Raw genomic sequence first — 56,596 nt, 5'->3', positions numbered from 1 at the left:
TCGGGGTGACAGGATTTGAACCTGCGGCCCCCTGCTCCCAAAGCAGGTGCGCTACCAAGCTGCGCCACACCCCGTGGCGAGGCCCGAGTCTAGGCCGCAGGCCAACCGCTACCCTGGTCGGGCACTGCCTCGCGGGTGTAGCTCAATGGTAGAGCCCCAGCCTTCCAAGCTGGCCATGCCGGTTCGATCCCGGTCACCCGCTCTCAGCGGCCGTACCTCAGCTGCGCGGCAGCGCCTCCGCGGGGGGCGTCGCCGGCAGGCCGAACAGCTCGAAGAGCCGGGTGTCCAGGAACGACGTGATCCGGCTGATCCGGCCGTCGTGGACCTCGAGCGCCTGGAACGCGAACGGCACCCAGCCGCCGGCGCCGTCGGGCTTCCACTGCGCGAACGCCGTCGACCCGTTGAGGTCCACCGGCAGCAGCGCCGACCCCCGGCACCCCGAGCCGGGGCCCTGCATCCAGGCCACGACGTCGCGGGCCGAGCGGAGCCACATGGCGAAGGGCGGCATGTCCTGCACGGCGTCGTCGTGCAGCAGCTTGACGAAGGCGTCCATGTCGTAGCGCTGGAAGGCGTCGACGTAGGCGGCCAGCAGCGCGGCCTGGTCGGCGTCCACCTCGCCCGGCCGGGCCTTGGAGTCCTGGCCGGCGAGCGTGGCCCGGGCGCGCTGCAGCGCGCTGTTGACCGCGGGGACGGTCGTGTCCAGCAGCCCGGCGACCTCCTCGGCCCGCCAGCGCAGCACCTCGCGCAGCACCAGGACCGCCCGCTGCCGGGGCGGCAGCACCTGCAGCGCGGCGACGAAGGCCAGCCGCACCGAGTCCCGCAGCACCGCGGCGTCGGCGGGGTCGCCACCGAGCACCGACCCGGTCAGCGCCGGCTCCACCCACGCGCCCTCGGGCAGGGTCTCCGCCAGCGACGCCTCGACCGGGGCGTAGGGCTCGTCGGAGAGGTCCACCGGCAGCGCCCGCCGCTTGCGCCCGTCGAGGGTGTCCAGGCAGACGTTGGTGGCGATCCGGTACAGCCAGGACCGCAGCGCGCCGGAGCCCTGCAACTTGTCCAGCGACCGCCAGGCCCGGACCATCGTCTCCTGGACGGCGTCCTCCGCGTCGAAGGACGAGCCCAGCATCCGGTAGCAGTACCCGGTCAGCTCCCGCCGGTGCGTGGCGATCCGGGCCTCGAGCTCGGGGCGGTCGACGACCTCGGTGCCGGCGTCGAGCAGCTCGGTCATGGGGTCCTCACTGGTAGGTGACGAGCTCCGGCAGGGGCTGGGCCTGCTGCACCGTCTGCTCCGGGGTGAGCATCGGCGAGTCCTCGTCGATGAAGTTCTTCCACCCCCAGTAGACCGGAGAAGGGGCCCCTTGGTGAAGGGCGTCCCAGGTGCCTTGTTTGTCGGGCTGGCTGCCCTGGCCGTCGACGTGGACCAGCAGCGCCAGCTCGTCGCGACTGGTGTCCAGCCGTCCGCGGTCGGTGATCATGCTGAGCCGGAACTGGTGCAGCACGAGCAGCTTCTGCGGCAGGGCGCCGGCCCGGGTCAGGTCGGCCAGCCAGGTGACCACCGCGTTGACCTCGTCGATGCCGACCGACCCGATCTGGCGCAGGTGCACCTGGTCGGGGCCCAGCCGCCACTCGGGGTCCAGCGCCAGCCCGACGTAGGGCAGCTCCAGCAGCGACTGGTAGAGCTTCGCCTGGGTGAGGAAGTCGGTGCGCCCGGGCTGCAGGTCCAGGATCACGTAGAGCCCGGCGGCGCCCGCCGCCTCGACGTAGGGCCGCAGCGCCTCGGGGTCGAGCTCGGTGGAGTAGTTGCCGTCCGGCCCGGCCGAACCGGAGGCCACGGTCACGATGATCTCGAATGTGGGGACGACGGTCCGGTCGGGCAGCAGCCCGGCGTAGGGCGCCGCGAACTGCTGGGCGCGCGCGATCGAGGCGTCCAGGCCCTGCTCCCCCAGCACGCCGAGCGCCGGCCCCTCGGTGGACCCGTACATGGCGACCAGGAAGTGCTCGGGGAACAGCAGCTGGCCACCGCCGGGCAGCTGCTCGCCCGTGGCCGCCGTGGCGGTCTTCCAGTCCAGCCCGGCCGCGCCGGTGAACGCGGCGCCCAGGGCCAGCACGGTGGAGGGGCGGGTGCCCGCCAGGGCGTCGACGGCGGCGGCCGAGGCCCGGGGGTCGGTCTGCCCGGCGGTGTCGGCGACCGCCGCACCGGCCGCGCGGGCGGTCACCGCGGCGGCCGCGGTCTCCGGCCCACCGCTGGACAGCGCGACGACGCCCTCCAGCGGCTCGGGGGCGGTCACCCCGGGCAGCTCGTCGGTCAGGGGGACGGCGTCCCGGTCACCCAGCCCGGTGTCCGGGGCACCGTCGGCCAGCACGACCTGCTGCGCGCCCAGCCGGTCCAGCTCCGCGGTCAGCGCACCCGCGTCCCCGCCGGCCAGCAGCAGCGGCACGTGCAGCTGCTCGGCGGCGTCGACGGCGTCCTCCGGGAGCGGGTCGGCGGCGGGTGCGACGACGACGACCGGGGAGGAGGTGAACAGCGCGCGGCTGGCCGACACCGCCGCGGCGGCCGGGTCGGCGTCGGCCACCAGCACCACCCCGGCCTGCGGGGCGGCGAGCACCGGCTGCTGCGGCCCCGCCGACGCCGACGTGGGCTCGGCGTCCCCGCCGTCGGCCCCCGACGAGCAGGAGGCGACCAGGACCAGGCCGGCCAGGGCGGCGACGGCGCCACGGACGGGGACACGGCGGGAACGCATGGACCTCCACTCGACACGGCCCCGGAGCGGGCCGTTGCCGACCCTAACGGCTCCCCGGCGGTCCGATCGCGCGTCGCCGTCACGGTCCCCCGCGACGGCCGGCACCGCGCAAACCGGTCGCCGTGGCGGCCCCCGACCGGTAGGCAGGTCCGGTGACCGACGTCCCGCCCCCCGCCGTGCCCGCCGCCGACCCCGCCCTCGTGGCCGCCCTCCGCCCGACCACCACCGAGGAGTGGCCGGCGTTCGGCGCGGCGATGAGCCGGGTCTTCGGCGAGGACCCGCGCGGCCCCTACGTGGACGTGCCCAGCCCGACCGCCGAGCTCGACCGCTCCCTCGCCCTGGTCGAGGACGGCTTCGTCGCGGCCACCGCCGGCGTGTACAGCCTCGAGCTCACCGTCCCGGGCGGCGTCGTGCCCACCGCGGGCATCACCTGGATCACCGTCTCCCCCACCCACCGGCGCCGCGGCGTGCTCACCGCGGTCATGCGGCGCCAGCTGGACGAGGTGCAGGCCGCCGGCACCGAGCCGCTGGCCGCGCTGTGGGCCGCCGAGGGCAGCATCTACGGCCGGTTCGGCTACGCGCCCGCGGTCTGGCGCGGCGGCATCTCGCTGGACCCCGGCCGGGTGCGGCTGCGATCGGACCTGCCCGGGTCCGCTGGGCGCACGACGCTGGTGGACGTCGAGGACTACCGCGCCGCCGCCGTCCCGCTGTACGAGCGGCTGCGCCGCGAGGTGCCGGGCAACCTCGCGCGCGACACCCGCTGGTGGGACCGCAAGCTGCGCGACGACAAGGAGGACCGGGACGGGTTCACCGAGCGTCGGTACGCGCTGCACACCGCCCCCGACGGGACGGTGACCGGGTACGCCAGCTACCGGCAGAAGGAGGGCTGGTCCCCCCGCGACGAGCCCGAGGGCAAGCTGCTGGTGGCCGACCTGGTCGCCGCCGACGCGGCCACCCGCACGGCGCTGTGGCGCTTCCTGCTCGGCCACGACCTGGTCCGGGAGCTGTCGTCCTGGGCACTGGGCAGCGAGGACCCGCTGCGGTCGATGGTCGCCGACCCGCGCTCGGTGACCACCGCGCCCTCGGACGCGCTGTGGCTGCGGCTGGTGGACGTCGGCCGGGCCCTCGCCGCCCGCCGCTACCCCGCGCCGATCGACCTGGTGCTCGAGGTGCGCGACCCGTTCTGCCCCTGGAACGACGGGCGCTGGCGGCTGACCGGGCACCCGGCCGGTGGGTACTGCAGCCGCACCGACCGCGACCCGGACCTGCTCCTGGGCGTGGAGGACCTCGCCGCCGTCTACCTGGGCGGGGTCTCGCTGGGCACGCTGCACCGGGCCGGCCGGGTCACCGAGGTCAGCCCCGGTGCGGTGGCGCTGGCGTCGACGTCGTTCTCCTGGCCGGTCGCCCCGCAGAGCCCGGACGCGTTCTGACCTAGCCGGCCGCCGCGGCGTACGACCACGACGACGGGCGCGGCCGGCCGGGCAGGTCGGCCCGCCCGGTCGCCCAGCGCAGCGTGGTCGCCGGGTCCTGCCCGGTCGGGGCGCCGGGGAACAGCCGGGCCAGGACGGCGGAGACCAGGTCGGACGGCGGCGCCCACGGCAGCTCCAGGGCCTCGGCGACGTCCCCGGTGTGCACCAGCACCTCGGCGCAGGCCATCGCGGCGAAGCCGGCCGGGTCGGGCGCGCCCCAGGGGTGGAAGCCGCGCTCGCCCGGGTCGGCGGCGTCGAGCACGCGGGCCAGCACCTCGCCCCAGCTGGCCAGGCCGGTGACCAGCCGGCCGTACCCGGCGTCGGGGTCGGGCTCCCAGCGGCCGGCGGTCAGGTCGACGCGACCCATGACCAGGTCGTGGCCGTACCAGTGCAGGCAGGTGCCGATGTGCCAGACCACGCCGGCGACGTCGGTGTCCAGCACCGGGGCGGCCGGGTCGGGGACGCGCACCAGGAAGCCGACGGCCTCCTCGACCGCGGTCCGGACGTCGTCCCCGTCCATCCCGGTCATGCGCTGCTCAGCCCCCCGCGGGGTGGTGGCGCTCCTGCTCGTACTCGGCCACCAGGCCGATCCGGCGGACGTGCCGCTCGTCGCCGGAGAACGGGGTGCGCAGGAAGGTCAGCACCAGCTCGGTGGCCTCCTCGACGCTGTGCTGGCGGCCACCCACCGCGACGACGTTGGCGTCGTTGTGCTGGCGGGCGAGCTCGGCGGTCGAGGTGTTCCACACCAGCGCCGCGCGGACGCCGGGGACCTTGTTGGCCGCGATCTGCTCGCCGTTGCCCGAGCCGCCGATCACCACGCCCAGCGAGCCGGGCTCGACGACGACGCGCTCGCCGACCTCGATGCAGAACGGCGGGTAGTCGTCGTCGGGGTCGTAGTCGAAGGCACCGCAGTCGACCGGCTCGTGCCCGGCGGCGGCGACCGCCTCCAGCAGGTGGGCCTTGAGCTCCAGGCCGGCGTGGTCGGTCCCGAGGAAGACGCGCATGGCGGTGAGTCTGTCAGGACAGCCGGGCGGCGACCGGCAGGGGCAGCACCCGCAGCAGCCCGGCGACCGCCCGCCACGGCCACTCCGGCACGTAGGCCCGCACCGGCTCGCGGTCGACGGCGGCCACCAGGGCGGTGACGCCGGTCTCCAGGTCGACGGTGAACGGCCCGCGGCGGCCGGTGTTGATGTCGGTCTCGATGAAGCCCGGGTGCACGGTGGTCACCCGGATGCCGCGGGTGGCGCGCGAGGACAGCAGGTCGGCGCGGATGCCCTCGGCGAGGACGGCGTCGGCGGCCTTGGAGGTGGCGTAGGCGGTGCGGGTGCCGCCCATGCCGCGCACCCCGGCGACCGAGGAGACCACCACCAGGTGGCCGTGGCCCTGGGCGCGGAAGAGCGCGACGGCGGCCTCGCAGGTGGCGTGCGTGCCCAGCACGTTGGTGGTCAGCACGGCCCGGTTGGGCCGCGCTCCCCCGGTGCCCACCGGCACGCCCTTGCCCAGGCCGGCGTTGGCCACGAACCGGTCGACGCCGCCGAGCTCCCCGACCACCCGCGGCACCGTCTCGGCGACGGCGTCGGGGTCGTCGATGTCCAGCGGGGCGACGACCACGGTGCGGCCGTGCACCGCCAGCTCGTCGCGCAGCCGCTCGAGGCGGTCGGTGCGCCGGGCCAGCAGGGCCAGGTCGTGGCCGGCGGCGGCCCAGCGGCGGGCCATGCCCTCGCCGAGCCCGGAGCTGGCCCCGGTGATGACGATGCGCTGGCGGCGGGGGTGCGGCATGCCCGCGAGCATGCCGCACCCCCGTGGGCCCGCGCTGCCTCAGGCGCGGCTGGTGACCTCCAGCGCCGACGCCGGCACGGTGGAGAAGTCGGGGTCCTCGGTGCGGGTGCGCTTGAGCTCCCAGAACCCGGGCAGGTTGGCCAGCAGGACGGCGCCGTCGAAGGCCTTGCCGGCCTCCTCGCCGGTGGGGACCCGGCTGATGACCGGGCCGAAGAAGGCCACGCCGTCCACGTGGAGCACGGGGGTGCCGACGTCCTCGCCGACGGGGTCCATGCCCTCGTGGTGGCTCTTCTTCAGGGCCTCGTCGTACTCGGTGGAGTCGGCGGCCTCGGCGAGGGACGCCGGCAGGCCGACCTTCTCCAGCGCGGGGGCGACGACCTCGGAGAGCTCCTTGCCCTCCTGGTGGCGCAGCGTGCCCATCGCGGTGTACAGGTCGCCGACGACCTCGTCGCCGTGCTGCTGCTGCGCGGCGATCAGCACACGCACCGGGCCCCATGCCTGCTTCATCATCTCGACGTACTGCTCGGGCAGGTCCCGGCCCTCGTTGAGCACGGCCAGGCTCATCACGTGCCAGTGGACGTCCAGGTCTCGCACCTTCGACGCCTCGATCACCCAGCGGCTGGTCAGCCAGGCCCACGGGCACAGCGGGTCGACCCAGACGTCGACCTTCGCGCTGGTGGGGGCGGTCTGCACGGCCTCGGTCATGCCATCTCCTCGGGTTCGCGGGTTGCTCGACGCCCTGCAAGGGGGCGGGCGGCCCCGTTGTTCCCACCCGGCCCGCCGGTCCACACCTGTCCCCCGGGCGCCGGGACCTGTCGCACCCTCGTGGGAAGCTGCGCGGCGTGGCTGTTCCCAACCTGACCCGCGACGCCGCGGCCGACCGCGCCCAGCTCCTCGCCGTCCACGAGTACGACCTCCAGCTCGACGTCACCGACGGTGCCGGCCACGCCGGCGAGGAGACGTTCCGGTCGACCACGACGGTGCGCTTCGACGCGGCCACCCCCGGCGCCGACACCTTCATCGACCTGGTCGCCGACCGGGTGCACTCGGCCACGCTGAACGGCACCGCTCTGGACGTGTCGGGCTACACCGAGGAGGGCGGCCTGCCCCTGCCGGGCCTGGCCGCCACCAACGAGCTGGTGGTCGACGCCGAGTGCCGCTACAGCCGCACCGGCGAGGGCCTGCACCGGTTCGTCGACCCCGAGGACGGCGCGGTCTACCTGTACTCGCACTTCGAGCCGGCCGAGGCCAAGCGGATGTTCGCCTGCTTCGACCAGCCCGACCTCAAGGCGACCTTCGCCGTGCACGTCACCGCGCCCTTCGACTGGCAGGTCGTCTCCAACACCGGGGGCCGCACCATCGAGGCCGGCGAGGCCGGGTCGCAGCTGGTGCACTTCGAGCCCACCAAGCGCATCTCCACCTACCTGGTGGCGCTGGTCGCCGGCCCCTACGCCAAGGTCACCGACTCCCACGAGGGCCTGCCGCTGGGCATCTACTGCCGCGCCTCGCTGGCCCAGCACCTCGACGCCGACGCCATCTTCACCGTGACCAAGCAGGGCTTCGACTTCTACCACCGGGTCTTCGACTACCCCTACCCGTTCGACAAGTACGACCAGCTCTTCGTGCCCGAGTTCAACGCCGGGGCGATGGAGAACGCCGGCTGCGTGACGTTCCTGGAGGACTACGTCTTCCGGTCGCGCACCAGCCGCGCCCGCTACGAGCGCCGGGCCGAGACGATCCTGCACGAGCTGGCGCACATGTGGTTCGGCGACCTGGTGACCATGCGCTGGTGGGACGACCTGTGGCTCAACGAGTCCTTCGCCACCTACATCTCCACGCTGTGCCAGGCCGAGGCGACCGAGTACACGACCGCCTGGACCACGTTCGCCAACACCGAGAAGAGCTGGGCCTACGCGCAGGACCAGCTGCCCTCCACCCACCCGATCGCGGCCGACATGGTCGACGTCGCGGCGGTCGAGGTGAACTTCGACGGGATCACCTACGCCAAGGGCGCCTCGGTGCTCAAGCAGCTGGTCGCCTACGTCGGGCAGGACGCCTTCCTCGCCGGCGTGCGCCGCTACTTCCGCACCCACGAGTACGGCAACACCACCCTCGCCGACCTGCTCGGCCCGCTGTCGGAGGCCACCGGCCGCGACCTGTCCGCGTGGGCCGAGCAGTGGCTGCAGACCAGCCAGGTCAACACCCTGCGCCCGGTCATCGAGGTCGACGACGACGGCCGCTACCGCAGCTTCGCCATCGAGCAGACCGCCGTACCCGAGCACCCGGTGCTGCGCGACCACCGGCTCGCCGTCGGCCTCTACAGCGCCGGCCCCGGGGGCCTGACCCGCACCCACCGGGTCGAGCTCGACGTGTCCGGCGCGCGCACCGAGGTCGCCGAGCTCGCCGGCCACCCGGCCGCCGACCTGGTGCTGGTCAACGACGACGACCTGACCTACGCCAAGATCCGCCTCGACGACCGCTCGCTGGCCACCCTGCGGTCGCGGATCGGGGACCTCACCGAGTCCCTGCCCCGCGCGCTGTGCTGGTCGGCGGCCTGGGACATGACCCGCGACGGCGAGCTCGCGGCCCGCGACTGGGTGGCGCTGGTGCTGGCCGGGGTCGACTCCGAGGACGAGATCTCGGTGGTGCAGTCGCTGCTGGCCCGGGTGCAGGCCGCGCTGGCCAACTACGCCGACCCCGCCTGGGCGGCCGAGGGCTGGACGGCCCTGGGCGACCACGCCCTCGCCGGGCTGCGCAGCGCCGAGCCCGGCTCCGACGCCCAGCTGCAGTGGTCGCGCACGCTGGCCGCCGCGGCCCGCACCGACGAGCAGGTGGCCGCGCTGCGGGGGCTGCTGGACGGCTCGCTGGAGGTGCCCGGCCTGGTGGTCGACGCCGACGCGCGCTGGGCCTTCCTGCACGGCCTGGTCGCGGTCGGCGCGGCCGGCGACGCGGAGATCGACGCGGAGGCCGAGCGCGACGCCACCGCCACCGGCGCCCGTCGGGTGGCCACCGCCCGGGCCCTGCGCCCGACGGCCGAGTCCAAGGCCGACACCTGGCAGCGGGCCTTCCACGACGAGTCGATCGCCAACTCGATCCACGAGGCGATGGTCGCGGGCTTCTGGCACCCGGCCCAGCGCGAGCTGACCGCGCCCTACGTGGAGCGCTACTTCGCCGACGTCGCCCCGCTGTGGGAGCGGCGGCCCGGCGAGATCGCCAAGAACGCCGTGGAGTACCTGTTCCCGAAGCAGGTGTCGCAGGAGACGGTGGCGGCGGCCGACGCGTGGCTGGCCGACCCGGCGCACCCGGCGCCGCTGCGCCGGCTGGTCAGCGAGGGCCGCGACGGCGTCGCCCGCTCGCTGCGCGCCCAGCAGCGCGACCGCCAGGCCGCCGGCAGCTGAGACACGAAGGAGGGCCCCACCGCGGCGCGGTGGGGCCCTCCTCCGTGCGGGGTCAGTGCCGCGGACGGTGGGCGGCGGGATGCCCGGCCTGGTCGGAGAGCTGGCGCAGGCCGTTGACGATGCCGCCGACCAGGTCACCGGAGCCGAAGCGGCCGGTCATCGTCAGCACCGCCAGGGCGCAGGCCCGGTCGGGCAGCCGGCGCGACGCCGCCGAGCCGGTGACGATCTCCAGCACCCGCTGGTCGGGGGCGACGGCGATGAGCACCGACTGGCTGGGGTCGTCCCCGGACCGGGCGTGCAGGTCCTCGGCGCCGGCGCGGGTGTCGGTGGGCAGGTCCCCGATGTAGAGGGTGAACCGCAGCCCGGTCTCGCGGGAGGACATCGTCAGCGCCTCGTCGAGCCGGAGCAGCTCCGAGGGGGTGAAGGGCGAGGCCTTCGGCCCCTCCTGGTCGTCGACGATGGGCTCGCGGGTGTCCTCGAGCTCGGTGGCCATCAGCGGCTGCCTCTCTTGTCCTGCAGGGGTCGGGTGGTCACCAGGTGCCGCGGGCGCCGCCGGCCGCGGTGCGCTTGGGGTGGCCGGCGGTCTCGCCGATCGCCAGCGCCGCGGCCTGCTTGCCCAGTGCCGGGTGGTCGTCGCCGTGCCCGCCGCCGCCCGGGCGGTGCGGCTCGTACCAGATCGCCTCGTGGCCCCACGGCTCACCGGGCTTGTAGCGCTTGCGGGCCTTCATCGCCGGCAGCATCACCAGCGCGTAGGCCAGCAGCACCACCGCCAACGGGGCCACCAGGAAGACGAGGAGGGTCTCGACGACGGTCACCTGCGGGAATCTACCGGGGGTGACGCCGCCCAGCTCACCAGCCCGGCGGGTGCCGGTGCGCCCACGGCCGGGCCTGCTCCAGCTGCGCGGCCAGCGCGACCAGGGTGGCCTCGTCCGCCGGCCGGCCGACCAGCATGGTGCCCACCGGCAACCCGTCGGGCGTCCAGTGCAGCGGCACGCTGACCGCCGGCTGGCCGGTGACGTTGAACAGCGCCGGGAACGCCGCGTAGCGCTTCTGCCGCTCGAAGTCCGCGGCGCCGTCGCCGTCGTGGTCGAAGAAGCCGACCGGGCGGGGCACGTCGGTGCAGATCGGGGCCAGCAGGACGTCGAAGGGGTCGGTGGCCTGCACGAAGCGGCGGCTGAACACCCGCAGGGTGGTGAGCGCCTCCATCGCGCGGCGGGCCGACAGGGCCAGGCCCCGGTCCCGCAGGTACCGGGTGAGCGGCCGCAGCAGGTGCACCTGCTGCTCGGTCACCGGCAGCGTCGCGCCGGTCAGGGACCAGACGTCCTCGAAGGCCGCGAGCACCTCCTCGCCCAGCGGCGTCGCCGGCAGGTCGACCACCTCGTGGCCCAGCTCGACCAGCAGCGCGGAGGCGTCCTCGAAGGCGGTGTCCACCTCGGGCGCGAGCTCGACCCCGGGCACCAGCGTGGTGCGGTGCCGCGCGATGCGCAGCCGGCCCACCGGCCGGTCGGCCGCGGCGAGGAAGCTCTCCGCCGGCGGCGGAGCCCAGCTGGGGTCGCCCACCACCGGCCCGGCCATCGCGTCGAGCATCGCCGCGGCGTCCCGCACCGTGCGGGCCAGCGGGCCCTGCACCCCCAGCCCGGTGATCTCGGCGCCCAGCGGCGCGCTGCTGACCCGGCCGCGCGCGGGCTTGATGCCGACCAGGCCGTTGATGCCGGCGGGGATGCGGATGGAGCCGCCGCCGTCGGAGCCCTGGGCGAACGGGAGCATGCCCAGCGCCACCGCCGCGGCCGCACCACCGCTCGAGCCGCCGGCCAGCCGCGTGGTGTCCCAGGGGCAGCGGGTGGGGCCGACCAGGTCGTTGTCGGTGTAGCAGGGGAACCCGAACTCCGGCGTGCTGGTCTTGCCCAGGCTGACCGTGCCCGCGGCGGCCAGCGCGGTGACCACGTGGTCGTCGACGTCGGGGACGTGGTCGGCCATCGCCGCCGACCCGGAGGTGGTGCGCACCCCGGCGGACAGGTTCAGGTCCTTGATGGCGGTCGGCACGCCCAGCAGCGGTGCGGGGTCCCCGGCGCCCAGCCGGCGCTCGGCCTCGGCCGCGGCGGCCAGCGCCCGCTCGGGGGTGACGGTCAGGAAGGCGCCGATGCCCGCGTCCAGGGCCTCGATGCGGGCCAGGTGGTGGCGGACCAGCTCGGTGGGGCTGACCTCCCCCGCCCGGACGGCGGCGGCCATCCCCAGCGCGGTCAGCTCGTGCAGCGCGGTCACGGTCGGCGACGCTAGCCGTGGACCATGGGCGCGTGCTCACCCGCTCCGCCACCCAGCAGCTCGACGCCGACGACCCGCTGGCCGGGTTCCGCGACCGCTTCACCGGCGACGGCCCCGGCGGGACGTGGGACGACGGCCCGGGGCGGCGGCTCTACCTGGACGGCAACTCGCTGGGCAGGCTGCCCCGCGCCACCCCCGCCGCGCTGGCCCGGGTGGTCGAGCAGGAGTGGGGCCGTGGCCTGGTCGGGTCCTGGGCGCAGTGGGTGTCCCAGGCCGGGCGGGTGGGCGACCAGCTGGCCGCCGGTGTGCTGGGCGCCCGGCCGGGCGAGGTGCTGGTCGGCGACTCGACGTCGGTGAACCTCTACAAGCTGCTGCGGGCCGGCGTCGACGCCCGGCCCGGCCGCGACGTCCTGGTCACCTGCGCCGACGAGTTCCCCACCGACCGCTACCTCGTCGCCGGGGTGGCCCGGGAGCGCGGCCTGCAGGTGCGCGAGGTGGCGGCCGACATCGACACCGGGCTGGACCCCGCCGTCCTGGCCGGGGCGCTGGACGAGCGGGTCGCCGTCGTCGTGCTGTCGCTGGTGGCCTACCGGTCCGGCGCGCTGCTGGACCTGGCGGCGGTCACCGCGGCCGCCCGCGCGCACGGCGCGCTGGTGCTGTGGGACCTCAGCCACGCCGTCGGGTCGGTGGAGGTCGACCTGTCGGCCGCCGACCTCGCCGTGGGCTGCACGTACAAGCACCTCAACGGCGGGCCGGGGGCGCCCGCGTTCCTCTACGTGCGCCGCGAGCTGCAGGACTCGCTCCGCCAGCCGCTGCAGGGCTGGTTCGGCCAGCGCGACCAGTTCGACATGGGTCCGGAGTACGTCCCGGCCGACGGGCTGGACCGGTTCGCCGTCGGCACCCCGCCGGTGCTGGCCACCGCCGCGGTGGAGGTCGGTGCCGGCATCACCGCCGAGGCCGGGATCGCGGCCGTGGCCGCGAAGGGGCGGGCGCTCACCGACGTCCTGGTGCAGCTGCTCGACGAGCGGGTGCCCCAGGTCCGCCTCGCCTCGCCGCGCGACGCGCGGGCCCGGGGAGCGCACGTCGTGGTCGAGCACCCGCAGGCCTGGCAGCTCACCCAGGCCCTGCTCGACCGCGGCGTCGTGCCGGACTTCCGGACGCCGGACCGGGTGCGCTTCGGCCCGGCGCCCCTCTACACCCGCTTCGTCGACCTGTGGGACGCCGTCGACCGGCTGGTCGACGTCCTCGCCACCGGTGCCCACCTGGGCTACCCGGCCGAGCGGAGCAGGGTGACCTGAGGACTAGGCGGCGTCGGGCAGGCCGAGCCAGGACCGCCAGCGCGGGTCCACCGCCCGGTGCCCGAGCAGCCGCCACGCCGACCCCGACGGCGCCCGCGGCGGCTGGGGAAGGGACCAGCCCAGCTCGGCCAGCGACCGGTCGGCCTTGGTGTGGTTGCACCGGCGGCACGCGGCCACGACGTTGTCCCAGGTGTGCGTGCCGCCCCGGCTGCGCGGCCAGACGTGGTCGATGCTGGTCGCCGCCGCGCCGCAGTAGACGCAGGTCGACCCGTCGCGGGTGAAGACCGCCCGGCGGGAGAGCGGGACGTGGGCGGGGTAGGGCACCCGGACGTAGCGGGTCAGCCGCACCACCACCGGCACCGGCAGCGCGACCAGCTCGGCGTGGCAGAGCACCTCGGACACGTCCACCGGCTCGGCCTTCCCGGCCAGCACCAGCACGATGGCGCGGCGGCTGGACACCACGCACAACGGCTCGTAGGTGGCGTTGAGCAACAGGCAGGCGGCCGTGGTGGCCACCGGTGCCGCGGGCGCGGCGGGTCCGGGACGTGGGTCGCGCCGCGGGCCCGGCGGGCCCGACGCGGACGACGACCCGAGTGCGGTCAGCGGCACGGGGCACCTCCGTTGCGCCCCGGACCGCCGGGGTGCTGCGACCCACGGGCACCCCCAGTCTGCCCCGGATCCACCCGCAGCGGGCAAACCCTTTCCGTCGGTCTGGTTACGGTCGGCCGGTGAGCACCCGGCCCGACCCCGCCCTCGCCCCCCGACTCGACCTCGTCGAGGACCTGCACGGCCACCCGGTCGCCGACCCCTACCGCTGGCTGGAGGACCCGGCCGACCCGCGCACGCAGGCGTGGGCCGCCGACCAGGACCGGTACGCCGGCGAGGTCCTCGCCGGCCTCCCCGCCCGGGCGGCGTTCGCCGAGCGGCTGGGCGAGCTGGTGCGGTCCGGGGCCGTGGGCATCCCGGTCTGGCGGGCCGGCCGGGCCTTCTCCACCCGCCGCGACCCCGGCCAGGAGCACGCGGTGCTGCGGGTGCGCGAGGCCGACGGCACCCAGCGGGTGCTGGTCGACCCCATGGCGCTGGACGCCGCGGGCACCACCACCCTGGACGCCTGGTCACCCTCGTGGGAGGGCACCCGGCTGGCCTACCAGGTCTCCGTCGGCGGCGACGAGGAGTCGCTGCTGCACGTGCTCGACGTGGCCACCGGGGAGGTGCTCGACGGCCCGGTCGACCGCTGCCGCTACTCCCCCGTCGCCTGGCTGCCCGGGGGCGAGGAGCTGTTCTACGTGCGCCGGCTCGCCCCGGACCAGGTCCCGGCCGGCGAGGAGCAGTTCCACCGCCGGGTGTTCCGGCACCGCGTGGGCGCCGACCCGGCCACCGACGTCCTGGTGCACGGCGAGGGGCTGGACCCGACCAACTACTACGGCGTGCGGACGTCGGCCGACGGCCGCTGGCTGGTCGTGTCCGCCTCGGCCGGCACCGCGCCGCGGGACGACGTCTGGGTCGCCGACCTGGCCGGGGACGGCGAGCTGCGGCCGCTGCAGGTGGGCGTGGACGCGCAGACGTCGGCCTGGGTGGCCCGCGACGGCCGGCTGTGGCTGTTCACCGACCGGGACGCCCCGCGCGGCCGGCTGGCCGTCGCGGACCCCACCGACCCCGACAGCTGGGCGCCGGGGCGGTGGCGCGACGTGGTGCCCGAGTCCGACGGCGCGGTGCTCTCCGACGTCGCGCTGGTCGACGCCCCCGACGGCGGGCACCGGGTGCTGGCCGTGCACGCCGTGGACGCCACCGACCGGCTGTCGGTGTGGGCCGCGGACGGGTCGGGCCGGCTCTCCGACGTCGCCGTCCCGCCGGGGTCGGTCGCCGGGGTCAGCGCACCCCCGGAGGGCGGGACGACGGCCTGGGTCGGGTTCACCGACTACGCCACCCCGCCGTCCGTGCTCGTCTGGGACGCCGCCCGGCCGGCCGAGCTGGTGCCGTGGGAGCAGGCCCCGGTGGCCGGCGCCGTCCCGCCGGTCGTGGTCACCGAGACGCACGCGACGTCGGCCGACGGCACGCCGGTGCACCTGTTCGTGCTCTCGACCGAGGCCGCCCCCAGCGGGCCGCGGCCGACCGTGCTCTACGGGTACGGCGGGTTCAACGTGCCGCTGACCCCGGGCTACAGCGCGCAGGCCCTGGCCTGGGTGGCCGCCGGGGGCGTGTGGGCGGTGGCGAACCTGCGCGGCGGGTCCGAGCACGGCGAGGAGTGGCACCGCGCCGGCATGCGCGAGCGCAAGCAGAACGTCTTCGACGACTTCGCGGCCGCCGGGGAGCACCTGGTGGCGCAGGGCTGGACGACGCCGGGGCAGCTGGGCGTGTTCGGCGGCTCCAACGGCGGGCTGCTGGTGGGCACCACGACCACCCAGCGGCCGGACCTCGTGGCCGCGGTGGTCTGCAGCGCGCCCCTGCTGGACATGGTCCGCTACGAGCTGTTCGGCCTGGGCCGCACCTGGAACGACGAGTACGGCACCGCGGCCGACCCCGAGGAGCTGGGCTGGCTGCTGGGCTACTCGCCCTACCACCACGTGGTCGAGGGGACGGCGTACCCGGCGGTGCTGTTCACGACCTTCGAGTCCGACACCCGGGTCGACCCGCTGCACGCCCGCAAGCTGGCGGCCGCGCTGCAGCACGCCACGTCCTCCGCCGCCCCGGTCGTGCTGCGCCGCGAGGTGGCGGTGGGCCACGGCGCGCGGGCGGTGAGCCGCACGGTGGGCCTGGCCGCCGACCAGCTGGCGTTCCTGGCCGCGGAGACGGGGCTCACCCCGCGGTGAGCACGTTTGCGACACTGCGCCGGTGATGACCACGGCACTGTCGGTCACCGCGGCTGCGTCGGACGCGGTGCCCAGCTGCGTCACCGAGGACTCCACCTCGCTGTGCGCGCGGCTCTACAGCTGGTTCCAGGTCGACTGGCTGGCCGCCAACGCGCAGGCCCTGGTGGCCACCCCGCTGCGGATCCTGCTCGTCCTGGTGGTCGCCGGAGTCGCCCGGCTGCTGATCAACCGGGGCATCCGCCGGCTGACCGAGCGCACCGCGACCGGCCAGGTGCCCACCATCCTCAAGCCGCGGCGCACCAAGGACGGCCAATCCCACGCCCTGCTGGTCGAGCAGGTCACCGCCCGGCGCGCCCAGCGGGCCGAGGCGATCGGCTCGGTGCTGCGCAGCTCGTCGTCGATCCTGATCTTCTTCGTCGCCGTCGTGCTGGTGCTCGGCGAGCTCGGCATCAACCTGGCGCCGATCGTGGCCTCGGCCGGCGTGGTCGGCGTGGCGCTCGGGTTCGGTGCGCAGAACCTGGTCAAGGACTTCATCGCCGGGATCGGGATCATCCTGGAGGACCAGTACGGCGTCGGGGACGTCGTCGACCTGGGTGAGGCCACCGGGACCGTGGAGGCGGTGGGGCTGCGGGTCACCCGGCTGCGCGACGTCAACGGGGTGGTCTGGTACGCCCGCAACGGCGAGGTGCTGCGGGTGGGCAACAAGAGCCAGGGCTACGCCCAGGTGGTCATCGACATGCCGGTCACCCACGACACCGACCTGGAGCGCTGCCGGGAGGTCATGCAGGAGGTGGGCGACGCGGTCTACGCCGAACCCGCCTGGGCCGAGGTCATCCTGGCCGAGCCCGAGTCGCTGGGCGTGGAGTCGATCACCCCGCAGGCGATCGTGATGCGGCTGCAGGTGCGTACCACCAACGCCGACCAGTGGCGGGTCGGCCGCGAGCTGCGGATGCGGCTGCAGGAGCGCTTCGCCGCCGAGGGCATCCGGATCCCGGTCGCGCCGCCGGGCATCCCGACCACCGCGGGGCCGACCTGAGCCACCGCGCCCCGGACGACGTGGGCCAGGACCGCCCGGCCACCTACCGGTCGGTCTTCGCCGAGGCCGAGTTCCGGCCGCTGTTCGGGTCCTACGTGCTGGCCACCGCCGGCGACATGCTGGCCAAGCTCGCGCTCACCGTGCTGGTCTACGAGCGCACCGGCTCCCCGCTGCTCAGCGCGCTGACCTTCGCCATCAGCTACCTGCCCTGGGTGGTCGGTGGGCCGCTGCTGGCGGCGCTGGCCGACCGGCTGCCCCGCAAGCAGGTCATGGTGGCCAGCGACCTGGCCCGCGCCGCCCTCGTCGCCCTCATGGCGGTCCCGGGCATGCCGCTGGCCGCGCTGCTGGTCCTGCTGCTGCTGGTCTCGGTGTGCAGCCCGCCCTACGAGGCCGCCCGCTCCGCGCTGACCGCCGACGTGCTCACCGACGACCGGTACGCGGTGGCCACGTCGCTGGTCGGGGTCGTGCAGCAGCTGGCGCAGGTGGTCGGGTTCCTCGTCGGCGGGCTGCTGGTCACGGCGCTGTCGCCGTCGCTCGGGCTGCTGCTCAACGCCCTGGCCTTCGCCCTCGCCGGGCTGTGGCTGGTCGTGGGGCTGCGCCCCCGCCCCGCCCCGGACCCCGGTGCCGACGGCCCGGTGTCCCTCGGGGCCGACGTGGCGGCCGGGCTGCGGCTGGTGCTGACGACACCCCGGCTGCTGGCCATCGTGGGCCTGCTCTGGGTGGGCACGCTGGTGACCAACGCGCACGAGGGCATCGGCCCGGCGCTGTCGGACCAGCTGGTCGGCAGCCAGGCCCTGGTCGGGGTGCTGCTGGCCGCGCACCCGGTCGGCTCGGTGGTCGGCAGCGTGGTGGTCGGGCGGTTCTGCCCCCCGCGGCTGCGCGAGCGCCTCGTCGTCCCCCTGGTCGTGCTGTCGGTGGGCGCGCTCGCGCTGGCGGGCCTGGCCGTCCGGGTGCTGACCGGCGACGCCGCCGTCGTCGCCTTCGTGTCGCTGCTCGCCGTCGCCGGGTTCGGCACGGCCTGGCTCATCCCGCTCAACGTGGCCTTCGTCCGGGCCGTGCCGCCGGCGCTGCGCGGCCGGGCCTTCGGCGTCGCCGTCGCCGGCCTGTCGGCGGTGCAGGGCCTGGGCGCGCTGCTGGCCGGCGGCGCGGCCACCGGGGTCGCACCCACCGACGTCGTCCTGCTGGTCGGCCTGCTCGGCGTCCCCGCGGTCGCCGTCCCCCTGGTCGGCCTGCTCCGCACCCGCCCGCCCGCGACGAGCCCGGTTGCGGGACCATCGGGGGCATGAGCGAGTCGAGCCGCCCGCTGCCCTCGGCACGCACGTTCTACGCCGAGGTCGGCGGCGCACCCACCTTCCGCGCGCTGGTCGCGCACTTCTACGCCGGTGTCCGCAGCGACCCCGTGCTCGCCCCCCTCTACCCGCAGGACGACTGGGAGGGCGCCGAGGAGCGGCTGCGCGGCTTCCTCGAGCAGTACTGGGGCGGGCCGACCACCTACTCGGAGAACCGGGGCCACCCGCGGCTGCGGATGCGGCACGCCCCGTTCGCCATCGGCGGCCGCGAGCGCGACGCGTGGCTGGCGCACATGCGGGCCGCCGTCGACTCCCTCGGGCTGACCCCCGAGCAGGACGCCACGCTCTGGGGTTACCTGGAGATGGCCGCCCGCAGCATGCAGAACCGGTGGGACGGCCCCACCGAGCTGGCCCCCTGACCCCTCCGCTGACAGCGTCGTCGGCGTGCCCCTCCGCACCTCCCAGGAGCACCCCGTGACCAGCACCCTCCCCGCGCCCGCGTCCCCCGACTGGTGGCGGGACGCGGTCTTCTACCAGGTCTACATCCGGTCCTTCGCCGACGGCGGGGACGACGGCGTGGGCGACCTCGCCGGCCTGCGGGCCCGCCTCCCCGAGCTCGCCCGCCTCGGCGTCGACGCGCTGTGGATCAACCCGTTCTTCCCCTCCCCCATGGCCGACCACGGCTACGACGTCGCCGACCCCCGCGACGTCGAGCCGGTCTTCGGCGACCTGGCCGAGTTCGACCGGGTGCTCGCCGAGGCGCACGCGCTGGGCATCCGGGTCACCATCGACCTGGTCCCCAACCACACCTCCGACCAGCGCGACTGGTTCACCGCCGCGCTGGCCGCCGGGCCCGGCTCGCCCGAGCGGGCCCGCTACGTCTTCCGGGACGGGCAGGGCCCGGACGGCGCGCAGCCGCCGAACAACTGGCCCTCGATCTTCGGCGGCCCGGCGTGGACCCGGGTGCCCGACGGCCAGTGGTACCTGCACCTGTTCGCCCCCGAGCAGCCCGACCTGGACTTCACCCACCCCGAGGTGCTGGCCGACCTCGAGGAGACCCTGCGGTTCTGGCTGGACCGGGGCGTCGACGGGTTCCGCATCGACGTGGCCCACGGCATGGCCAAGGCGCCCGGCCTGCCCGACGTCGCCTTCGACGCCGAGACCGGGCTCTTCGACGACCACGGCCCCGACGACCCCCGGCTGGACCAGGACGGCGTGCACGACATCCACCGGATGGTGCGGCGGGTCATGGACGCCTACCCCGGCACGATGACCGTCGGGGAGGTGTGGGTCTCCAGCGAGGAGCGGCTGGCCCGCTACCTGCGCGCCGACGAGCTGCACTCGGCGTTCAACTTCCGGCTGCTGACCGCGGACTGGACGCCGGAGGACCTGCGCGCAGCCGTCGCGGACTCCCTGGACGCCGTCGCCGCCACCCCGGCCCCGGCCTGCTGGGTGCTGTCCAACCACGACCGACCGCGGCACGTCACCCGCTACGGCGGGGGCGAGCTCGGCACCCGGCGCGCCCGCGCGGCGGCGCTGCTGCAGCTGGCGCTGCCCGGGATGGCCTTCGTCTACAACGGCGACGAGCTCGGGATGCCCGACGTCGACCTGCCCGACGAGGCGCTCACCGACCCGGTGTGGACCCGCTCGGGGCACACCGAGCGCGGCCGCGACGCCTGCCGCATCCCGGTGCCCTGGAGCGGCAGCGAGCCCCCCTACGGCTTCACCACGGGCGCGACGACCTGGCTGCCCATGCCCGAGGGCTGGGCCGGGCTGACCGCGCAGGCCCAGGCCGGCGACCCCGGTTCGGTGCTGTCGCTGTACCGGGAGGCGCTGCGGCTGCGCCGCGGGGTCTCCGGCGGGCTCACCTGGCTGCCGGCGCCCGAGGGCTGCCTGGCCTTCCGCCGGGACAGCGGCCTGGTGGTGCTGCTCAACCTCTCCGGCGCCCCGGTGCCGCTGCCCGAGGGCCGGGTGCTGCTGGCCAGCGCGGACGTCGCCGACGACCTGCCGCACGACGCCGCGGTGTGGTTGCAGGCCTGACCTCCAGACGGGGCGGTTCCGGCTTCGGCAGGTAGCATCCGGGTGACCACTCACCGTCACGGGGACGACGTCGGGTCCGGCTCGCCGGACCCGTTCCGGGAGGCCTTGCACCCATGGACCTGCTCCAGGTGGAGGGTCTCGCGAAGGCCTACGGCGCCCGTCGCGTGCTGCGGGACGTCACCTTCTCGGTGGCCGAGGGCGAGGTCGTGGGGCTGGTCGGGGCCAACGGCGCCGGCAAGTCCACCCTGGGCGACATCGTGGCCGGCCGGTACGCCCCCGACGCCGGCCTGATGACCGTCGCCGGGCACGCCTACGCCCCGCTGTCCGCCGCCGACGCCCGCCACCTGGGGGTGGGCGCGGTCGAGCAGCTGGTCCGGCTGGACCCCGAGCTGACGGTCGCCCGGGCGGTGTTCCGCGACACCGAGCTGGCCGGCGCCCCCGACGCCCGGGTGCGCGCCCGGGCCCGGGCGGTGCTGGCCGACGTGGGCCTGGACCTGGACCCCGACCAGCTCGTGGCCGACGTCCCCCGGTTCGTCCACGGCCTGGTCGAGGCGGCCCGGGTGCTGGCCGAGGACACCCGCCTGGTCGTCATGGACGAGGTGTCGGCCGCGCTCACCCCGGCCGAGGTCGACGGCCTGCACGCCATCGCCCGGCGGCTGCGCTCGCAGGGCCGCGGCGTGCTCTACATCAGCCACCGGCTGCCGGAGATGCTCGAGGTCGTGGACCGGGTCCTCGTGCTGCGCGAGGGCCGCATCGCCCTGGACGCCCCCGCAGCCGGCCTGGACCCGGCCGGGCTGGCCGTGGCCACCCTGGACGGCGCCGTGCCCGCTGCGCGGCCGGAGGCCCGGCCGTGGGGCACCACCGCGCCGGTGCTCATCCCCGAGGCGCGGCCCGCCCCCGAGGACGGCCCCGCGCCGCTGCCCGCGCTGAGCACCCGGCCGGAGCCGTCGGCGGACGTCGCGCTCGAGGTGCGCAACCTGCGGGTGCCCGGGACCTCGGCGGGCCTGGACCTGACGCTGCGCCGCGGCGAGGTGCTCGGGCTCACCGGCCGGCGGCGCTCGGGCCTGCAGGAGATCGCCGGCGCGTTGACCGGGGAGATCCCGGCGCAGGTGGACGCGGTCTCGGTGCACGGCGAGCAGCGGCCGGTCACCGACGACCCGGGCACGGCGCCGCTGCGGCTGGCCGCCTACCGGCCCGACGACGACGCCTACGGCATGGACCCGCGCGAGACCATCGCCCGCACCCTCACCGACGCCGAGTGGGGCCGCCCGGACGACCTGCGGACCGAGATCGCCACCCTGCGCGGCGTCATCGACACGGTGCACCGGATGAACGTGCGCACGATGAGCATCCGCACGGTGTTCGGGGCGCTGTCCGGCGGCGACCAGCACAAGCTGGCGCTGGCCCGGTGGATGGCCGCCGAGGACGGCGACGTGGTCGTGGTGCACGAGCCCACCCGCGGGCTGGACCTGCGCTCGCGCCGGGAGGTGCGGCGGTTGCTGGACGACGTGACCGCGCACGGCCGGTCGGTCGTCGTGGTGTCGGTGGACCCCGACGAGCTCACCGAGGTCTGCGACCGCATCGGCGTGGTCTCCGACGGCCGGGTGGACGAGTGGCTGGACACCCACGAGATGTCGGCGGCCGACGTCCGCGCCCGCATCCTCGGCGCCGTCGCCACCCCCGCCTAGGGCCCCCGGGCCCCTCAGCGTGGATCAGGGGGGTTGATCGTCGTCCGTCCTCCTGCACGAGATCTGGCGCAGGAGGACGGACTTCGATCAACCCCCTGATCAACGCTGGGGTCGAGCAGAGGGGTCAGACGTTGACGTCCTTGGCGACCGCGCGCAGCTTGTGCCGGGCCAGCGCCAGGTTCGCGGTGGCGCGGTTGAGCACGAGGTAGATGAACAGGCCCGCGTTGCCGGCGCCCTGCAGCACGTTGATCAGGTGGTACTGGCCCTTGAGCGTGATCAGGATGTCCTCGATCTCGTCGTTGAGCTCGAGGTCGCCGATGGTGCGCAGCTTGGCGCGCACCACGTTGGAGTTGCCGGCCGCGGCGACGTTGAGGTCGAAGCCGGGGCTGCCGCCGGCCGCGAGGGCCATGCCGCTGTCGGCGTCGACGATCGCGGCGCCGCTGGCGCCCTCGATCTCGAGCAGCGAGGCGATGACGGTGTCGAGCTGTGCCATGAGGTGGACTCCTGTCGTCTCTGGGTGGTCAGGCCGCACCGGGGCGGCGCTGGGTGGGGGGACGTCGGCGGGCGGTCCCGCCGGCGGTCCGGGTGAGGTCGGCGCAGGGGGTGGGTGGTCGGTCGGGGGGCGGTCCACGGCCCGCACGCGCTGCCACCAGGAGGACCACCATGCCGACGCCATTCCCTCTTCGCCGTTCCGTCGCGGACCCCGTGGCTCCCAGACAACCTCACGCTGCGCGCTCGGGCAACCCAGCTGGGTAACCCCCAGGTCAGGCGGCGGCGCGCCCCCGGCGGCACCGACCGGTGGTGCACCAGCTACCTTCCGCGGTCGACGCCGCACGACGCCGGAGGACCTGATGAAGACCCGCGACCTCGCCTACGTGGCCCTGTTCGCCGCCCTGACCGCGGTCCTCGGGCTCGTCCCGGCGATCAACGTCGGGCCCGTCCCGATCACCGCCCAGACCCTGGGGGTCATGCTCGCCGGGTCGGTGCTCGGCGCCCGCCGCGGCTTCCTGGCCCTCGCGCTGTTCCTCGTGCTGGTCGCCGTCGGCCTGCCCGTGCTGCCCGGCGGTGGCGGCGGGCTGGCCGTCTTCGCCGGCCCGACCGCCGGCTACCTGTTCTCCTGGCCGTTCGCCGCCGCCGTGGTCGGTGCGATCACCGAGTGGACGTGGAACCGGTACAACCTGGCCTGGGCGCTGCTGGCCAACGTCGTCGGGGGCATCGTCGTCGTCTACGCCGTCGGCGTCCCGGTGCTGGCCCTGGTGCTCGACCTGTCCCCCGGCGTGGCGCTGAGCACCGGCGCGGCCCCCTTCCTGGTGGGCGACGCGATCAAGGCGGTGGTGGCCTCCGTGGTCGCCGTCCAGGTGCGCCGGGCCTACCCGGTCATCGAGCGGCCGCGCCGGGCGGCCACCGCTCCGTGAGGGGACGGCGGTCGGCCGCGGCAGCGGCGGCGGTCGCCGACCCCGCCCGGGGCATCGAGCTGCGCGGTGTGGGGCACGCCTACGCCCAGCGGGCGGTGCTGCACGGCATCGACCTGGTGCTGACCGAGCCGCGCATCGGCGTGGTGGGCGCCAACGGCTCGGGCAAGTCGACCTTCGCCCGGCTGCTCAACGGCCTGGTGCTGCCCAGCGAGGGCGAGGTGCTGGTCGACGGGCTCTCCACGGCCACCCAGCTGACCGCCGTCCGCCGCCGGGTCGGGTTCGTCTTCCAGGACCCCGATGCGCAGATCGTGCACCCCACGGTGGCCGAGGACGTCGCGTTCGGGCTGGTCAACCAGGGCGTCCCGGCCGCCGAGCGCGAGGAGCGGGTGCACGCGGCGCTGGAGCGGTTCGGCCTCGCCGGGCACGCCGACCACCCCGCGCACCTGCTCTCGGGCGGGCAGAAGCAGCTGCTGGCCATCGCGGGGGTGCTGGTCATGCGCCCGGCACGGGTGGTGTTCGACGAGCCCACCACGCTGCTGGACCTGGTGAACACCCGCCGGGTGGCCCGGTTGGTGGCCTCGCTGGAGGAGCAGGTGCTGGTGGTCAGCCACGACCTGGACCTGCTGGCCGACTTCGACCGGGTGCTGGTCGTCGACGGCGGCACCGTGGTCGCCGACGACGGCCCGGCGCCGGCGCTGGCCCACTACCGCGAGCTGATGGCCGCCCGGCCGTGACGCTGGCCCTCTACGTCCCGCGCGCCAGCCCGGTGCACCGCGCCCCGGCCTGGTCGGAGCTGCTCGTCCTCGCGGTCGGCAGCGTGGTGCTCTTCGTGCTGTCGTCGTGGCCGGTCGTGCTCGGCGGCCTGGCCGCGGTGCTGCTGGTGGGGCTCGGGGTGGCCCGGCTGCCCGCAGCCGTGCTCGTCGGCCAGGCCCGCGCCGTCGCCTGGTTCCTGGCCGCGGTGCTGGTGGTGCACGTGCTGGTCGACGGCTGGCGCGAGGGCCTGCACGACGGCGGACTGGCCGTCGTCCGGCTGCTGGTGCTGGTGCTGGCCGCCGCCGTCGTGACCGCCACCTGCCGGGTCTCCGAGATGGTCGCGGTGGTGGAGACGGTCTGCTCCCCGCTGCAGGTGCTCGGCGTCCGGCCGGCCCGGATCGGCCTGCTCGTGGCCCTGGCACTGCGGTTCGTGCCGGTCCTGGGCGAGCGCGCCGCGCGGATCCGGGAGGCGCAGGCGGCGCGCGGCGGGGCCACCCGGGGTCCGCGGGCGCTGGCCCGCACCGCGGTGCCCCTGCTCGTGCAGCTGCTGGTGTTGGCGCACACCCTGGCCGAGGCGCTGGACGCCCGCGGGGCCGACGCCCCGGCCGAGCCGGTCAGGCGGCGCCGTCGCCCTCGTCGTCGAGCCAGCGCGCCAGGAACTCCTTCTCCTCGGCCGTGATCCGCCGGGGCCGCTCGAGGGCGAAGTCGTAGGGCACCAGCACGGTGCTGCCGGTGACGGCCAGGGTGCCGTGGTCGAACAGCTCGTAGTGGCAGGTCAGCGAGGCCGCGCGGATGCCCGAGACCCAGATCTGCACGGTGAGCGGCTCGGCGTCGTAGACCACCGGCCGCCGGTAGGCGATCTGGTGGGAGTGCACGACCAGTCCGCGGCGCATGCCGGTCTTCTCGTCGTGGGTGGGCTGGTCGAAGAACAACGCCACGCGCGCGGTCTCGAAGTAGCCGAGGAACGCCACGTTGTTGACGTGCTGGTAGGCGTCCATGTCCGACCAGCGCATGGGGACCTGCACCGAGAACCTCACGGGGCCGCACCGTACCGGCCTACGGTGGCCCGGTGACGTGGCCGGTGGGCGCCCCGGGCGTGGTCGAGCTGCCCTCGGGCCGGCGGGTGCGGGGCCGGGGCCTCCGCCGCCCGCTGCCGGCCGGGCCCGTCCCGGACGTCGGGGTGCACCTGCTGGGACGCCGTCCGGAGCCGGCGCCGTGGGAGGCGCACTGGGTGCGCTGGCCGGACCTCCGGCTGCCCGCCGACCCCGACCGGCTGCGCACCGTGCTCCAGGACGTGCTGGCCCGGGCCGGCGACGAGCGGGTGGAGCTCGCCTGCCGGGGCGGCACCGGGCGGACGGGGACCGCGCTGGCCTGCCTGGCCGTGCTGGACGGCGTCCCGCCCGCCGAGGCGGTGCGCTGGGCGCGTACCCACTACCGGCCCCGGGCCGTCGAGACCCGGGCGCAGCGCCGGTTCGTCGCCCGCTGGACCCGCTGAGCGGACGAGGGGGCGCCCGCGGTGCGGGAGCGCCCCCTCGGCTGTTGCTCGCCGGGCGTCAGTCGCGGGTGAGCTTGCGGTAGGTCGCCCGGTGCGGGCGGGCCGCCTCGGCGCCCAGCCGCTCGACCTTGTTCTTCTCGTAGTCCTCGAAGTTGCCCTCGAACCAGAACCACTTCGAGTCACCCTCGTAGGCGAGGATGTGGGTGGCCACCCGGTCGAGGAACCAGCGGTCGTGGCTGACCACCACGGCGCAGCCGGGGAACTCCAGCAGCGCGCTCTCCAGGCTGGTCAGCGTCTCGGTGTCCAGGTCGTTGGTGGGCTCGTCGAGCAGCAGCAGGTTGCCGCCCTGCTTGAGCGTCAGCGCCAGGTTCAGCCGGTTGCGCTCACCGCCGGAGAGCACCCCTGCCTTCTTCTGCTGGTCGGGGCCCTTGAACCCGAACGCGGACACGTAGGCGCGCGAGGGCATCTCGACGTTGCCGACCTTGATGTGGTCCAGGCCGTCGGAGACGACCTCCCACAGGCTCTTGGCCGGGTCGATGCCGCTGCGGTTCTGCTCGACGTAGCTGATCTTGACCGTCTCGCCGACCTTGATCTCGCCGCCGTCGGGCTCCTCCTGGTCGACCAGCATCTTGAACAGCGTGGTCTTGCCGACGCCGTTGGGACCGACGACGCCGACGATGCCGTTGCGCGGCAGGGAGAAGGTGAGCCCGTCGATGAGGATGCGGTCGCCGAAGCCCTTGACCAGCTTCTCGGTCTCGATGACCACGTTGCCCAGCCGGGGGCCCGGCGGGATCTGGATCTCCTCGAAGTCGAGCTTGCGGAACTTGTCGGCCTCCGCGGCCATCTCCTCGTAGCGGGCCAGCCGCGCCTTGCTCTTGGCCTGGCGGGCCTTGGCGCCCGAGCGCACCCACTCCAGCTCGTCCTTCAGGCGCTTGGCGCGCTTGGCGTCCTTGGCGCCCTCGACCTTGAGGCGGGCGGCCTTGGTCTCCAGGTAGGTGGAGTAGTTGCCCTCGTAGGGGTAGGCCCGGCCGCGGTCGAGCTCGAGGATCCACTGCGCGACGTTGTCCAGGAAGTACCGGTCGTGGGTGACCGCGACGACGGTGCCGGCGTACTTCTCCAGGTGCGCCTCCAGCCAGGCCACCGACTCGGCGTCGAGGTGGTTGGTGGGCTCGTCGAGCAGCAGCAGGTCGGGGGCCTCGAGCAGCAGCTTGCACAGCGCCACGCGGCGGCGCTCACCACCGGAGAGGACCTTGACGTCGGCGTCGCCGGGCGGGCAGCGCAGCGCGTCCATGGCCTGCTCGATGCGGTTGTCGAGCTCCCAGCCGTCACCGTTCTCGATGACCTCCATGAGCTCGCCCTGCTCGGCGAGGAGGGAGTCGAAGTCGGCGTCGGGCTCGCCCATCGCCGCGCTGACCTCCTCGAAGCGGGTCAGGGCCGCGCGGAGGTCCTTGACGGCCTCCTCCACGTTGCCGCGCACGTCGAGGTCCTCGTCCAGCGGCGGCTCCTGCTGGAGCATGCCGACGGTGGCCTCGGGGGCGAGCACGGTGTCGCCGTTGGAGGCGTGCTCCAGGCCGGCCATGATCTTCAGGACCGTCGACTTGCCGGCGCCGTTGGGGCCGACGACGCCGATCTTGGCGCCCGGCAGGAACGCCAGGGTGACGTCGTCGAGGATGACCTTGTCGCCGTGCGCCTTGCGCGCACGCACCATGGAGTAGATGTACTGGGCCACGGGAGCCTTCCGTCGTCTTCGGGTATCGAGCTGGGCTGGTCGGCGGGGGCGACACCCGGTCGCCGCGACACGCCTGCACCCCAGTCTCCCAGCCCCGGGCAACCCCGTCGGCGCCGGGACCGGGAACCTCCCCCGGCCCCGGCGGCCGGGTCAGAACGGGGCGGCCTCGGCCATCGCGGCGTCGTCGGGCACGGCGGCGTCCCCGTCCAGCGGGTCGAGCGGGTCGCCGCTCGCGGCGGGGACCTCGACGGCCGCGCGCGGGGTGCGCTTGAACACCGCGCTGCCGCGGCTGAGGTCGTGGCCGACGGTCGTCGCCTTGATGACCGTGCGGCTGCGCTTGGCGCCCTCGACCTCGTACTCGGAGGTGGTGATGCGGCCGACCACGACGACCGGGTCGCCCTTGACCACGCACGAGGACACGTGGCCGCCGAGGACGTTCCAGGAGTCGACGTCGACGTAGAAGGTGTCGCCGTCGACCCACTGGCCGGTGGCGGTGTCCAGGCGGCGGTCGGTGGACGCCAGGCGGAACTTGGTCACCTCGCCGTTCCCGGCGCGGCGGCGGACGGGCGAGTCGACGACGTTGCCGACGACGGTGATCTGGGTGCTGCTCACGGTGCTCCTCCAGGGTGGGCCGGCGACGGTCGCCGGGCACCGCGACCGTCGTCCCCCGGCGGCCCCGGTGGGGCGGTCCGGCGCGATCTGTGGACGGGCACCCCGGATGTGGACGGCGACCAGCACGGTGCCGCCGGACCGGGTAGGGCGGGTGGGATGATCGGCGCCGCCGGGCGCCCGTAGCTCAGCGGATAGAGCAGGGGCCTTCTAATCCCTTGGTCGCAGGTTCGATTCCTGCCGGGCGCACCCGTGCCGAGGGCCCCGCACCCACCGGGGTGCGGGGCCCTCGGGCGCAGCTCAGTGCTTCGGCGTCCAGCCGATCGCCGGGGCGACCTCGCGGACGACGGTCTCCAGCAGCCGGGCGTTGTAGTCCACGCCGAGCATGTTGGGCACCGTCAGCAGCAGGGTGTCGGCCTCGCGCACCGCTGCGTCCTTGGCCAGCTCCTCGGCCAGCTGGTCCGGCGGGCCGGCGTAGGTCTTGCCGAACCGCGACCGCATGCCGTCCAGGATGCCGACCTGGTCCTCGCCGGACCGGTCGCCGAAGTACATCCGGTCCTCGTCGGTGGTCACCGGCATGACGCTGCGGCTGACCGAGACGCGGGGCTCGCGGTCCCACCCGGCGTCGGCGAAGGCGGCCCGGAAGCGGGCGATCTGCTCGGCCTGCAGCTCGTCGAAGGGGATGCCGGTGTCCTCGGTGAGCAGGGTGGAGCTCATCAGGTTCATGCCCTGCTGCCCGGTCCACACCGCGGTGTCGCGGGTGCCCGACCCCCACCAGATGCGCTCGGCCAGGCCCTCGGAGCGGGGCTGGATGCCCAGCCGGCCGGTGACCCCACCGGTCATCCGCGGGTCGGCGTCGGCCACCCCGGCACCGTCGATGGCGGCGCGGAACAGCTCGGTGTGCTGCCGGGCCATCGCCCCGCCGTCGTCGTCGAACCGGTAGCCGAACGCGGACGCGCCGCGCAGCGCGGTCTCCGGTGACCCCCGGCTGATGCCCAGCTGCAGCCGGCCGTCGGAGAGCAGGTCGGTGATCGCCGCCTCCTCGGCCATGTACAGCGGGTTCTCGTACCGCATGTCGATGACGCCGGTGCCGATCTCGATGCGCGAGGTGCGCGCGGCGACCGCGGCCAGCAGCGGGAACGGCGCGGCCAGCTGCCGGGCGAAGTGGTGCACCCGGAAGAACGCGCCGTCCAGGCCCAGCTCCTCCGCGGCGACCGCCAGCTCGACGCTCTGCACCAGCGCCTCCCGGCCGGTGCGCACCTGCGACCCGTGGCCGGGGTTCCAGTTCCCGAAGCTCAGGAACCCGATCTTCTTGTCCATGCTGACCTCCTCGATCACCCGCTTGAACACTCAACCATCTGTCGGTGTTCCCGTACAGCACCGGGGCCCGGCCGCGCCGTGCGCGCGACCGGGCCCCGGGAGGCGGTGTCAGACCTGGGCGAGGGTCGGGTAGTCGGTGTAGCCCTTCGCGCCCGCGCCGTAGAAGGTCGAGGCGTCGGGGGTGTTCTCCGGGTAGCCGCCCACCCAGCGCTCGACGAGGTCGGGGTTGGCGATGACCGCCCGGCCCACGGCCACGACGTCGGCCAGGTCCTCGGCGACGTAGCCGACGGCCTCCTCGCGCTCGGTCGGGGTGGCGAAGCCGGTGTTGACCATGAACGTGCCCCCGAACCGGCGGCGCAGGTCCTGCACGAGCTCGCCCGCGGGGTCGCGGTGCAGCACCGACAGGTAGGCCAGGCCCAGCGGGGCGATCGCGTCGACGAGGGTGCCGTAGGTGGCCACCACGTCGTCCAGGTCGGGCTCGGTGATGCCCTGCACACCGTGCTGCGGGGAGATCCGCACGCCGACCCGGGAGGCGCCGACCTCCGCGGCGACCTCGGTGACCACCTCGACGACGAAGCGGGCCCGCGCCTGCGGGCTGCCGCCGTAGACGTCGGTGCGGGTGTTGGCGTCGGGGGCGAGGAACTCGTGCAGCAGGTAGCCGTTGGCCGCGTGCAGCTCGACGCCGTCCAGACCGGCGTCGACCGCGCGCCGGGCCGCGGCGACGAACTCCGCCTTGACCGCCACGGCCTCCTCGGTGGTCAGCGCGTGCGGCACCGGGTAGGGCAGCTTGCCCTCGGGGGTGTGCGCCTCACCGGGGACGGCGATCGCCGACGGCGCGACGATGCGGTCGGTCCCGGTGATCGCGGTGTGCGAGACCCGCCCACCGTTCATCACCTGCATGAACAGCCGGCCGCCGCGGGCGTGCACGGCGTCGGCGACCCGGGCCCACCCGGCGGCCTGCTCGTCGGTGACGATGCCCGGCTGGCCGGGGTAGGACCGCGACTCGTGGCTCGGGTAGGTGCCCTCGGTGATGATCAGGCCGAGGCCGGCGCGCTGGGCGTAGTGCTCGACGACGAGGTCACCGGGGACGCCGGCGGCACCGGAGCGCATGCGGGTCAGCGGGGCCATCACGACACGGTTGGCGAGCTCGAGGTCGCCGAGCTGCACGGGGGAGAACAGGTCCATGCCCTGCGCAGCGGCGGCGACCCCGGGTCGATTCCGGCGCAGCGGTGCGAGCCCCGCCACACCGGTCGACCTCCCCGGGCACCACATCTGCCACAGAGGACCACTCATGGCACAGACAGTGACGTAACAGCGCGGCTCCGTCGCGACGCACCCGGGGAACCTGCACCACGGAACGTGCCCGATGCGCCACAGTGTGCCGGTGAGCCTCTCCGCCGCGCCCGGTTCGTCGGGCTCCCCCACCGGGCCGCGGGCGGTCGACACCCTGCTGGCCGACCGCGGACAGCTGTTCCGTGCGCTGTTCCTCTCCGCCCCGATCGGCAAGGCCGTCGTCGACGTCGACGGCCGGCTGCTGGTGGTCAACCCCGCGCTGTGCGCCCTCACCGGCCGCACCGCCGAGGACCTGATCGGCCGGCACCTGGACCTGCTGGCCCACCCCGACGACATCCCGCTCGAGGACCAGCCCGGCGTCGCCGTCCCCGGGGCGACCCCGCTGGACCCGCACTTGGAGGTGCTGGGCGAGCGGCGGCTGCAGCGGGCCGACGGCAGCACCATCTGGGTGCAGCAGGCCCGCGAGCTGGTGCACCGCACCAACGGCGACCCGCACTTCGTCGTCCTCTCCCTCGTCGACGTCACCGACCGGCGCCGCGCCGAGGAGGACCTGGTCCGCCGGGCGCTGACCGACCCGCTGACCGGGCTGCCCAACCGGCGCTCGCTCACCGACCGGCTGCAGCACGCGCTCAACCTCTCCCGCCGCCGCGGCGGCCCGGTCGGGCTGGTCTACCTGGACCTGGACCGCTTCAAGGCGGTCAACGACTCCCTGGGCCACGAGGCCGGCGACCAGCTGCTGTGCCAGGTCGCCGACCGGCTGCGCTGGTCCACCCGGGTCGAGGACACCGCCGTCCGGCTGGGCGCCGACGAGTTCCTGGTGCTCGCCGAGGAGGTCGACGACATCGAGGGCCTGCGCACGCTCGCCGAGCGGCTGATGCGCGTGCTCGACGACCCCTTCCACGTCAACGACCGCGAGATCGTGCTCTCGGCCAGCATGGGGCTGACGCTGGGCCTGGACGCCGCCCCCGACGCGCTGCTCAAGCAGGCGCACGGCGCGCTGACCCGGGCCAAGGCCGGCGGTGGCCGCGGCCGGGTCGAGGTGCACGACGAGGCCCTGGCCGACGGCGACGTCGACCAGCTGCAGCTGGAGAGCGACCTGCGGCACGCGGTGGACGCCGGCGAGCTGCGGCTGTTCTACCAACCCATCGTGGCGCTGTCGGACGAGACGCTGCTGGGCTACGAGGCGCTCATCCGCTGGCAGCACCCCACCCGCGGCCTGCTGCCGCCGGGTGCGTTCCTGGAGGCCGCGGAGAACAACAGGCTGACCTCCAAGCTCGGCGCATGGGTGCTGCGCCAGGCCTGCACCGACGCCGCCGGCTGGGACCCGGAGCTGCGGGTGCACGTGAACATCTCCGCCCGGCACCTGGCCGAGCCCGGGTTCTCCGAGCTGGTCGCCGACGCGCTGGAGGAGTCCGGGCTGGACAGCGGCCGGCTGGAGCTGGAGATCACCGAGTCCACCGCGCTGTTCGCCGCCGAGGCCACGCTGCGCTCGGTGTCGGAGGTGACCGCCAGCGGCGTCACCCTGGCCCTGGACGACTTCGGCACCGGCTACTCCGCGATCACCGCGCTGCACCGGCTGCCCATCCACACGGTCAAGATCGACCGCTCGTTCGTCGCCGACGTGGTCACCGAGCCCTCGACCGCGGCGCTGGTGCAGGGCCTCCTGCAGCTGGGCCAGGGCATGGGCCTGTCGGTCATCGCCGAGGGCATCGAGGACGAGGACCAGGCCACCTGGCTGCGCGAGCACGGCTGCACGATGGCCCAGGGCTACGCGTTCGGGCGGCCCGCTCCCCTGCCGGCCCGGCCCGAGGCCGCCTCCGTCTGAGGTCTCAGACGGGGGTCGGCACCGGGCGCTTGGCCGCCCGGCCGTCCCCCGACGACCGGCCGCGCAGCCGCCGGCCCACCCAGGGGACGACGAAGGACCGCACCCACGCCACCTCGCCGGCCACCCGTTCGCGGCGGGGCACGGGCGGGGCGGGGTCCAGCGGCACCGCCCACGCCGGGTCGACGGACAGGCCCAGGGTGGCCGCGGCGGCCAGCGCGGTGCGCCGGTGGCCCTCCGGTGCCAGGTGCAGCCGGTCGACGTCCCACATCCGGGCGTCCTGCACCCAGGCCGCGCCCCACTGGTCGAGCACGTGCGCGCCGTGCCGGGCCGCGATCGACCACAGGTGCGCGTTGTAGGTGGCCGACCGGCCGCGGGTGCGGGCGAGCAGCGGGGTGGCCCGGGGGTCGACCCCGGTGGCCAGCAGGACGTCGGCGCCGGCGGACCGCAGCGCGACGACGGCGTCCTCCATCACCGCGGCGAGCGCGTCGGGGTCGGCGCCGGGCCGCAGCAGGTCGTTGCCGCCGGCCACGACGCTGACCAGGTCCGGCGCCAGCGCGACGGCCGCGGGCAGCTGCTCGTCCACGACCTGGCCCAGCAGCCGGCCCCGGACGGCGAGGTTGGCGTACTCCACACCGCCCTGCGCGGCCGACAGCAGCGCGGCCAGCCGGTCGGCCCAGCCGACCGGGCCGCCGTCGGGTCCCGGGTCACCGACGCCCTCGGTGAAGGAGTCCCCGACCGCCACGAACCGCTGCCACGCCACCGGTGCATCCTCTCCCCTGCCCGACCCGGGATGATCGGCACCCATGCGCACCGACGTCGCCTGCACCCTGACCGTGTCCACCCCGGTGCCCGCCCGCGCCCTGCTGCAGGTCGCCGTCGCCGCGCCCGCCACCGAGGAGCTGACCATCGTCTCGGCGGGCACGCCGCGCACCCCGCTGGAGACCCAGGTGCACGGCGCCCGGGTGCACGAGGTGGACCTCGCCGCCGGCGAGACCACCATCGCCTACACCGCGTCGGTGCAGTCCGGGGGCGCCCCGCTCGAGGTCACCGCGGCCGACCGCGCCGAGTACGTGCGGCCCTCCCGGTACTGCCCGTCGGACCAGGTCGAGGGCTACGCCGCCCGCGAGTTCGACCAGGACGCCGACCGCACCCAGCTGGTGCGCACCGTCGCGCAGTGGGTGAGCGACCGGCTGGTCTACGTCTCCGGCGCCAGCCGCCCGGTCGACACCGCCATCGACACGCTGCTGGCCGGGTCCGGTGTCTGCCGGGACTACACCCACCTGACCGTCATGCTGCTGCGCGCCCTCGAGGTGCCCGCCCGGCTGGTCGCCGTGTACGCCCCGGGCCTGGCGCCGATGGACTTCCACGCGGTGGTCGAGGCCGACGTCGACGGGGTCTGGAAGACCGTCGACCCCACGCGGCTGGCCCCGACGTCGTCCCTGGTGCGGATCTGCCACGGCCGCGACGCCGCCGACACCGCGTTCCTGTCGCTGTTCGGCGGCCGGGCGACGCTGGGCCGGATGTCGGTCACCGCCACCCTGGACGGCGACCTCCCGGCCCCGTCCGAGGAGCCGTTCGCGCTGCCCTGAGCTACTGGTCCCGGAGGGTCTCCAGCAGGCGCAGCCAGACCTCGTTCATCGTCGGGTAGGCCGGGACGGCGTGCCAGAGCCGGCTGATCGGCACCTCGCCGACGACGGCGATGGTGGCCGCCTGCAGCATCTCCGAGACCCCGGGCCCGACGAAGGTGACGCCGAGCAGCACGTCGCGCCCGGTGTCGACGACGGCGACGGCCGTGCCGGTGTAGCCGTCGGCGAACAGCGCCGACCCGGCCACGCTCCCCAGCTCGTACCGGACGACGGTGTGCGGCAGGCCCCGCTCCTCCGCCTGCGCCGCGGTGATGCCGACCGAGGCGACCTGCGGGATGGAGAAGGTGACCTGCGGGGTGGCCGCGGTGTCGGCGGTGGCCACGAACGGCGACCAGTCGGCCAGCGAGACCTGGTCACCCTTGGCCCGGGCCACGATCGCCGCGCCGCCCTGCCGGGCCTGGTACTTGCCCATGTGGGTGAGCAGCCTGCGGCCGTTGACGTCGCCGATGCCGTAGAGCCAGTCGACCCCGCGCACCCGCAGCGAGTCGTCGACGTCGAGGTACTCCCCCGCGGTCAGCCCGACGGTCTCCACACCGATGCCCTCGGTGCGCGCCCTCCGGCCGGCGGCGACGAGGAACCGGTCGCCGCGGACCTCGCCGGCACCGGTGACCACGACGACGTCGGCGCCGTCCTGGCGCACCGCCGAGACCGAGGTGCCCAACCGGACGTCGACCCCGCGCCCGCGCAGCGACTCGGCCACCAGGTCACCGGCCTCGGGCTCCTGCCCGGCCAGCAGCCGGTCGCCGCGCTGCAGCAGGGTGACCTGCGAGCCCAGCGCCGACCACGCGGTGGCCATCTCCACGCCGACCACGCCGCCGCCCAGGATGACCAGCCGACCGGGTGCCTCCTGCGCGCTGGTGGCCTCGCGGGCGGTCCACACGTCGACGGAGTCGATGCCCTCCAGGGGCGGGACGGCGGCCGCCGAGCCGGTGCACACCGCCACCGCGTGGGTGGCCAGCAGCACCGTCTCGGTCCCGTCGGACGCGCGGACGACGACCCGCTTCTCCCCGTCCAGGCGGCCCTCGCCGCGGACCAGGGTGATGCCGGCCCCGTCGACCCACTGCGCCTGGCCGGAGTCGTCCCAGTTGCTGGTGAAGGAGTTGCGCCGGTCCAGGGTGGCCCGGACGTCCTGCTCGCCGGTGACCGCCGCGGCGGCACCGGAGACGGCGCGGGCCTCCTCGAGGACCTCGGTGCCGCGCAGCAGCGCCTTGCTCGGCATGCAGGCCCAGTACGAGCACTCGCCGCCGACCAGCTCGCTCTCCACGAGCGCGGCGGTCAGGCCGCCCCGCACCACGATGTCGGCCACGTTCTCGCCGGTCGAGCCGGCCCCGATCACGATCACGTCGAAGGTCTGCTCGGTGCTCACCTGTGCCAGTCTCGGGGTGTGGTCGACTGGCCGCATGCCGGTCGAGTCCGCCTCCTGGGGTTTCGCCTCCGCCCTGCGCCAGTACGCGGCCGGGGTCGCGCTGCTGTGCGTGCGCGACGACATCGACGACGTCGGGACGACGGTCACCTCGGTCATGAGCGTGTCGACCGAGCCGCCGCTGGTGGCCCTGTCCCTGACCACCGACGGCTACCCGCTGGAGGTGCTGGAGTCCGTCGGCTCGGCCGCGCTGACGTTCCTGGCCGCCGAGCACGAGATCGTGGCCAGCCGGTTCGCCTCGGCGGGCCGGCCCAGCGCGCGGCACCTGCTGGAGACGGTGCCCTGGCGGCGGGCCGAGCACAGCGGCGGGATCGTGCTGGAGCGCGGGGTGGCGGCCCTGGACTGCCGGGTCGACCGGCTCGTGGCCGCCGGCGACCACACCGTGGTGCTGCTGGAGGTGCTCGCCGTCCCGGTGCTCGAGGAGACCCGCGAGCCCCTGCTGCGGCTGCGCGGCCGCTGGACCGACGGCACCGGCCGCGCGTTCCGTCGTACCTGAGGAGTTCACTGGTGGTCGATGACCGCCGCACCGTTCTCCGAGTCCGCCGTCCGCCGGGCCCTGGTCCGCGCCGAGCGCGGCAGCACCCTCGACGCGGTCGAGGCCGAGGTGCTGCTGTCCGCCCGCGGCCTGGCCGAGGGCGAACCGCTGGACCGCCTGCTCACCGCCGCCAACCGGGTCCGCGACGCCGGCCTGGCCTCGGCCGGTCGCCCGGGCACGGTCACCTACAGCCGCAAGGTGTTCATCCCGCTCACCCACCTGTGCCGGGACCGCTGCCACTACTGCACGTTCGTCACCACCCCCGGGCAGCTGCGGGCCGAGGGCAAGGCGCCGTTCCTGTCCCCCGACGAGGTGCTGCAGATCGCCCGCGACGGCGCCGCGCTGGGCTGCAAGGAGGCGCTGTTCACCCTCGGTGACCGCCCCGAGGACCGCTGGCCGGTCGCCGCGGAGTGGCTGGAGGCGCACGGCTACGAGTCCACGCTGGGCTACCTGCGGGCGATGGCCATCCGGGTGCTCGAGGAGACCGGGCTGCTCCCCCACCTCAACCCCGGGGTGCTGTCGTGGGAGGAGATCCAGCGCCTCAAGCCGGTGTCGGCGTCGATGGGCATGATGCTGGAGACCACCGCGACCCGGCTGTTCAGCGAGCCCGGCGGCCCCCACTTCGGCTCCCCGGACAAGGACCCCGCCGTCCGCCTGCGGGTCCTCGAGGACGCCGGCCGCTCCGCCGTCCCCTTCACCACCGGCGTCCTGCTGGGCATCGGCGAGACCCCCGCGGAGCGGGTGGACGCCGTGCTGCGCATCCGGGAGTCCGCGCAGCGGCACGGGCACGTGCAGGAGGTGATCGTGCAGAACTTCCGGGCCAAGCGGCGGACGGCGATGGCCGCCACCGAGGACCTGGGGCTGCAGACCTACCTGGCCGCGGTGGCCGTCACCCGGCTGCTGCTCGGGCCGAGGCACCGGGTGCAGGCGCCGCCGAACCTCACCGACCGGGCCGAGCTGGGGCTGCTGCTGCGGGCCGGCGTCGACGACTGGGGCGGGGTCTCCCCGCTGACCCCCGACCACGTCAACCCCGAGCGGCCGTGGCCGCACATCGACACCCTGGCCGCGCTCACCGGCGAGGCCGGGTTCACCCTCCGCGAGCGGCTGGCCGCCCAGCCGGGCTACGTCACCGCGCCCGAACCGTGGCTGGACCCCCGCGTCCGCCCGCACGTGGCCGCCCTGGCCGGGCCCGACGGGCTGGCCGTCGAGGGCCGCCACCCCGAGGGCCGGCCGTGGCAGGAGCCCGACGAGACCTGGGGGTCCTCGGGCCGGGTCGACCTGCACACCGAGATCGACACGACCGGCCGCAGCACCGACCGGCGCGGCGACTTCGACGCCGTCTACGGCGACTGGGCCGAGCTGCGCGACCGCACCGCCTCCGCCCGGTCCGGGGCCTCGACCGCGTTGCCCACCGGCGACCCCGAGGTGCACGCCGCCCTCGCCCGCGCCGAGGCCGACCCCGCCGGGCTCACCGACGCGCAGTACCTCGCCCTGCTCGGCGCCGACGGCCCCGACCTCGACGCGCTGGCCGCGCTCGCCGACGCCGTGCGGCGCGACGTCGTGGGCGAGGACGTCACGTACGTGGTGAACCGGAACATCAACTTCACCAACGTCTGCTACACCGGCTGCCGGTTCTGCGCCTTCGCCCAGCGGCGCACCGACGCCGACGCCTACACCCTGTCCCTGGACCAGGTCGGTGACCGGGTCGACGAGGCCTGGGCCGGCGGGGCCACCGAGATCTGCATGCAGGGCGGCATCCACCCCGACCTGCCCGGCACCGCCTACCTCGACCTGGCCCGGGAGGTGAAGCGCCGGCAGCCCGGCATCCACCTGCACGCGTACTCGCCGATGGAGATCGTCAACGGCGCGGCCCGCACCGGGCTGTCGTTCCGGGAGTTCCTGCTGGCGGCCAAGGAGGCGGGGCTGGACTCCATCCCCGGCACCGCCGCCGAGATCCTCGACGACGACGTCCGGTGGGTGCTCACCAAGGGCAAGCTGCCGACCGCGACCTGGCTGGAGATCGTGCAGACCGCGCACGAGGTCGGCATCCCCTCGACCTCGACGATGATGTACGGCCACGTCGACGCCCCGCACCACTGGGTCGGCCACCTGCGCACGCTGGCCGCGCTGCAGGACCGCACCGGTGGGTTCCGCGAGTTCGTGCTGCTGCCCTTCGTGCACCACAACTCCCCGGTCTACCTCGCCGGCGTGGCCCGCCCCGGGCCGACGATGCGGGAGAACCGGGCGGTGCACGCCGTCGCCCGCCTGCTGCTGCACGGCCGCATCCCCCACATCCAGACCTCGTGGGTCAAGCTCGGCGACGCCGGCACCCAGGTGGTCCTGCAGGGCGGGGCGGACGACCTCGGCGGCACGCTGATGGAGGAGACCATCAGCCGGATGGCCGGCAGCGAGAACGGGTCGCTCAAGACCATCGCCGAGCTGGAGGCCATGGCCGCCGCCATCGGCCGCCCGGCCCGCCAGCGGACCACCGACTACGGGACGCCGAGCGCGGAACGGCTGGCCACCGCCCGCTCCGACGCCGGCCGCCGCGCCCTCACCCTGCAGATCACCCCGGTCTGACCCCGCCGGTCACCCGCGGTGACCGCGACGGGGCGGCGGTCCCCCGTCCCGGTGGACCTCGCCCCGAACCCACCCCTTCGGGTCGTGGAGCGCCCCGCGCTGCTTGACCCTCATCACTGGCAGTAACAGGGTCATCACGAAGGGCTCGGGCCAATGGCGACCTGGGTACGCCGCTCCGGCGCCCACCTTCTCCCGCTCCCGTCGCCAGGAGAACCACCGTGAGGCCACCCGCCCCGCCCCCGCCACGCCGCCGCCGGGCACTGCTCGTCGGAGCCGTGCTGATCGGCACCGCCACCCTCAGCGCCTGCCAGCTGCCCGACGTGAGCATGAGCCCGTCGGCCGCCGAGGTCGCCGTCACCAGCGCGCCCGCGGCCACCTCGAGCTCCCCCGCCGACCGGCGCAGCGGCACCGGCACCACCGACGAGGCCGTCGTGACGAGCCCGGCGACGACCGAGGCGGTCGCCGCGCCCACCCGTCCGGCCGGGGAGCTGGACACCGGGTCGGCCACCCACGTCGTCACCGCCGGTGACCGGCAGGTCGTCGTCGACTGGTGGACCACCCAGCAGGCCACCGCGTGGACCGCCGACGTCGAGAAGTCCGTGCAGCTCGCCGCCCACCTGGAGGGCGGCGACCCCGACCTCGAGGTGCTCATCACCCGCTTCTCCGCCGTCCTCGACGACGGCACGACCCGGACGTCGCTGGTGGACGACCGGGGCGAGTTCGCCTTCCAGCCGCCCTACCCCTACGGCACGGCGCTGACCGTGCCGGCCTCGCCCGCCGGCACCGCGTCGGTCTCCCTCGACGTGCAGTTCGACCTGCTCGTGGAGACCGAGCCCGGCTCGCAGCGCTACTTCCGCCAGACCGTCCTGGACACCCTCGTCCTCCCCTTCGCCGCCCCCGCCGGCGCCACCCCCAGCCAGGAGACCCGATGACCGACCTCGCCGTGCAGGGACTGCGCCGGGCGACCGACCGCGTCACCCTGCTCGCCCGCAGCGGGGGCGACGTCCCCGACGTCAGCACCCTGGTGCCCGAGCAGTTCAGCGACCGGCGCTCCAGCAGCAGCCGGCGGCACGCCACCATCGCGTGCGTCATCCCCGCCTACAACGAGGAGAGCACGATCCGCGCCGTGCTCACCTCGATCCTGGCCCAGACCCGGCCGCCGGACACCGTGCACGTGGTCATCAACAACACCGACGACGACACCGGGGAGATCGCCGGGGAGTTCGTCGGCGAGCACGAGCGGACCGTCAAGGGCCAGAAGTACTCGACCGTCGTGCACGTGCACGACATCGGGGTGAACCCGGACAAGAAGGTCGGTGCGCTCAACTACGGCTACTACGTCAGCCGGGGCCACGACTACATCCTCGGCGTCGACGGCGACACCACCCTCGACCGTTTCTGCGTCGAGTGGATGGAGAAGGAGATGGTCACCGACCCGCGCATCGGCGGGCTGTCGGCCATCTACTCCTTCGACAAGTCGGCGGTGAAGGGGCCGATGGCCAAGTTCCTCGTGGCCGGCCAGCGCGCCCAGTTCGCCGGGTTCAACATGGACAACCTGGTCCGCGGCCGGAACATGGCCGTGCTGGGCGGTCAGTGCTCGCTGTTCAGCGTGCGGGCGCTGGAGCAGGTCATGTACCTCAACCACCAGGCCGCGCCGTGGGTGCGCGACAGCGAGGTCGAGGACTCCAAGCTGTCGCTGCAGATCAAGGACGCCGGGTACAGCACCAAGATCAGCGCCCGGTCGCGGGCCGACGTGGGCCCGATGACCACGCTGCGCTCCCTGCACGGGCAGCAGGTCAAGTGGAACTACGGCGGCATCGACCTGCTGTGGCCCGGTCAGCGCGGGGACACCAAGGGGCAGCCGCTGCACCCCAACCTGCGGCTGCGCTGGTACGAGAACATCGCGATGGTGTTCAACATCGTCAGCCGCATGGCGTTCCTGCTGCTGCTGGCCGCCGCGCTGTCCATCGACGCGTTCGTGTTCAACCCCGTGTGGCTCATCCCGCCGGCCGTCGCGATGCTGCTGAACCTGCGCATCGCGGCCTCGATGCACGACAAGAGCGCCTCGGACATCTTCTACGCGCTGCTCGTGGTGCCCGCCGAGCTGTACATGTGGCTGCGCATGGGCCACTTCGTCACGGCGTGGGCGCAGTTCTTCGCCCGCTCCGACAAGGACAACTGGGCCGCGCAGGCCGCCGCCGAGCGCGGCCGGGGCTCGGCCTACGTCATGCCGCTGGTGTGCGCGGTGGCCACCTTCGCGGTGCTGATCTTCGCCTGGACGCAGCAGAGCCCGCAGATCCAGTCGGCGATCCTGTCCATCGGCTGGCCGGTCCTGTACCTGCTGACCGTGCTGCAGACGCTGTTCATGATCAAGAAGCTGGTCCGCCGCCAGCGCGGCTTCACGGTCTGACGCACCGGTCACCGGCCCGCCCCTACGGTGGGCCGGTGACCACCGACCTGGAGCAGCTGGCCGACCGCTTCGTCGACGAGTACGCCGCCGCCGTCCCCACGGTGGCGACCTACATCGGCGTCCGGGGCCACGACCACCGCTGGCCCGACCACTCCCCCGCCGGGCACGCCGCGGTGGCCGACCTGCTGCGCCGCACCGCGGCCGCCGTCGAGGCGGTGCAGCCGGTCGACCACCGCGAGGAGGTCGCCCGCGCCGCGATGGTGGAGCGGCTGTCCGCGGAGCTGGCCCGGTACGAGTCCGGGTGGGCCGGTTCCGACCTGAACAGCATCGAGTGCCCGCTGCAGAAGTTCCGCGAGACCTTCGACGGGATGGCGGTCGACACCGTCGAGGACTGGACGACGATCGCCGCGCGGCTGGAGGCCCTGCCCGCGGCGGTGGACGCCTACCTGACCGGGCTGGACGCCGCGGCGGACGCCGGGAAGGTCAGCGCCGCCCGGCAGGTCCGGCTGGCCGCGGCGGTGGCCCGCCGGTGGGCCGGCACGCCGCACGTCCCGGGCTTCTTCACCACCTTCGTCGCCGCCGCCCCCGCCGAGCTGGCCGACCGGCTGCGGCCGGCCGCGGACGGCGCGCACGACGCGTTCCTGCACTTCGCCGACCACGTCGAGCGGTCGCTGCTGCCGCGGGCACCCGAGGCCGACGGCGTGGGCCGCGATCGGTACGCCCTGGAGTCCCGCTTCTTCACCGGCGCGGACCTCGACCTCGAGGAGACCTACGCCTGGGGCTGGGCCGAGCTCGCCCGCGTCGTCGCCGAGAAGGCCGCCGTCGCCGAGACCATCGCGCCCGGGCAGGGCGTGGCCGGGGCGATGGCGGTGCTGGACGCCGACCCCGCCCGCCAGGTGCGCGGCCGGGACGCGCTGCAGCGGTGGCTGCAGGACACCGCCGACCGGGCGGTCGCCGCGCTGGACGGCGTGCACTTCGACATCCCCGCGCCGGTGCGCCGCATCGAGGGACGGCTGACGCCCACCTCCGGCGCCGGGGTCTACTACTCCGGCCCGACCGAGGACTTCAGCCGGCCGGGCCGGATGTGGTGGTCGCTGCCCGACGGCGTGGACGACATGACGACCTGGCGGGAGACCACGACGGTCTTCCACGAGGGCGTGCCCGGCCACCACCTGCAGATCGGCACCACCGTGCACAACGCGGCGACGCTGAACCGGTGGCAGCGGCTGCTGGACGACTGCTCGGCGCACGCCGAGGGCTGGGCGCTGTACTCCGAGCGGCTGATGGGCGAGCTGGGCTTCCTCGACGACGCCGGCGACCGGCTGGGCATGCTCGACGCCCAGGAGCTGCGCGCCGCCCGCGTGGTCCTCGACATCGGCGTGCACCTGGACCTGCCCATCCCGCCCGGCCACGGCGTCGACGCCGACCGGTGGAGCTACGACGTGGCGCTGCAGTTCCTCCGCGACCACGTGTCGATGGAGGACCGGATGCTGGTCGACGAGCTGCACCGCTACCTGGGGTGGCCCGGGCAGGCGCCGGTCTACAAGGTCGGCGAACGGGTGTTCCTCGCCGGCCGGGAGGCGGCCCGGGCCCGGCACGGCGACGCCTTCGACCTCAAGGCCTGGCACCGCGCCGTCCTCGACCTCGGCCCGCTCGGCCTGGGCCCCCTGGCCGAGGAGCTCGACCGCCTCTGACGCCGCCGGGGTGCGCGGTGGGGTGCGACCGGGTAGGCAGACCCCGTGCGCGCGATCACCTACCGCGAGTCCGGCGGTCCCGAGGTCCTGCAGCTGTCCGACCAGCCGGTCCCCGAGCCCGGCCCCGGCGAGGTCCGGGTCGCGCTCGCCGTCTCGGGGGTGAACCCGACCGACTGGAAGCGCCGCAGCACCGCCGCCCCCGGCGCCGACGCGCAGACGCCGAACCAGGACGGCGCCGGCACCGTCGAGGCGGTCGGCGAGGGCGTCGACCCGGCGCGGGTCGGCGAGCGGGTGTGGGTGTGGGAGGCGGCCTGGGAACGCCGCTTCGGCACCGCGGCCGAGCACACCGTCGTCCGGGCCGAGCAGGCCGTGCCGCTGGGCGACCACCCGTTCGAGCTCGGCGCTGCGCTGGGCATCCCGTTCATGACCGCGCACCGCTGCCTCACCATCGCCGAGCACCTGCCGCGGCGGCTGGAGCCCGGCTCGCTGACCGGCGCCACCGTGCTGGTGCAGGGCGGCGCGGGCGCGGTCGGCAACGCCGCGGTCCAGCTCGCCCGCTGGGCCGGCGCCACGGTCATCACCACCGTCAGCTCGCCGGAGAAGGCGGCGCTGGCCCGCGCCGCCGGCGCGCAGCACGTCGTGGACTACACGACCGAGGACGTCGCCGCACGGGTCCGCGAGATCGCCCCGGACGGCGTGCAGGCGGTGGTCGAGGTGTCCATCCGGGCCAACGCCGAGGTGGACACCAAGGTCGTCGCGCAGCACGCCTCGATCGCGATCTACGCCGACGACGGCGGCCCGGAGTTCAGCGCGCCCACGCGGGCCTTCATGGCGCTGAACGCCCGGTTCCAGTTCGTGCTGGTCTACACCGCGCCGGCCGAGGCCAAGGCGCAGGCGGTCGCCGACATCACCGCCGCGCTCGCGGCCGGTGCGATCCGGGTCGGCGAGGACGCCGGGCTGCCGCTGCACACCTACCCGCTGGCCGAGACCGCGGCCGCGCACCAGGCCGTGCAGGACGGCGCCGTCGGCAAGGTGCTGATCGACGTCACCGCCTAGGGCCAGGTCCGCCGCGGGGGCGCGGGGCAGGCGTCCCCGCGGCGGGTCCTCTCAGGCGCCGACGCCCAGGGAGCGGGCGATCAGCATGCGCTGCACCTCGCTGGTGCCCTCGCCGATCTCCAGGATCTTGGCGTCGCGGTAGAACCGGGCCACCGGGAACTCGTTCATGAACCCGTACCCGCCGTGCACCTGGGTGGCGTAGCGGGCGTTCTCCATCGCCATCTCCGAGCTGTACAGCTTGGCGATCGCGGCCTCGCGCTTGAACGGCTCGCCGCGCAGCATCCTCTCCGCCGCCCGGTAGTAGGCCAGCCGCGCGGTCGAGGCCCGCACCTCCATGTCCGCGATCATGAACTGGATGGCCTGGTTGCGGCCGATCGGTGACCCGAAGGCCTCCCGCTCGGCGGCGTACTTCACGCTCTCGTCCACGCAGCCCTGCGCCAGCCCGACGGCGAGGGCGGCGATGGCGATGCGGCCCTCGTCGAGGATCGACAGGAACTGCGCGTAGCCGCGGCCCCGATCCCCCACCAGGTTCTCCGCGGGCACGCGGACGTCGGTGAAGGAGAGCTCGCGGGTGTCCGAGGCGTTCCAGCCGACCTTGGAGTAGCGCTGGCCGACGACGAACCCCGGCGTCCCCGACGGCACGATGATCGCCGAGATCTCCTTGCCGCCGTCGGGCCGGGTGCCGGTGACCGCGGTGACGGTCACCAGCTCGGTGAGGTCGGTGCCGGAGTTGGTGATGAACGCCTTGGAGCCGTTGACCACCCACTGGCCGTCCTCCAGCCGGGCCGTCGTCCGGGTGGACCCGGCGTCGGAGCCGCCGCCGGCCTCGGTCAGCCCGAACGCGCCCAGGGCCTCCCCGGCGCACAGCCGGGGCAGCCACTCCTTCTTCTGCGCGGGCGTGCCGAACCGGAAGATCGGCATGGCGCCCAGCGACACCCCGGCCTCGAGGGTGATGGCGATCGAGGAGTCGACCCGGGCGAGCTCCTCCAGCGCGACGCAGAGGGTGAAGTAGTCCCCACCCGAGCCGCCGTACTCCTCCGGGATGGGCAGGCCGAACAGCCCGAGCTCACCCATCTGGCGCACGATGGCCGTCGGGAACTCGTCGGCCTCGTAGAACGCCCCGATCTGCGGGCGCACGACCTCGTTGGCGAACTCGCGGACCATGGTCCGCAGCGCCTCGGTCTCGGTGTCCAGCCGGTAGTCCAGCACCATCGCTCAGTCCCCCTCGGTCGCCCGTGGGGTCACCACGGCCACCTGCTCGTCCAGCCGGACCTGGTGGCCGGCGGTCACGGGGAGCTCGGTGACGACGCCGTCGACCGGCGCGGTCAGCACGTGCTCCATCTTCATCGCCTCGACGACCAGCAGCGGGGTCCCCGCCACCACCTCGTCGCCGACCGCGGCGCGCACGAGCGTCACCGTCCCCGGCATGGGGGCGGTCACCACCCCGTCGCCCGCCGCGGCCGCTCCCGCACCCGTCGTCCGCTCGACCAGCCGGAACGCCGCCGCGAAGCCCTCGATCCCCAGGTGCACCGTCGACCCGTCGCGGGCCGCGGCGTACCAGGTGGTCACGTCGTCCAGCGCCACCGCGAGCCGGTCGCCGTCCCGCCAGGCGCGTGCCCGCTGCGGGGCGCCCTCCCCCACCCGGACCTCCCCGTCGGCGGCGCGGCCCCGCGTGCGCACCGGCACCGGCTCACCCCCGGGCACGACGAACGTGCGGGTGGTCCAGGCGTGCTCGCCGACCCGCCAGCCGCCGGGCACCGACCACGGGTCCACGACCGCGCCGGTGGGCTCGTCGTCGAGCAGCAGCGCCAGCGCCGCGGCGGCGTAGGCCCCGGGCGGCGGGTCCTCGGCCCGCGTCAGCTGCTCGCCACGCCGCTCGATCAGCCCGGTGTCCAGGTCGCCGGCGACGACGGCGGGGTCGGCGAGCAGCGCGCGCAGGAACGGCACGTTGGTCGTGACGCCGAGGACGGCGGTGCGGCCCAGCGCCGCGACCAGCCGGCCGCGCGCGGTCTCCCGGGTGGGCCCCCAGGCGATCACCTTGGCCAGCATCGGGTCGTAGTCGGAGCCGACGACACCGCCCTCGACCAGCGAGCTGTCCACCCGCACGCCCTCGCCCGAGGCCTCGGTCAGCGCCACCACCCGGCCGGCCTGCGGCAGGAACCCCCGGGCGGGGTCCTCGGCGTACACCCGCGCCTCGATGGCGTGCCCGTCCAGGGAGACGTCGGCCTGCTCGAAGGGCAACTGCTCCCCCGCGGCGACCCGCACCTGCAGCTCGACCAGGTCCAGCCCGGTGACGGCCTCGGTGACCGGGTGCTCGACCTGCAGCCGGGTGTTCATCTCCAGGAAGTAGAAGTCGCGCGGGTTGTCCGCGTCGACGATGAACTCCACCGTGCCGGCGCCGGTGTAGCCCACCGCGGCCGCGGCGTCGACCGCGGCCTGGCCCATGGTGGCCCGCATCCGCGCCGACAGCAGCGGCGAGGGTGCCTCCTCCACGACCTTCTGGTGCCGGCGCTGCAGGGAGCACTCCCGCTCGCCGAGGTGCACGACGGTGCCGTGGGTGTCGGCCATGACCTGCACCTCGATGTGCCGGCTGTTGCCCACGTAGCGCTCGACCAGCAGGGTGTCGTCGCCGAAGGACGAGCGGGCCTCCCGCCGGGCGCCGGCGATCTGCTCGGCCAGCTCGGACTCCTCGCGCACCACCCGCATGCCCTTGCCGCCGCCCCCGGCCGAGGGCTTGAGCAGCACCGGGAACCCCGCGGCGACGGCGGCCGCGGCGACCGCGGCGTCGTCCATGCCCGGCTCGGAGGACCCGGGGACGACGGGGACGCCGGCCGCGGCGACGGTGGCCTTGGCCCGGATCTTGTCGCCCATCGCCTCGATGGCGGCGACCGGCGGGCCGATGAAGGCGATGCCCGCGGCCTCCAGGGCCCGGGCGAACTCGACGTTCTCGGACAGGAAGCCGTAGCCGGGGTGCACGGCCTCGGCGCCGGTGGCCCGGCAGGCGGCCAGCACGCGCTCGACCGACAGGTAGCTCTGCGCCGCCGGGGCCGGCCCGATGGGGACGGCGAGGTCGGCGACCCGGGTGTGCAGCGCACCGGCGTCGGCGTCGCTGTGCACCGCAACCGAGCGGATGCCCATCGACCGCAGCGTGCGGATGACGCGGACCGCGATCTCGCCGCGGTTGGCGACCAGGACGGTGGTGAACATCAGCCCACCACCGCCGTGGGCTCAGTCCTTGCCGACCTTGACCAGCCGGCGCTTCTTGACGGTGTAGCCCGGCGGCAGCGTGCCCTCGGCGAGGGCGCGCAGCGGGCAGCGCCCGCAGCGCGGCTTGTCGACGCAGCACTTCTTCTTCGGCATGCGCTGCTTGGCCATGCGGTGAGGTTAGCCATACCTGCCTCGGGCGGGAAGGGACGGTCCCGGGGGGCCGGTACCGTGCGGTCGACGTCCAGCACCGACGAGGAGACCCCGTGGCCGCCGAAGCCTTCGTGAACCAGCTCAACGTGCAGATCGGCAACGAGTTCGCCGCGCACCAGCAGTACGTCGCCTGCGCCGTCTACTTCGACCAGCAGACGATGCAGCAGACCGCGCAGCTGTTCTTCGACCAGGCCGCCGAGGAGCGCAGCCACGCGATGATGATGGTGCGCTACCTGCTCGACGCCGACGCCGAGGTGCGCATCCCCGCCCTGCCGGCCCCGGTCTGCGACTTCGCCGACGTCGTCGCGCCGATCGCGCTGGCCCTCGAGCAGGAGAAGCGGGTCACCCAGCAGATCAACGAGCTCACCGCGATCGCGCGGCGGGAGAACGACTTCGCCTCCGACCAGTTCATGCAGTGGTTCATCAAGGAGCAGGTCGAGGAGGTCTCCACGATGAGCGACCTGCTGGCCGTCGCCAAGCGCAGCGCGCACGACGTGGAGCAGATCGAGGACTACGTGCAGCGCGAGCACGTCGCCGAGGGCGTCGACCCCACCGCGCCGCGGGTCGCCGGCGCCTGAGTCACATCCGGAAGACGCCATAGCCGACCTCCTCCAGGGGGGCGTGCGAGACCGCCGACAGCGCCAGGCCGAGCACCGTGCGGGTGTCGGCGGGGTCGATGACCCCGTCGTCCCACAGCCGCGCGGTGGCGTAGTAGGGGTGGCCCTGCCGCTCGTACTGCTCGCGGACGGGGGCCTTGAAGGCCTCCTCGTCCTCGACCGACCACTGCTCGCCGCGGGCCGCCAGCCCGTCGCGGCGGACGGTGGCCAGCACGCCCGCGGCCTGCTCGCCGCCCATCACGGAGATGCGGGCGTTCGGCCAGGTCCACAGGAACCGGGGCGAGTAGGCCCGGCCGCACATCGAGTAGTTGCCGGCGCCGAAGGAGCCGCCGATGACCACGGTCAGCTTGGGCACCCGCGCGCAGGCGACCGCGGTGACCATCTTGGCGCCGTGCTTGGCGATGCCGCCGGCCTCGTAGTCGCGGCCCACCATGAACCCGCTGATGTTCTGCAGGAACAGCAGCGGCACCTTGCGCTTGTCGCACAGCTCCACGAAGTGCGCGCCCTTGACCGCGGACTCGCCGAACAGGATGCCGTTGTTGGCCACGATGCCGACCGGGTGGCCGTGGATGCGGGCGAACCCGGTGACCAGCGTCTGCCCGTAGAGGGCCTTGAACTCGGCGAACCGGCTGCCGTCGACCAGCCGGGCGATCACCTCGCGGACGTCGTAGGGCGTGCGGGAGTCCGGGGGGACGACGTCGTACAGGGTCTCGGCGGGGTACGCGGGCTCCTCGGTGGGGTGCACGTCCCACGGGGCCGGCGCGACGGGGGCCAGCGTGCCGACGATGCGGCGCAGGATCTGCAGGGCGTGCTCGTCGTCCTCGGCCAGGTGGTCGGTGACCCCGCTGGTGCGGCTGTGCAGGTCGCCCCCGCCCAGCTCCTCGGCGGTGACCACCTCGCCGGTGGCGGCCTTCACCAGCGGCGGGCCGCCCAGGAAGATCGTGCCCTGCTCGCGGACGATGACCGCCTCGTCGCTCATCGCCGGGACGTAGGCACCGCCGGCGGTGCACGACCCGAGGACGGCGGCCAGCTGCGGGATGCCGCGGCGGGACATCTGCGCCTGGTTGTAGAAGATCCGGCCGAAGTGCTCGCGGTCGGGGAAGACCTCGTCCTGGCGGGGCAGGAACGCGCCACCGGAGTCGACCAGGTAGAGGCAGGGCAGCTCGTTCTGCAGCGCCACCTCCTGGGCGCGCAGGTGCTTCTTCACCGTCATCGGGTAGTAGGTGCCGCCCTTGACGGTGGCGTCGTTGGCCACCACGACGACCTCGCGGCCGGCGACCCGGCCGACGCCGGTGATGATCCCGGCGGCCGGGGCGTCGCCGTCGTAGAGCCCGTGCGCGGCCAGCGGGGAGAGCTCGAGGAAGGGGCTGCCGGGGTCGAGCAGCGTGTCGACCCGGTCGCGCGGCAGCAGCTTGCCGCGGTCGGTGTGCCGGGTGCGGGCGCGCTCGCCCCCGCCCTGCGCGACGGCCGCCAGCTGCCCGGCGAGGTCGGCGGCCAGCTCGCGGTGCCGCTGCGCCCACCCGGCGGCGGCAGCCGGGTCGGGCGGCGGGGAGCTGGTCAGCACCGGTGCGTCCACGACCGGGATGTTAACCACCGTTCACGTCGGCGGTCCACCTCGGGGTGAACGCGGGTTAACATCTGCGGCATGACCGCGGAGCCGGACAGCGCGCTGCACACCGATGCCGCGCGCCCCTCGCGCCGCGAGCAGATCCTGCAGGCCGCCGCCCGGCTGTTCGCCGAGCGCGGGTCGCGCAGCGTCGGGGTCGACGACGTCGGCGCGGCGGTCGGGGTCACCGGCCCGGCGATCTACCGGCACTTCGCCAGCAAGGACGCGATGCTGGCCGAGATGCTGCTGCGGATCAGCGAGCGGCTGCTCGCCGGTGCCGACCAGGTGGTCGCCGACGCCGGCGAGGACCCGGCGGCGCAGCTGGCCGCGCTGGTCGCCTTCCAGGTCGACTTCGCGCTGGACAACCCCGCGCTCATCACGGTGCAGGACCGCGACCTGGGTGCCCTGTCCGACGACGACGCCCGCCAGGTCCGCCGGCTGCAGCGCCGCTACGTCGAGCGGTGGGTCGCGGTGCTCGCCGCGCTGCACCCGCAGGCCTCCACCGCCGACTGCCGGGCCCGGGCGCACGCGCTGTTCGGCCTGATCAACTCCACACCGCACAGCGCCGGGCGGCTGTCCCGCTCGGCGATGGCCGCCCTGCTCACCGCGATGGCGACGACGGCGGCCACCGCCTGAGGCCTACAGGTGGGGCTGCCCGGTCGAGGCGCTGGTCCCGCCGTCCACGGCGAGCACGGCGCCGGTGACGTAGCGCGCGGCGTCGCTGGCCAGGAACAGCACGGCGGGCGCGACGTCCCCGGGCTCCCCCGGCCGGCCCAGCGCGATGCGGTCCACGAACGGGGCCAGCGACTCCTCGTCCCGGCCCATGCCCTCGGTCAGCTCGGTGAGGGTGAACGCCGGCGCGACGGCGTTGAGCCGCACGCCCTGCGACCCCCAGTCCAGCGCCAGCGACCGCACGAAGTTGGTGATCGCCGCCTTGGTCGCGTTGTAGGCGGCCTGCCCCCAGTCGCCGCGGTCCCCGGACACGCTGGACACCGCGACCAGGTTGCCTCGCGAGGTGGCCAGGTGCGGCAGCACGTTCTTGGCCAGGTGGAAGAAGCCGTCGACGTTGGTGGCCCGCAGCGAGGCCCAGTCCTCATCGGCCAGCTCGGTGAGCGGACCGCTCTCGTAGCCCGCCGCGTTGGAGACCACGACGTCCAGCCGACCGAACCGCTGCACCACCTGCTCGACGAGCGCGGCGACCGCTGCCCCGTCGGCCACGTCGGCCGGCACCGCCACCGCGCGGTCGGCGGGCCGCCCCTCCAGCGCCTGCTCGAGGCGCTCCTTCCGGCGACCGGTGATGACCACGGTCGCGCCGGCGTCCAGGAACGCGTCGGTGATGGCCCGCCCGATGCCCGTCCCACCCCCGGTGACCAGGACGACGGTGTCGGTGAAGTCGAAGCTCGCGTGCTGCACGGGGGGCCTTCCTGCTCAGGTCGTGGACCCGACCGGGCTACCCGGTCCCCGCGCGGTCAGTCCTGGGTCGCGACGAGCTCCAGGCCGTCGTCGGCCAGCTGCTGCAGCCCGGCCGGGGCGCCGGCCTGGCCAACCCACGACGTCTCCACGATGACCGCCACGTCGTCCTCGGTGGTGCTGGCGTAGTCGGCACTGCGCAGCTCCTCGGGGCCGCCGGGGTAGCGGGCGCCCTCGCGGAGCAGGTCGGAGACGTTGCCGGTGCCCGAGACGTCGGTGAGCGAGAGCAGGGCGGTGGCGCGGGCGGCGTCGGGCATGGTCACCCGGGACACCGACACGACCGCCGGCACGCCGTCCACGTCGGCCGACCACAGAGCGCGGGAGAGCCCGAGGCAGTCCGTCGTGCCGAAGAACCCGCTGATCGCGCCGTAGGCGTGGTCACGGCAGGTGGTGTCGTACTCGACGACCTGCAGGGTGTAGTCCGTGCCGCCGACGGTCTGCACCGTGCCCACCGGCTGCGCGGCCGGCGTGGTCGGGCCGGTGCTGGTGGGGGCGGCCGAGGACGTCGGCGCGGCGTCCCCGGTCCCGCCGTCCTCGGAGCCGCGGCCGGTCAGCCACAGACCGCCCAGTCCGAGCAGCACCACCAGGACGACGGCCGCCAGCACCACCAGCAGGCCGCGCCGCGACCGCCGGGGACGCTGCGGGTCGCCGGGAGGCCCGGGTGGCGGGGTCCAGGACGGCGGCCCGGCCACGTCGCCGGTGTGCGCCGGGGCGGCGAAGATCCCGCCGATGCCGCCGGTCTCGTCGGGCTGCGCCGGGGCCTGGTGGAGCGGCGGGGCCTCGGCCGCGGGCGCCGGCCGCGGGACGATGGCCTGGGTCTCGTGCCACGCCGGCTCGGGTCGGGAGGGGGCCTCGGGCCGGGACGGCGGGGCCTCGGGCCGGGACGGCGGGGCCTCCGGCGCGGACGGCTGGCCGGTGGGGGCCGCGCCGCCCAGCAGCGAGACGGTGTCCCCCCCGGCGCGGGGTGCGGGCGCCTGCTGCGCCGCCGCGGCCGCCGCGAGGGCCGCGGCCGCCGCCGGGTCCACGAGCGGGCCGCGCGGGGACCCGACGGGCGCACCCGAGGACCCCGGACCCGTGGCGGGCCAGTCGGTGCGGGGAGCCGGTGGGGTGGCGGTCGGGCCCGCCGGGTGGGCGCTGGGCTGGTCGGCGAAGCCCGCCGGGGCGATGAGCTCGCGCCGGCGCAGCACGTAGGGCGAGTAGGGGAAGCCCTCGCCGTTGAGCTCCTCCACGGCGGGGCTGCGGCCGGCGACGCCGAGCGCCTCCAGCGCGGCCCGGACGTCGGCGGTGGTCCACAGCCGGGGGTTCCCGGTTCCGGCGTAGCGGGCGGCGCGGGCGATGCCCAGCAGCAGGGAGCGGGACTCCAGCAGCGCGACCTGGTCACCCTCGCCGAGGTCGCCGTCGGCGGGCACCAGGCCGGTCAGCTCGCCGTGCAGCACCGTCAGCCGCGCGATGCGCCCGGGCTCGAGCCCGGCCCGGCGCAGCCGGGTGGCGGCCTCCATGCCGGCCCGCATCAGGCCGTCCAGCGGCGTGGAGCCGCCCCCGGCCAGGCGCAGCACGTCGCCGGGGCCGGCCCCGGGACCGATGGTCCAGGACCCCTCGGGCAGCACGGTGACCACCCCGGACTGCCGCACGACCTCGACCACGCGGACCACCGCGACGCCCTCGGGGACCAGCACGACCGCGTCGCAGATGCGGCGGTCCATCGGGCCGTCCGACAGCGCCAGGGAGGCCACCAGCGCCCCGCGGACGGAGCCGCCGGTGTCCCAGCTGGCCAGCTCGGCGAAGAACGCGCGCTCGGCGGGGGTCTCGAGCCCGGAGGGCGTCAGGATCAGCACTGCGCTGCGCCGCCCTGCCCCCGGGTCGCGCGCATCTCGGTCATCGCCCCGACGTTACGACATCGGCGCGGTGGGCCCGGGACTCACGGTGCGGACGCGCCGCCTGCGGCCACCGGGACGTCGGCCACCGACGCGGTGCGCCAGCGGGCCCACCACCGGGACGCCGCGATGCGGTCGACGACGGCCCACAGCACGGCGAAGCCCAGCCAGACGAACGGGGCCACGTGCCAGTCCCACGGCGGGATGACGGCGACGAACTCCTGGACGAAGGCGGCCAGGAAGACCGCGGCGGCGACCGGCACGCCGGCGGCCCAGCCCGGCACCCGCCACCGCACGGCGAGGTCCACCAGCACCGCGCCGGCCAGCAGCATCACCGGCAGCACCGAGGGCGGGAACCCGGTGGCGACCAGCAGGCCCCAGGTCACCGCGCGGTAGCCGAGGTAGGCGGCGGTGAGCAGGGTCGCCGTCCAGCGGTAGCCGGTGACCTTCCGGGCCACGACCAGGGTCAGCAGCCCGGCGCAGATCAGCCACGCCGGGTGCACCCACGACGGCACCGGGAGCATGAAGCTGGTCGGCGACTGCCCCTGCGCCGCGGCGAAGTCCAGCAGCTGGGGCTCGGCGGTGGTGTGCCCGGCCTGGTAGTCGGCCAGGGACAGGACGCCGTACTCCTGGTGCTGGTTGGGGAACAGGACGTTCTCCAGGAAGAAGAACCACAGGCCCAGGTGGACGGCGGCGCCCACCCGCCCCGGCGCCGCGTGCAGCCACCAGCCGCGCAGCGCACCGGCCAGCATGATCGCGGTGCCGACGTACAGCAGCATGTGGCTGGGGCTCCAGCTGGTGATGTCCAGCCCGTTGATGCGGTGGTTGACGATGTCGATCGGCACCGCGAGCAGGAAGGTCGCCGTCCCCACCTGCATCCAGCGCAGCGCCCGCCGGTCGACCCCGCGGCCGGAGTAGCTGTGCACCACGACGAGGGCGACGACCAGCACGGTGCCGGCGGAGTTGAGCAGGTGCGGGGGCGCCAGGTCGTCGCGCAGCCACTTGAAGTGCCAGGAGACGTCCCACGACGACCCGAGCATCTTCAGCGCGAAGGCCAGCAGCCAGCCGCCGTAGAGCCAGCGCAGCTCGGTCTCGCTGGTCGCGCGGCCCGGACGCCCCGGGGTCATGGCGTACGCCCACAGCCAGCGCAGCGCGGCCACCGGGTGCCGCAGGGCGGCACGCACCGAGGCGGGGGCAGGACGGGGGACGTCGACCGTGCGGGTGTCCAGGGTCATGGGAGCGGCTCCTGCGGCAGGCGAGCCAGCAGCGTATCGACCTGGGGGGCCGGGGTCAGCACCTTCGAGTGGCGCGCGGCGGACTTCTGCCGTAAGGGCGCGGCCGCTGCGGGACGGGTGCGTACTGTCGCCTCCCGTGGCAGGCAACGGAGCGCACAACCTGGTCTGGATCGACTGCGAGATGACCGGGCTGGACCTGGGCAGCGACAAGCTGATCGAGATCGCCGTCGTGGTCACCGACTCCGAGCTGAACGTGCTCGACCCCGGGCTGGACGTGATCATCCACGCCGACGACGAGGCCCTGGCCGGGATGGCCGACGTGGTCGTCGCGATGCACGCCAAGTCCGGGCTCACCGAGGCGGTGCGGGCGTCCACCGTGACGCTGGCCGAGGCCGAGGAGCAGGTGCTGGCCTACGTCAAGCGGTTCGTGCCCGAGCGGCGCACCGCCCCGCTGTGCGGCAACTCGATCGGCACCGACCGCGGCTTCCTGGCCCGCGACATGCCGACGCTGGACGACCACCTGCACTACCGGATGGTCGACGTCTCCTCGGTCAAGGAGCTGGCCCGCCGCTGGTTCCCCCGGGTCTACTTCAACCAGCCACCCAAGGGCCTGGCGCACCGCGCGCTGGCCGACATCCTGGAGTCCATCCGGGAGCTGGCGTACTACCGCGGTGCGGTCTTCGTGCCGGCCCCGGGCCCGACCACCGAGCAGGCCCAGGCGGCGGCCGCGGCGGCCACCGACGTGTACGCGCCCCTGCTGGCCCCTCCGCAGGGCAGCTGAGGGCTCCGGTACGCTTCTCGACGGCCCGCCCCGTGCGGGCCGACGGTGGGTGTAGCTCAGCTGGTAGAGCGCCAGGTTGTGATCCTGGATGTCGCGGGTTCGAGTCCCGTCACTCACCCCACACGCGCAGAGGCCCCCGATCCGCACCGGATCGGGGGCCTCTGCCGTGCCGGGGTCAGCTGAGTGCGCTGCCGGCCACCCACTGGTCCCACGGGATGGCCCAGTCGTAGATGTCGCCGTCGGCGCGCGACAGCGTCGGGCCGATCGAGTTCACGACCTCGACCACGTCGCCGGGCTGGGAGAAGTCGTAGAACCACTGCGCCCGGTCGGTGGACAGGTTGATGCAGCCGTGCGAGACGTTCGAGGAGCCCTGCTGCCCCACCGACCACGGCGCGGCGTGCACGAACTCGCCGTTGTTGGAGATGCGGGTCGCGTACTTGACGTCGGTGCGGTAACCGCCCGGGGCGTCCACGGCCAGGCCGAAGGTGGAGGAGTCCATGGTGATGTCGGCGAACTTCTCCAGCACCACGTGCGCCCCGTTGCGGGTCGGGTTGGCGTTGCTGCCGGCGCTCATCGGGTAGGTCTGCACGACCTGGTCGCCGGAGTACACGGTGAGGGTGTGCGACCCCGCGTCGGCGACCGACACGTGCTTGTCGCCGACCGTGAAGGAGACCGTGCGGTTCTTCTCGCCCCACACGCCGTCGCCGAGGTCGACGCCGTACAGGTTCGCGTCGACCGTGACCTGCGTGTTGGCCGGCCAGTAGGTGGAGGGCCGGAAGTGCACCTCGGTGTCGCTCATCCAGCTCCAGCGGCCGTCGGTGGGCGTGGAGCTGGTGACCACCAGGTTGCGCTCGACCTCGGCCTTGTTGGTGACCGGTTGGTCGAAGAAGACCCGGATCGGCATGCCGACGCCCACGGTGGTGCCGTCGAGCGGGCCGATGGAGGGCGTGCTGACCGAGGCCGGCGCCACCGTGGTGAACGACCCGCTGGCGTCGCTGCTCGCGCCGTCGGCGTTCTGCGCCGTGGCGGTGACCGTGTAGGAGGTGCCGTAGGCCAGCGGCGCCGCGGGCGTCCAGACGCTGGTGGTGCCCGCGGCGGCCGACCCGGAGGACGGCGCCGCCGACGCGGAGGCCGACGCGGAGGACGACGACGCCGACGTGGCGGACGAGGAGGACGCCGCGGGAGCTGCCGGCGCGGCGGCCGGGACCTCGGTCAGGGTGCCCTGCACCGGCGTGCCGGCCCCGTCGGTGACCGTGACGTCGGTGATCGAGCCGCCGACCACCGTGGCCTGCAGCGGCGTGGCCGGGGACACGTCGGTGGCGCCGTCGGCGACGGACAGGCTGACCACGGCCGGGTCGGCCGCGGCGGTGGTGCCCGCCGCGCTCGCCCCGCCGCCGGTGGCATCGGGCCCGCAGCCGGCCAGCACCACCAGCACACCGGTGGCGCCCAGCGCGAGCGCGGAACGACGGTTGATCAGCAGAGCCACGTGCGACATCCCCCTCACCAGGACCGGCGCGGTGGCACCGGGGTCCGTCAGCCAGTGTGCCCCCGACCGCTGACAATTCGCTGTCACGCAGCGCACGCCACCCCGGGTCGCGGGGGTCGGGAGGGCCCGTGTACCGTTCCTCGGGTCGCCGCAGCGCAGCGACACCGCGCCATTAGCTCAATTGGCAGAGCAGCTGACTCTTAATCAGCGGGTTCGGGGTTCAAGTCCCTGATGGCGCACCACCACCCAGCCGGCCCCGTCCCCCCAGGACGGGGCCGTTCTGCTGTCCGCACCCGGGAGGACGCCGTGAGCACCGCCGAGCAGGGCCACCGCAGGGCCGAGGAGTACCTGGAGCTGGTGGCGCAGGGCCGCCGCGCCGAGGCCGACGCCGTCCTCGCCACCGCCGACGACCTGGCCTCGATCACCTACCTGGGCGCCGCCTTCACCGCCGTGTCCCGCAGCGGCGCCCGCGAGCTCTCCCCCGCCCAGCGCGCCCAGGCCACCGGCCGGCACATGCGGC

The 56,596-nt window shown here is 74.9% G+C and carries 51 protein-coding genes and 5 tRNA genes (1 of these 56 cut by a window edge); 29 read left to right on the top strand and 27 right to left on the bottom strand.

The window, feature by feature from the left end:
- Positions 1–74: transfer RNA gene (locus BLT39_RS12370), tRNA-Pro, on the bottom strand.
- Between the two features lie 57 nt (positions 75–131).
- On the opposite strand from BLT39_RS12370, the gene BLT39_RS12365 reads away from it, so the two are divergent.
- A tRNA-Gly gene (locus BLT39_RS12365) sits at positions 132–202 on the top strand.
- 15 nt (positions 203–217) lie between these two features.
- On the opposite strand, the gene BLT39_RS12360 is transcribed toward BLT39_RS12365, so the two are convergent.
- Together BLT39_RS12360 and BLT39_RS12355 are read right to left on the bottom strand one after the other, a co-directional pair.
- Positions 218–1,225 carry a sigma-70 family RNA polymerase sigma factor gene (locus tag BLT39_RS12360; protein ID WP_091063423.1) on the bottom strand — a complete coding sequence of 336 codons (1,008 nt, stop codon included), beginning with the start codon at positions 1,223–1,225 and terminating at the stop codon, positions 218–220.
- A gap of 7 nt (positions 1,226–1,232) precedes the next feature.
- Positions 1,233–2,738, bottom strand: a complete 1,506-nt coding sequence (locus BLT39_RS12355) for a hypothetical protein (protein ID WP_091063421.1) — start codon at positions 2,736–2,738, stop codon at positions 1,233–1,235.
- A 152-nt stretch (positions 2,739–2,890) separates the two neighbouring features.
- On the opposite strand from BLT39_RS12355, the gene BLT39_RS12350 reads away from it, so the two are divergent.
- On the top strand, positions 2,891–4,168 hold the full coding sequence (locus BLT39_RS12350) for a GNAT family N-acetyltransferase (RefSeq protein ID WP_242658361.1): 1,278 nt from the start codon (positions 2,891–2,893) through the stop codon (positions 4,166–4,168).
- A gap of 1 nt (position 4,169) precedes the next feature.
- Here the strand turns inward: BLT39_RS12350 and BLT39_RS12345 are convergent, their stop codons facing one another.
- Genes BLT39_RS12345 through BLT39_RS12330 form a run of 4 tightly spaced genes read right to left on the bottom strand, consistent with a single transcriptional unit; the run spans position 4,170 to position 6,691 of the window.
- On the bottom strand, positions 4,170–4,736 hold the full coding sequence (locus BLT39_RS12345) for a hypothetical protein (RefSeq protein WP_091063420.1): 567 nt from the start codon (positions 4,734–4,736) through the stop codon (positions 4,170–4,172).
- A 7-nt stretch (positions 4,737–4,743) separates the two neighbouring features.
- Positions 4,744–5,211: a ribose-5-phosphate isomerase gene (locus tag BLT39_RS12340; RefSeq protein WP_091063418.1), complete on the bottom strand. Its 468-nt coding sequence runs from the start codon at positions 5,209–5,211 to the stop codon at positions 4,744–4,746.
- Positions 5,212–5,224: 13 nt separating this feature from the next.
- The gene (locus tag BLT39_RS12335; protein WP_091064955.1) at positions 5,225–5,986 is read right to left on the bottom strand and encodes an SDR family oxidoreductase; all 762 of its coding nucleotides are present in this window, start codon (positions 5,984–5,986) and stop codon (positions 5,225–5,227) included.
- A 39-nt stretch (positions 5,987–6,025) separates the two neighbouring features.
- Positions 6,026–6,691 carry a mycothiol-dependent nitroreductase Rv2466c family protein gene (locus tag BLT39_RS12330; protein ID WP_091063416.1) on the bottom strand — a complete coding sequence of 222 codons (666 nt, stop codon included), beginning with the start codon at positions 6,689–6,691 and terminating at the stop codon, positions 6,026–6,028.
- A 137-nt stretch (positions 6,692–6,828) separates the two neighbouring features.
- Between BLT39_RS12330 and pepN the strand changes: the two genes are divergently transcribed.
- Entirely contained in the window at positions 6,829–9,384 is a 2,556-nt protein-coding gene (pepN, locus tag BLT39_RS12325; protein ID WP_091063414.1) for an aminopeptidase N, read from the top strand.
- A 52-nt stretch (positions 9,385–9,436) separates the two neighbouring features.
- On the opposite strand, the gene BLT39_RS12320 is transcribed toward pepN, so the two are convergent.
- The 3 genes from BLT39_RS12320 to BLT39_RS12310 are packed head-to-tail and all read right to left on the bottom strand — an operon-like array spanning position 9,437 to position 11,646.
- Positions 9,437–9,877 carry a DUF5130 family protein gene (locus BLT39_RS12320; RefSeq protein ID WP_091063412.1) on the bottom strand — a complete coding sequence of 147 codons (441 nt, stop codon included), beginning with the start codon at positions 9,875–9,877 and terminating at the stop codon, positions 9,437–9,439.
- Positions 9,878–9,914: 37 nt separating this feature from the next.
- Complete coding sequence (gene ctaJ / locus BLT39_RS12315) at positions 9,915–10,199, bottom strand: aa3-type cytochrome oxidase subunit CtaJ (protein ID WP_091063410.1); 285 nt, start codon at positions 10,197–10,199, stop codon at positions 9,915–9,917.
- A 34-nt stretch (positions 10,200–10,233) separates the two neighbouring features.
- Positions 10,234–11,646: an amidase gene (locus BLT39_RS12310; RefSeq protein ID WP_242658360.1), complete on the bottom strand. Its 1,413-nt coding sequence runs from the start codon at positions 11,644–11,646 to the stop codon at positions 10,234–10,236.
- A 32-nt stretch (positions 11,647–11,678) separates the two neighbouring features.
- Between BLT39_RS12310 and kynU the strand changes: the two genes are divergently transcribed.
- Positions 11,679–12,944 (top strand): kynureninase, encoded by a 1,266-nt coding sequence (gene kynU, locus BLT39_RS12305; RefSeq protein WP_091063408.1) that lies wholly within the window; start codon positions 11,679–11,681, stop codon positions 12,942–12,944.
- Positions 12,945–12,947: 3 nt separating this feature from the next.
- On the opposite strand, the gene BLT39_RS12300 is transcribed toward kynU, so the two are convergent.
- Positions 12,948–13,553, bottom strand: a complete 606-nt coding sequence (locus tag BLT39_RS12300; protein ID WP_242658359.1) for an HNH endonuclease — start codon at positions 13,551–13,553, stop codon at positions 12,948–12,950.
- Positions 13,554–13,672: 119 nt separating this feature from the next.
- Here BLT39_RS12300 and BLT39_RS12295 point away from each other — a divergent pair, with 119 nt between their 5' ends.
- From BLT39_RS12295 to BLT39_RS12270, 6 genes are all read left to right on the top strand, one after another.
- Positions 13,673–15,754, top strand: a complete 2,082-nt coding sequence (locus BLT39_RS12295) for a prolyl oligopeptidase family serine peptidase (RefSeq protein WP_091063405.1) — start codon at positions 13,673–13,675, stop codon at positions 15,752–15,754.
- Between the two features lie 25 nt (positions 15,755–15,779).
- A complete protein-coding gene (locus BLT39_RS12290; protein WP_091063403.1) occupies positions 15,780–16,790 on the top strand; it encodes a mechanosensitive ion channel family protein in 1,011 nt (336 codons plus the stop codon).
- A gap of 20 nt (positions 16,791–16,810) precedes the next feature.
- Positions 16,811–18,076, top strand: coding sequence for an MFS transporter (locus BLT39_RS12285; RefSeq protein WP_242658358.1), 1,266 nt, complete (start codon positions 16,811–16,813; stop codon positions 18,074–18,076).
- On the top strand, positions 18,073–18,498 hold the full coding sequence (locus BLT39_RS12280; RefSeq protein ID WP_091063400.1) for a globin: 426 nt from the start codon (positions 18,073–18,075) through the stop codon (positions 18,496–18,498). Before BLT39_RS12285 ends, BLT39_RS12280 begins: the two co-directional genes overlap by 4 nt.
- A 55-nt stretch (positions 18,499–18,553) precedes the next feature.
- Complete coding sequence (locus BLT39_RS12275) at positions 18,554–20,119, top strand: glycoside hydrolase family 13 protein (RefSeq protein WP_091063396.1); 1,566 nt, start codon at positions 18,554–18,556, stop codon at positions 20,117–20,119.
- A gap of 113 nt (positions 20,120–20,232) precedes the next feature.
- On the top strand, positions 20,233–21,807 hold the full coding sequence (locus BLT39_RS12270) for an ATP-binding cassette domain-containing protein (RefSeq protein WP_091063393.1): 1,575 nt from the start codon (positions 20,233–20,235) through the stop codon (positions 21,805–21,807).
- A gap of 124 nt (positions 21,808–21,931) precedes the next feature.
- Here BLT39_RS12270 and BLT39_RS12265 read toward each other — a convergent pair whose 3' ends face one another.
- Positions 21,932–22,300, bottom strand: coding sequence for a hypothetical protein (locus tag BLT39_RS12265; RefSeq protein WP_091063390.1), 369 nt, complete (start codon positions 22,298–22,300; stop codon positions 21,932–21,934).
- Between the two features lie 358 nt (positions 22,301–22,658).
- Here BLT39_RS12265 and BLT39_RS12260 point away from each other — a divergent pair, with 358 nt between their 5' ends.
- Genes BLT39_RS12260 through BLT39_RS12250 form a run of 3 tightly spaced genes read left to right on the top strand, consistent with a single transcriptional unit; the run spans position 22,659 to position 24,654 of the window.
- Entirely contained in the window at positions 22,659–23,222 is a 564-nt protein-coding gene (locus BLT39_RS12260; RefSeq protein WP_091063387.1) for a biotin transporter BioY, read from the top strand.
- Positions 23,219–23,956 (top strand): energy-coupling factor ABC transporter ATP-binding protein, encoded by a 738-nt coding sequence (locus BLT39_RS12255; protein ID WP_091063383.1) that lies wholly within the window; start codon positions 23,219–23,221, stop codon positions 23,954–23,956. The genes BLT39_RS12260 and BLT39_RS12255 overlap by 4 nt, the downstream gene beginning before the upstream one ends.
- Complete coding sequence (locus tag BLT39_RS12250; RefSeq protein ID WP_091063380.1) at positions 23,953–24,654, top strand: energy-coupling factor transporter transmembrane component T family protein; 702 nt, start codon at positions 23,953–23,955, stop codon at positions 24,652–24,654. Before BLT39_RS12255 ends, BLT39_RS12250 begins: the two co-directional genes overlap by 4 nt.
- Here the strand turns inward: BLT39_RS12250 and BLT39_RS12245 are convergent.
- The gene (locus BLT39_RS12245; protein ID WP_091063377.1) at positions 24,590–25,012 is read right to left on the bottom strand and encodes an acyl-CoA thioesterase; all 423 of its coding nucleotides are present in this window, start codon (positions 25,010–25,012) and stop codon (positions 24,590–24,592) included. The two genes, BLT39_RS12250 and BLT39_RS12245, sit on opposite strands and share 65 nt — an antisense overlap.
- 32 nt (positions 25,013–25,044) lie before the next feature.
- On the opposite strand from BLT39_RS12245, the gene BLT39_RS12240 reads away from it, so the two are divergent.
- Entirely contained in the window at positions 25,045–25,470 is a 426-nt protein-coding gene (locus tag BLT39_RS12240; protein WP_091063375.1) for a protein-tyrosine phosphatase family protein, read from the top strand.
- Positions 25,471–25,528: 58 nt separating this feature from the next.
- Here the strand turns inward: BLT39_RS12240 and ettA are convergent, their stop codons facing one another.
- Entirely contained in the window at positions 25,529–27,199 is a 1,671-nt protein-coding gene (gene ettA / locus BLT39_RS12235; RefSeq protein WP_091063373.1) for an energy-dependent translational throttle protein EttA, read from the bottom strand.
- Positions 27,200–27,349: 150 nt separating this feature from the next.
- Positions 27,350–27,811 (bottom strand): single-stranded DNA-binding protein, encoded by a 462-nt coding sequence (locus tag BLT39_RS12230; protein ID WP_165640260.1) that lies wholly within the window; start codon positions 27,809–27,811, stop codon positions 27,350–27,352.
- 173 nt (positions 27,812–27,984) lie between these two features.
- Between BLT39_RS12230 and BLT39_RS12225 the strand changes: the two genes are divergently transcribed.
- Positions 27,985–28,057: transfer RNA gene (locus BLT39_RS12225), tRNA-Arg, on the top strand.
- 51 nt (positions 28,058–28,108) lie between these two features.
- Here the strand turns inward: BLT39_RS12225 and BLT39_RS12220 are convergent.
- Both BLT39_RS12220 and BLT39_RS12215 read right to left on the bottom strand, forming a co-directional pair.
- Complete coding sequence (locus BLT39_RS12220; RefSeq protein WP_242658357.1) at positions 28,109–29,158, bottom strand: LLM class flavin-dependent oxidoreductase; 1,050 nt, start codon at positions 29,156–29,158, stop codon at positions 28,109–28,111.
- Between the two features lie 78 nt (positions 29,159–29,236).
- Positions 29,237–30,373 (bottom strand): alkene reductase, encoded by a 1,137-nt coding sequence (locus tag BLT39_RS12215; RefSeq protein WP_242658356.1) that lies wholly within the window; start codon positions 30,371–30,373, stop codon positions 29,237–29,239.
- A 139-nt stretch (positions 30,374–30,512) separates the two neighbouring features.
- Between BLT39_RS12215 and BLT39_RS12210 the strand changes: the two genes are divergently transcribed.
- Positions 30,513–32,246, top strand: coding sequence for a putative bifunctional diguanylate cyclase/phosphodiesterase (locus tag BLT39_RS12210; RefSeq protein WP_242658355.1), 1,734 nt, complete (start codon positions 30,513–30,515; stop codon positions 32,244–32,246).
- 4 nt (positions 32,247–32,250) lie between these two features.
- Here the strand turns inward: BLT39_RS12210 and BLT39_RS12205 are convergent, their stop codons facing one another.
- Positions 32,251–33,006: an SGNH/GDSL hydrolase family protein gene (locus BLT39_RS12205; RefSeq protein ID WP_242658354.1), complete on the bottom strand. Its 756-nt coding sequence runs from the start codon at positions 33,004–33,006 to the stop codon at positions 32,251–32,253.
- A 43-nt stretch (positions 33,007–33,049) separates the two neighbouring features.
- Between BLT39_RS12205 and BLT39_RS12200 the strand changes: the two genes are divergently transcribed.
- Positions 33,050–33,835: a transglutaminase-like domain-containing protein gene (locus BLT39_RS12200; protein ID WP_109502153.1), complete on the top strand. Its 786-nt coding sequence runs from the start codon at positions 33,050–33,052 to the stop codon at positions 33,833–33,835.
- 1 nt (position 33,836) lies between these two features.
- Here the strand turns inward: BLT39_RS12200 and BLT39_RS12195 are convergent, their stop codons facing one another.
- Complete coding sequence (locus tag BLT39_RS12195) at positions 33,837–35,258, bottom strand: dihydrolipoyl dehydrogenase family protein (protein WP_242658353.1); 1,422 nt, start codon at positions 35,256–35,258, stop codon at positions 33,837–33,839.
- 34 nt (positions 35,259–35,292) lie between these two features.
- Between BLT39_RS12195 and BLT39_RS12190 the strand changes: the two genes are divergently transcribed.
- The 6 genes from BLT39_RS12190 (at position 35,293) to BLT39_RS12165 (ending at position 43,590) form a co-directional block, all read left to right on the top strand.
- Complete coding sequence (locus tag BLT39_RS12190) at positions 35,293–35,811, top strand: flavin reductase family protein (RefSeq protein WP_091063358.1); 519 nt, start codon at positions 35,293–35,295, stop codon at positions 35,809–35,811.
- 18 nt (positions 35,812–35,829) lie between these two features.
- A complete protein-coding gene (locus BLT39_RS12185; protein ID WP_091063355.1) occupies positions 35,830–38,430 on the top strand; it encodes a bifunctional FO biosynthesis protein CofGH in 2,601 nt (866 codons plus the stop codon).
- A 218-nt stretch (positions 38,431–38,648) separates the two neighbouring features.
- Positions 38,649–39,362 (top strand): hypothetical protein, encoded by a 714-nt coding sequence (locus tag BLT39_RS12180; protein WP_131801486.1) that lies wholly within the window; start codon positions 38,649–38,651, stop codon positions 39,360–39,362.
- Positions 39,359–40,840, top strand: a complete 1,482-nt coding sequence (locus tag BLT39_RS12175) for a glycosyltransferase family 2 protein (protein WP_091063350.1) — start codon at positions 39,359–39,361, stop codon at positions 40,838–40,840. The genes BLT39_RS12180 and BLT39_RS12175 overlap by 4 nt, the downstream gene beginning before the upstream one ends.
- A 35-nt stretch (positions 40,841–40,875) precedes the next feature.
- A complete protein-coding gene (locus BLT39_RS12170) occupies positions 40,876–42,534 on the top strand; it encodes a DUF885 domain-containing protein (RefSeq protein WP_207507919.1) in 1,659 nt (552 codons plus the stop codon).
- Positions 42,535–42,579: 45 nt separating this feature from the next.
- Positions 42,580–43,590 (top strand): NADPH:quinone reductase, encoded by a 1,011-nt coding sequence (locus tag BLT39_RS12165; RefSeq protein ID WP_091063348.1) that lies wholly within the window; start codon positions 42,580–42,582, stop codon positions 43,588–43,590.
- A 51-nt stretch (positions 43,591–43,641) separates the two neighbouring features.
- On the opposite strand, the gene BLT39_RS12160 is transcribed toward BLT39_RS12165, so the two are convergent.
- From BLT39_RS12160 to BLT39_RS22470, 3 genes are read right to left on the bottom strand one after another with little or no spacing between them, the layout of a single operon-like run.
- Entirely contained in the window at positions 43,642–44,802 is a 1,161-nt protein-coding gene (locus tag BLT39_RS12160) for an acyl-CoA dehydrogenase family protein (RefSeq protein WP_242658352.1), read from the bottom strand.
- A gap of 3 nt (positions 44,803–44,805) precedes the next feature.
- On the bottom strand, positions 44,806–46,797 hold the full coding sequence (locus BLT39_RS12155; protein WP_091063344.1) for an acetyl/propionyl/methylcrotonyl-CoA carboxylase subunit alpha: 1,992 nt from the start codon (positions 46,795–46,797) through the stop codon (positions 44,806–44,808).
- A gap of 21 nt (positions 46,798–46,818) precedes the next feature.
- Positions 46,819–46,965, bottom strand: a complete 147-nt coding sequence (locus BLT39_RS22470) for a hypothetical protein (RefSeq protein ID WP_165640259.1) — start codon at positions 46,963–46,965, stop codon at positions 46,819–46,821.
- Between the two features lie 95 nt (positions 46,966–47,060).
- On the opposite strand from BLT39_RS22470, the gene BLT39_RS12150 reads away from it, so the two are divergent.
- A complete protein-coding gene (locus tag BLT39_RS12150) occupies positions 47,061–47,585 on the top strand; it encodes a ferritin (protein ID WP_091063339.1) in 525 nt (174 codons plus the stop codon).
- A 1-nt stretch (position 47,586) separates the two neighbouring features.
- Here BLT39_RS12150 and BLT39_RS12145 read toward each other — a convergent pair whose 3' ends face one another.
- Complete coding sequence (locus BLT39_RS12145; protein ID WP_091063336.1) at positions 47,587–49,200, bottom strand: carboxyl transferase domain-containing protein; 1,614 nt, start codon at positions 49,198–49,200, stop codon at positions 47,587–47,589.
- Between the two features lie 69 nt (positions 49,201–49,269).
- On the opposite strand from BLT39_RS12145, the gene BLT39_RS12140 reads away from it, so the two are divergent.
- Positions 49,270–49,866, top strand: coding sequence for an SACE_7040 family transcriptional regulator (locus BLT39_RS12140; RefSeq protein WP_207507918.1), 597 nt, complete (start codon positions 49,270–49,272; stop codon positions 49,864–49,866).
- Between the two features lie 3 nt (positions 49,867–49,869).
- Here BLT39_RS12140 and budC read toward each other — a convergent pair whose 3' ends face one another.
- The 3 genes from budC to BLT39_RS12125 all read right to left on the bottom strand — a co-directional run bounded on the left by budC (position 49,870) and on the right by BLT39_RS12125 (position 53,809).
- Positions 49,870–50,643: a meso-2,3-butanediol dehydrogenase gene (budC, locus tag BLT39_RS12135; RefSeq protein ID WP_091063332.1), complete on the bottom strand. Its 774-nt coding sequence runs from the start codon at positions 50,641–50,643 to the stop codon at positions 49,870–49,872.
- Positions 50,644–50,699: 56 nt separating this feature from the next.
- The gene (locus tag BLT39_RS12130; protein ID WP_091063327.1) at positions 50,700–52,535 is read right to left on the bottom strand and encodes a hypothetical protein; all 1,836 of its coding nucleotides are present in this window, start codon (positions 52,533–52,535) and stop codon (positions 50,700–50,702) included.
- An 83-nt stretch (positions 52,536–52,618) separates the two neighbouring features.
- Positions 52,619–53,809, bottom strand: a complete 1,191-nt coding sequence (locus BLT39_RS12125; RefSeq protein ID WP_091063324.1) for a hypothetical protein — start codon at positions 53,807–53,809, stop codon at positions 52,619–52,621.
- Positions 53,810–53,945: 136 nt separating this feature from the next.
- Here BLT39_RS12125 and orn point away from each other — a divergent pair, with 136 nt between their 5' ends.
- Both orn and BLT39_RS12115 read left to right on the top strand, forming a co-directional pair.
- Complete coding sequence (gene orn, locus BLT39_RS12120) at positions 53,946–54,590, top strand: oligoribonuclease (RefSeq protein ID WP_242658351.1); 645 nt, start codon at positions 53,946–53,948, stop codon at positions 54,588–54,590.
- A gap of 45 nt (positions 54,591–54,635) precedes the next feature.
- Positions 54,636–54,711: transfer RNA gene (locus tag BLT39_RS12115), tRNA-His, on the top strand.
- A 54-nt stretch (positions 54,712–54,765) separates the two neighbouring features.
- Here the strand turns inward: BLT39_RS12115 and BLT39_RS12110 are convergent.
- Complete coding sequence (locus BLT39_RS12110) at positions 54,766–56,076, bottom strand: L,D-transpeptidase (protein ID WP_242658350.1); 1,311 nt, start codon at positions 56,074–56,076, stop codon at positions 54,766–54,768.
- A 166-nt stretch (positions 56,077–56,242) separates the two neighbouring features.
- Between BLT39_RS12110 and BLT39_RS12105 the strand changes: the two genes are divergently transcribed.
- Both BLT39_RS12105 and BLT39_RS12100 read left to right on the top strand, forming a co-directional pair.
- Positions 56,243–56,318: transfer RNA gene (locus BLT39_RS12105), tRNA-Lys, on the top strand.
- 64 nt (positions 56,319–56,382) lie between these two features.
- Positions 56,383–56,596: the 5' portion of a hypothetical protein gene (locus BLT39_RS12100; protein WP_091063313.1), read on the top strand. 134 nt of this gene lie beyond the right edge of the window; only the first 214 of its 348 coding nucleotides appear in the window; it begins with the start codon at positions 56,383–56,385; its stop codon lies off the right edge, out of view.

The organism is Klenkia brasiliensis, from assembly GCF_900100695.1.
GTDB lineage: Bacteria > Actinomycetota > Actinomycetes > Mycobacteriales > Geodermatophilaceae > Klenkia > Klenkia brasiliensis.
This window is presented reverse-complemented; position numbering and strand designations above follow the sequence as displayed.

Excerpts from the sequence above, each read along its gene's own strand:
- BLT39_RS12360 (WP_091063423.1), bottom strand. The coding sequence starts at position 1,225 with ATGACCGAGCTGCTCGACGCCGGCACCGAGGTCGTCGACCGCCCCGAG.
- BLT39_RS12355 (WP_091063421.1), bottom strand. The coding sequence starts at position 2,738 with ATGCGTTCCCGCCGTGTCCCCGTCCGTGGCGCCGTCGCCGCCCTGGCC.
- BLT39_RS12345 (WP_091063420.1), bottom strand. The coding sequence starts at position 4,736 with ATGACCGGGATGGACGGGGACGACGTCCGGACCGCGGTCGAGGAGGCC.
- BLT39_RS12340 (WP_091063418.1), bottom strand. The coding sequence starts at position 5,211 with ATGCGCGTCTTCCTCGGGACCGACCACGCCGGCCTGGAGCTCAAGGCC.
- BLT39_RS12335 (WP_091064955.1), bottom strand. The coding sequence starts at position 5,986 with ATGCCGCACCCCCGCCGCCAGCGCATCGTCATCACCGGGGCCAGCTCC.
- BLT39_RS12330 (WP_091063416.1), bottom strand. The coding sequence starts at position 6,691 with ATGACCGAGGCCGTGCAGACCGCCCCCACCAGCGCGAAGGTCGACGTC.
- BLT39_RS12320 (WP_091063412.1), bottom strand. The coding sequence starts at position 9,877 with ATGGCCACCGAGCTCGAGGACACCCGCGAGCCCATCGTCGACGACCAG.
- BLT39_RS12290 (WP_091063403.1), top strand. The coding sequence starts at position 15,780 with ATGACCACGGCACTGTCGGTCACCGCGGCTGCGTCGGACGCGGTGCCC.
- BLT39_RS12280 (WP_091063400.1), top strand. The coding sequence starts at position 18,073 with ATGAGCGAGTCGAGCCGCCCGCTGCCCTCGGCACGCACGTTCTACGCC.
- BLT39_RS12270 (WP_091063393.1), top strand. The coding sequence starts at position 20,233 with ATGGACCTGCTCCAGGTGGAGGGTCTCGCGAAGGCCTACGGCGCCCGT.
- BLT39_RS12265 (WP_091063390.1), bottom strand. The coding sequence starts at position 22,300 with ATGGCACAGCTCGACACCGTCATCGCCTCGCTGCTCGAGATCGAGGGC.
- BLT39_RS12260 (WP_091063387.1), top strand. The coding sequence starts at position 22,659 with ATGAAGACCCGCGACCTCGCCTACGTGGCCCTGTTCGCCGCCCTGACC.
- BLT39_RS12200 (WP_109502153.1), top strand. The coding sequence starts at position 33,050 with ATGCGCACCGACGTCGCCTGCACCCTGACCGTGTCCACCCCGGTGCCC.
- BLT39_RS12190 (WP_091063358.1), top strand. The coding sequence starts at position 35,293 with ATGCCGGTCGAGTCCGCCTCCTGGGGTTTCGCCTCCGCCCTGCGCCAG.
- BLT39_RS12185 (WP_091063355.1), top strand. The coding sequence starts at position 35,830 with ATGACCGCCGCACCGTTCTCCGAGTCCGCCGTCCGCCGGGCCCTGGTC.
- BLT39_RS12175 (WP_091063350.1), top strand. The coding sequence starts at position 39,359 with ATGACCGACCTCGCCGTGCAGGGACTGCGCCGGGCGACCGACCGCGTC.
- BLT39_RS12160 (WP_242658352.1), bottom strand. The coding sequence starts at position 44,802 with ATGGTGCTGGACTACCGGCTGGACACCGAGACCGAGGCGCTGCGGACC.
- BLT39_RS12155 (WP_091063344.1), bottom strand. The coding sequence starts at position 46,797 with ATGTTCACCACCGTCCTGGTCGCCAACCGCGGCGAGATCGCGGTCCGC.
- BLT39_RS22470 (WP_165640259.1), bottom strand. The coding sequence starts at position 46,965 with ATGGCCAAGCAGCGCATGCCGAAGAAGAAGTGCTGCGTCGACAAGCCG.
- BLT39_RS12140 (WP_207507918.1), top strand. The coding sequence starts at position 49,270 with ATGACCGCGGAGCCGGACAGCGCGCTGCACACCGATGCCGCGCGCCCC.
- BLT39_RS12125 (WP_091063324.1), bottom strand. The coding sequence starts at position 53,809 with ATGACCCTGGACACCCGCACGGTCGACGTCCCCCGTCCTGCCCCCGCC.